Raw genomic sequence first — 54,808 nt, forward strand, 5'->3', positions numbered from 1 at the left:
GACGGGGGCCATTGTCGGACGTGCTTTTCCTGGCATCTTGGCGGATGCCTTTTGGCGACACCGGCTGCTGCACGCTATGGCTACCGCTGCGCTGCTTCTGGCAAGCGCAGTCGGGTGGCACACTGGAAACATGCCGGATTTCGGCGTTCTGGCGGAATACGCCGAGTATCTTTTCATCGCCTTCTGGATTTGCGGCTCAGCCCTTGCACTTGGGACGCTTTTCCACCTTGCGCTGGTCCAGCGGGAAACCGAACCGCTGCACACCTTCCTCAAGTCACTGGGTAGATTCTTTGGCGATGCCGAACGCATTGCCAACAGCCTGAATGGCTTGGGTGCCGGTCTTGCCTTCATATCCGCGATCGGTGTGTTGAAGGGAGCCATTGCAATCCTCTCTCCGTTTGCATGGGACAAAGCATTGGCTCACGCCGATCGCATCCTGCATTTCGGTCGAGCCCCGCACGAATGGTTGTGGTTTGTCGTCCAGTCGCCGCTTGCATTGAAAATCATCAACATCGCGTACAATTTCTGGTTCGTCGTGCTCATCATCGCGGTTTTCACCGTGTGCATCACACGAAAGGATACGAAGCTGCGTCATCAGTTCCTGATGAGCTTCATGACGGTGTGGACACTGGGCGGCTTTTTCCTCGCGATGGGCCTGTCGTCGGCTGGCCCTTGCTTTTACGAGCAATTGGGGTTCGGCAACGACTTTCACCCCCTCATGCAAGCACTTGCCGTTGCCGATCGCGTCTATCCGATCTGGGCGCTCAGCACGCAGGATATGCTGTGGAGTGGCTATACCGGCGCAACTACCGGCAGCGTCGGCATATCCGCCTTCCCATCCCTGCACGTTGCGATGGCGGTGCTGTTTGCCCTCTATGCAACACGGCGGTCTCGGCTGGCCGGTCTTGTGATGTGGTTATTCGCCGGCGTCATTATGGTCGGTTCCGTCGTGCTTGGCTGGCACTATGCCTTGGATGGCTATGCGGGTGCATTCCTGATGATCGCGATCTGGAAGGTGTGCGGATATTTGGTGGCCCGTTTCTCGCCGGACCGCATGGCCGCTGAAATCGAGAGCTCCACCATGCAATCGCCGGCGGTTTGCGGGCTGTAAATTCGCCGATCTGGGCGAACCCGCCTGCGGCGGCCATGCCGGTCAAAACGGCTCAAGGGCCGCGCTGGATGGGTTGGATAGTTTCTGAAACGCTGTTGGATACGGTGCTTGCCGAAGCTTCTCTGCGATCGTATCCGCGCATTGCCCAGGGCTGAGGAGCGAGGTATCGATCTCCAGATCGTACACGCCGGGCCGGTGGACCTCTTCTTGCCACAGACGCACGGGCAGCGGCACGGGAACATCTGATGAGCCGGTTACATATTCCTTGTCTGCCGCGCTGGCTGCACGCCTTTCCATGATGATTTCCAGCGGGCAGCGAACACCGACAAACAGCACCGGCAGACCTACAAGCCGGCGCGCGCAATCGGCCACAATGTGAAGTGGCTTCGAATAGGCATCGTGATGGCCGACATCCGCCACGACATTCAGCCCCAGCCGGCTGTGGGCGGCGATCGATTCGTAGAGCCCGGCGTGAAATCCGGGCACGAGGGCCTCAAGGTCGGGACGCTCGCCGCCGAGCCGCAATCCTATCCCAGGCCGATAGCGTGCCGGCGTAGCCTGCTCGTAAACGTCGACGCCGAGATTGATCCAGACGCCATCGAAGCGCTCCTGAACAGCTCTGGCGATGCTTGTTTTTCCCGATCGCGGCGCACCGTTCAGGATGATGATCTGGCCGCTCATGCCCCTCCTCCTTGCAAACGAAAAAAGCCCCGTTTCCGGGGCTTTTCGACTTTCCTCAAGGTCAGTTCTTTCTGGGCAGTTGCGGGACGAGACTGCGCTTGCCGCCGTCCTTGCCCTTGGCTTCGGGCTTCTGCGCCACCAGCTTCTTGGCCGCCGGCTTCTTCGCTACGGCCTTTCTGGGCTTCGGCGTTTCTTCCGGCTCTTCCTTCTTCGGCTTCACCGGCGCCTCGTCGGCCAGCGATTCGAGCTTCAGGCCGGTCTCGCCGGTTTCCTTCTTCTCGACGGTGACGCGCACCGTGCCGCCCTTCTTGAGCTTTCCGAACAGCACCTCGTCGGCCAACGGCTTCTTGATATGCTCCTGGATCACACGGCCGAGCGGCCGCGCTCCCATGCGCTCATCATAACCCTTGTCGGCGAGCCAGGCGATCGCATCCGCCGACAGGTCGAAGGTGACGCCACGCTCGGAAAGCTGGGCCTCGAGCTGCATGACGAACTTCTGCACCACCTGATGGATGACCGGCACCGGCAGCGAGCCGAACGGGATGATCGCGTCGAGCCGGTTGCGGAACTCCGGCGTGAACAACCGGTTGATCGCCTCCACATCGTCGCCTTCGCGCTTGGTCGAGCCGAAGCCGATCGCCGCGCGCTGCGCATCCGACGCGCCCGCATTGGTGGTCATGATCAGGATCACATTGCGGAAGTCGATCTGCTTGCCGTTATGGTCGGTCAGCTTGCCGTGGTCCATCACCTGCAACAGGATGTTGAACAGGTCCGGATGAGCCTTCTCGACCTCGTCGAGCAACAGCACGCAATGCGGATGCTGGTCGACGCCGTCCGTCAGAAGACCGCCCTGGTCGAAGCCGACATAGCCCGGAGGCGCGCCGATCAGCCGCGAGACGGTGTGGCGTTCCATATATTCCGACATGTCGAAGCGGATCAGCTCGACGCCGAGCGAGGCGGCCAACTGCTTGGCCACTTCGGTCTTGCCGACGCCGGTCGGGCCGGAGAACAGGTAGGAGCCGATCGGCTTCTCCGGTTCGCGCAGGCCGGCACGTGCCAGCTTGATCGCCGAGGTCAGCGCGGTGATCGCAGTGTCCTGGCCATAGACGACGCGCTTCAGCTCGATATCGAGGCCCTGCAGCACCTTCTCGTCATCGGCCGAAACCGTCTTCGGCGGGATGCGGGCCATGGTGGCGATCGTCGCCTCGATCTCCTTGATGCCGATGGTCTTCTTGCGCTTGGCTTCCGGCACCAGCATCTGCGAGGCGCCGGTCTCGTCGATCACGTCGATCGCTTTATCCGGCAGCTTGCGGTCGTTGATGTAGCGTGCCGACAGCTCCACCGAGGCCTTGATCGCCTCGTTGGTGAACTTCACCTTGTGGAACTCCTCATAATAGGGCTTGAGGCCCTTCATGATCTCGATGGCGTCCTCGATGGTCGGCTCGTTGACGTCGATCTTCTGGAAGCGCCGCACCAGGGCACGGTCCTTCTCGAAGAACTGGCGGAATTCCTTGTAGGTGGTCGAGCCGATGCAGCGGATCGCACCCGACGACAGCGCCGGCTTCAACAGGTTGGACGCATCCATGGCGCCGCCTGAAGTAGCCCCTGCCCCGATGACCGTGTGGATCTCGTCGATGAACAGCACGGCGCCAGGATAGTCCTCGAGCTCCTTGACGACCTGCTTCAGCCGTTCCTCGAAATCGCCGCGATAGCGCGTGCCGGCGAGCAGCGTGCCCATGTCGAGCGCGAAGATGGTGGCGTTGTGCAGCACTTCGGGAACGTCGCCCTCGACGATGCGCTTGGCCAGACCCTCGGCGATCGCCGTCTTGCCGACGCCGGGGTCGCCGACATAGAGCGGGTTGTTCTTGGAGCGGCGGCACAGCACCTGGATGGTGCGGTTGATCTCGGATTCGCGGCCGATCAGCGGATCGATCTTGCCGGCCTTGGCCTTGTTGTTGAGATTGACGCAATAAGCCGTCAGCGCGTCCTGCTGCTGCTTCTTCTTGCCGCCTTCCTCTTGCGGCTCGGCGCCGTTCTGGCCGCCCTGCTCGTCATCGGCACCGCGCGGCGAGCGTGTCTCCGACGCGCCCGGACGCTTGGCAATGCCGTGCGAGATGTAGTTGACCGCGTCGTAGCGGGTCATCTGCTGTTCCTGCAGGAAATAGGCGGCATGGCTCTCGCGCTCGGCGAAAATGGCGACGAGCACGTTGGCGCCCGACACTTCCTCGCGGCCGGACGACTGCACATGGATCACCGCGCGCTGGATGACGCGCTGGAAACCGGCGGTCGGCTTGGAGTCCTCGTCGTAACCGGTGACGAGGTTGTCCAACTCGGTGTCGATATAGGTGAGAACCGTGTGCTTGAGCTCATCGAGATCGACATTGCAGGCGCGCATGACGGCGGCCGCCTCGGTGTCATCGATGAGCGCGAGCAGCAGATGTTCTAGGGTTGCATATTCATGGTGCCGCTCATTGGCGAGCGTCAGCGCCTGGTGAAGCGCCTTTTCCAGGCCTTGGGAGAAAGCCGGCATGTTACCTCACTTCTTCTCCATCACGCATTGCAGCGGATGCTGATTCTGTCGGGCGAAATCCATGACCTGGGACACTTTGGTCTCGGCCACCTCGAATGTATAGACCCCGCACTCGCCCACTCCATGATTGTGAACATGAAGCATGATGCGTGTGGCGGCTTCGCGATCCTTCTGGAAAAAACGCTCCAGCACGTGAACCACGAACTCCATCGGAGTGTAGTCGTCGTTGAGGATGAGGACCCGATAAAGGCTGGGCTTCTTGGTCTTGGTTTTGGTGCGCGTGATGACGGCCGTCCCACGGCCGGCCCCATTGCCGTTACCGTCGCCGTCTTGCATTCGCACCACTCGTCTCGTGGCAGTCAAACCTGAAGTCACGTATTCCTGCCTCTTTCGATTCCCCATGCGAGTTCGACATGTAGGTGTTCGATGTACGATTTTAAGCCCTTCTGGTTAGCTGACAATATGGCTAGGTCACCAACTTGGACGATTTTCGCAATCGTGAAGGGGCGCGGGGCTCTGGAACGGAAATTGACACGAAAAAAGCCCGGCCGCGTTTCCGTGGCCGGGCTTTTTCTCAGGTTCAAAGGCTGAATCTGGGGTCACGTCAGGCGAAATCAGTTCGCCCGGGCAAAATTACTTTGCCTTGGCAACGATCGATTCGAATGGCTTGTAAGCTTCCTTGGCGAGTTCGGCATAGAGATCGCCGATCTTGGTGGCCTCGGCGACGAACGCCTCATAGGACTGCTTGGCGTAGTCCGACTGGATCTCGATCGCCTTTTCCAGCGACTTGGCTGAAAACAGCTTCTCCACAGTGGCGCTGCCGGTTTCAAAACTCTTCTTGGTGTATTCACCAGCCTCGGTGGCAATCGCCTGCGCGCCCTTGGACAGCGACGCGAAGCTCTTCAATCCGGTGTCGGCGAACTCTTTGCCGTATTTGCTGAAGTCCTCATAGGTCTGGGTCATTTCACGATTCCCTTGACGGTTGAGGCGTCCTTCTTCGGGGCGCCCTTGTGCAATGCAAGATAATATATTGTGCGCCGCACAAAAGTCAAGATTTCGCGGGCTTGCGGACCCGCCTGCGCAGCCAATGGCTAAAAATCGAATAAAGAGAACCTCAAGCCCGAAGAAAATGGTGAACGCGGCGGTTACCATAAACGGATTGGTAACGCTGCGCCGGTAGCTTGACCGGAAGCGAGGCAGGACCCTTTGCCGCCTCCAACGCAACGAAGAAATCCAAGGGAAGTACCAGTGCGTAAGGCGTTGTTGGGCATCGTTTCCAAATCCACCTCCCCTCTCAAAACGATGATGATCGTCGCCTTGGCGATGACATTCGTTTTTGGCGACGTTGCCTCGTCGCTGGCGGCCAGGCAGGCGGCCATCGTCGTGGATGCCAAGACCGGTAAGGTGCTTTACTCCGCAGATGCCAACGGCAGGCGCTACCCGGCTTCGCTGACCAAGATGATGACGCTGTACCTGACCTTCGAAGCTATGGCGAAGGGCAAGATCAGCAGGAACACGCCAGTGGTGTTTTCCGCCAAGGCTTCCGCCGAGGCGCCGACGAAACTTGGCGTGAAGCCGGGCGGTTCCGTCACGGTCGAGACCGCGATCCTGTCGATCGTCACCAAATCGGCGAATGACTCGGCGACCGCGCTCGGCGAAATGCTCGGCGGCAATGAAACCACTTTTGCCCGCATGATGACCGCCAAGGCGCGTGCGCTGGGCATGAACGGCACCGTATTTAGAAACGCCAATGGCCTGCCCGACCCCGGCCAGTTCACCACCGCGCGCGACATGGCGACGCTCGGCATCGCGTTGCGCGAGCATTTTCCGCAGTATTACGGCTATTTCTCGCAGCGCTCCTTTCTCTACGGACGCCAGCGCATCAACGGCCACAACCGCCTGCTCGGACGTATCAAGGGTGTCGACGGCATCAAGACGGGCTACACCCGCGCCTCCGGCTTCAACCTCGTCTCGTCGGTTTCCGATGGCAATCGCCGCATCGTCGGCGTGGTCATGGGCGGCACCTCGGGCGGCAGCCGTGACAATCAGATGGCCAACCTGATCAACACCTATCTGCCGAGGGCATCGACTCGCGGCGGTGGCGATCTGGTCGCCAAGGCCGGTGGCAACAACCCGATCACCGCCCTCGCCAAGGTTCTTCTGCCCAAGCATGACGCTCCGACACCGGACGACAGGCCTGTCATAGCGCAGGACGATGCAATCGTTGCCGAGGACGCCACGGTCGCCGAAGACGATACCGCGCAGGCCGAGGAAGCAGCTCCCGTCGTCAAGACCAGAAAGGTCAAGACCGTCATCGTTTCAGCCCCCCAGGTCGCGACGGCCCAGGTGGTAGCGGCCTATGCCGAGCCGACGCCCGCGGCTGTCGACCCGGTCAACACCGCGTCGGTGCCGTCGGGCTGGGCCATTCAGGTCGCCTCGTCGCCCAAGCAGTCCGAGGCCCAGGCCTTTCTCGACAAGACCACCAAGCAGGCGCCCAAGGTGCTGGCGGACGCTTCCGGTTTCACTGTCGCCTTCGACAAGGATGGCGTCACCTACTACCGCGCCCGCTTCGGTGGCTTCGGTTCGAAGACCGCCGCCTGGAAGGCCTGTACCGCTTTGAAGAAGAAGAACATCGAGTGCTACGCCGTCCAGCAGTAGGACGGCGTGCAAGCCATCTCCCGGAAAAATTCTGCGTCGAAGGAGACTAGTTGTGATTGGAGAGCAAGACGTCCTTGGCTTCGTTAATCCGCGCCGCCAGGAAAGACGTGCCGCCGACATCGGGGTGCAGGCGCTGCATCAGGCGGCGGTGCGCCTTGCGGACATCCGCCGCGGCGGCCCCCGCTTCAAGACCAAGGACCTTGTAGGCCTCCTCCTTAGTCATGGCGCCCGGACTTGGCGGAACACCCAGCCCTTCGCCACCGTTCGTCTCAGCGTTTTTGCGCCAGACGGGAAATCTGCCGTCAAGATACGTCTCTAGCAGCTGTCGGCTCTCTGGATCGCTGGAGAGTTCGCGGTAGAGGTGTTGCAATTCCGCCAGCCCCATCGCGCCAAGCATCTTGCCTTCGTGGCGGCCAGCCAGGACCAGTCCTTCGAGGCCGCCGGTATCGTGATCGAGCTCCATTTCCAATGCCGCCGTGCGCACCGTCGAGCGTTTGCCCGGGGCAAGGCCGGCCGGCCGGCCTTTCATTCGCATGGAACCATACCAGGCAATTGCCCCGGTGAGAATCATGCCGCCGATGCCCTCACGGCCGACCACAAGCACGGCGACGCCGACAACTGCCAGAAGGGCCGGCCCGAGCGTTCGCAGCGTGCTCGCCAGTTTCGCCGGCTCGGCACGCAGAAAGATCGTCACCGCGCCGAGAAGCAGCAGAAGCAACGCTACAAAAGCGATGATTGCGCCCATTATTTTCCGCCGCCCCGCAGATGCTCGATCATCAGCCGGTCTTCCGGCCTGCCCCTGGCTTCGAGCGCCTTCAACCCGCCGGTCGCATACACGGCGACGGCCGAAAGCAGCCCTGCCAAGGTCGCGGCAGCCCGCCGATCAAATCGGAACCAAGCCCCCTTGGAAAGCCGCGCAATCTCTTTGAACGCCTTTTCCGCGCCGGAATCATGGCCTTCCTGAAACACGAAGACAGGAACGCCATGAAGGCCGAGGCTGCCGGCCTTTTCGGCCAGATCGTCGATATTCTCTTCCATCGCGTCGCCGATGTAGACCAGCGCATTGACCTTGGCGGCCGCCGTCTGTTTCAGCGCATGCGTCAGGACCTTTCCGATCTGGGTGTGGCCGCTGCGGCATTCGATCCGCGTCATCAGCTGCTTCAAGGCATTGGTGTCGCTCACGAAAGCCGACGAACGGCACTCGCCGAGGCCGCGAAAATAAACCAGTTGCACGCTGAGGGTTCCGGCCTTGCCGACTGCGTCGAACATCTGGCCCTGCAGCGTGCAGGCCAGATCCCAGGTCGGCTGGCGGCTCATCGTCGCGTCGAGGGCAAGGATCAGCCTGCCCGAACCGGTCGCCGACGCGGCAAGTGTCCTCGCCTGACGAATGAAGGCGTCGATCTCGCCGGCGTTGGATTGAGGCTTGACCGGCGCAGGACTGGTCCTCGCTGGCACAGGCTGCTTCTTATCACTCATGAAAAACAAGATGTGGCGTTGCCACATCGCTTGCAAGCCCCACATCGGGCGGTGCAAAGGGCCAGGCGGTGATGCCACCTGGGGTCAGAGCAGACCGAGATCGGCCAGCTCGCGCCTGAGTTTCGGCGGCATCTCGATCAATCCGGCCTTGCCCTTGCCCAGATCGAGCGGCGCGTCCGCCGGTTTCAGGTAGCGCCAGCCCTGAAAAGCCCGGCGCGGCTGCCAGTCGGTGCGTACAACCTCGGGGTCGAGTATCAGATGGCAACGGCCTATGCCTTCACTGTCGGTGAACGGCCGGATTTCGGTGATCAACTGGCGGCACTGCACATTGCCTTTGATCACCCAATAGAGCGAACCGCCATCGGTAACCTCGGCGCCGCGTGTCGGCATCATGCGGGTGGTGTGATACTGCTCGACCGGCTCACCGGCGCGCCGCCGCTCGTCGAGGCGGAAGGCGATCCACTCTTCGAGATCCTCGACGCTGTCGCAGCCGACACAGAGTTTTATGAGATTGAGAGACATCGCTTAAGGTTAGTCCCGCACGCGAACGCGTCAACGACCGGATCGACTTCTCCACAGCGGCGGTTTAGGCCAGCCTTCAGCACTCCACGACGTTGACTGCAAGCCCGCCAAGGCTGGTTTCCTTGTACTTCTCGTTCATGTCGAGGCCGGTCTGGCGCATGGTCTCGATCGCCGCATCGAGCGGTACGAAATGGATGCCGTCGCCCTTGATGGCCAGCGACGCGGCCGTCACCGCCTTGACCGCGCCCAGCGCATTGCGCTCGATGCACGGCACCTGAACCAGACCACCAACCGGATCGCAGGTCATGCCGAGATGATGTTCGAGCGCGATCTCGGCGGCATTCTCGACCTGTTCGGGCGTACCGCCCATGACGGCGCACAGGCCCGCTGCGGCCATCGCCGACGCGGAGCCTACCTCACCCTGGCAGCCGACCTCGGCGCCCGAGATCGATGCGTTGGTCTTGATGATGCCGCCAACGGCGGCAGCCGTCAGCAGGAAATCACGAATGCTCGGCTGGTCCGCCTCGGGATGGAAATGCAGCCAGTAGCGCAGCACCGCCGGCAGCGTGCCGGCAGCGCCATTGGTCGGCGCGGTGACCACGCGGCCGCCGGCGGCATTTTCCTCGTTCACGGCCATGGCGTAGATCGACAGCCAGTCATTGGCGAGCAAAGGATTGGGCTTGTTCTGCTGCCACTGCTCCTGCAGCTTATCGTGCAGCATGCGGGCACGGCGGCGCACCTTCAGCCCACCCGGCATGATGCCATCCTGCGACAGGCCACGGTCGATGCAGCCCTTCATGGCGCTCCAGATTCCGTCGAGGCCGGCGTCGAGCTCCTCGCGCGTCATCTGCGTTTCCTCGTTGACGCGTTTCATGTCGGCGATGGAAAGACCGCTTTTGCCGGCCATGGCCAGCATCTCGACCGCATTCTTGAACGGATAAGGCACTTTCTTGCCTTCGGTTGTCACCGAACCCTTGGCTTTCGTCCGCTGCAGTTCTTCTTCGGAAACCACGAAGCCGCCGCCGATCGAATAATAGATCCGCTTGAGCAGCAGGCGGCCGCCGGCGTCATAGGCGTAGAACGCCATGCCGTTGGCGTGACCGGTGAGCGGCGTCTTGCGGTCCAGCACCAGATCGGTGGCCGGATCAAAGCGATAGGAGGGATGGCCGGGCGGCGAAATGCGCTTTTCGGCGGCGATGCGGCTGGCAATGCCATCGGCCTGGTCGGGATCGACCGTCTGCGGCGTCAGACCGGCAAGGCCGAGCATGACGGCGCGATCACTGCCGTGGCCAATACCGGTGTAGGCGAGTGACCCGTGCAGGCTTGCGCCAAGCCGGTCGACCTTGACGCCTGCCGGACGCGGCCAGTCATTTCCCGCGACCTCGTCGAGAAACCGCGCAGCGGCGGTCATCGGCCCCATCGTGTGCGAACTCGACGGTCCTATGCCGATCTTGAACAGGTCGAAAACCGAAAGGAACACGCGGCGTTGTCTCCTGGAGTCAGGTCGAGGACTACATATAGGAATTCCCACGATGTTTCCGCTCTTTTGGAAATCGCGGCGCTGCACCCGCCGACCTTGTTTGCTCCGGCAGCGACATTGGTACGATCGCTGTATGCGGACATCGAAGCGATTGCGCTGAATGTGATAAATTCAGTCCATGGGCGATTCCCTCGATCTTTCGACAGCCGATCTCGCGGCGCTGGCCTTCTTCCTCGTCGCGTGGCTGCTGCACACGTTCGCCTCCGACGGCAAGCTGGTCAGCCGCATGTCGCTGACGACGGCGATGAATGCACAGCGGCAAGCCTGGATGCGGACCATGGCCGAGCGCGAGATCCGCATCGTCGACACCGCCATTATGAGCGGGCTGCAGCAAGGCACCGCCTTCTTCGCCTCCAGCTCGCTGATCGCGATCGGCGGCTGCTTTGCCTTGCTCGGCGCGTCCGACCGGGTTCTTGAAGTGCTCAGCGACCTGCCCTTGGGTGGCGCGCCGTCGCGCGCGGCTTTTCAGATAAAGGTGTTCGGACTGGTGCTGATCCTGGCGTTTTCGTTCTTCAAATTCGGCTGGGCGTACCGGCTGTTCAACTATTGCACGATCCTGATCGGCGCCGTGCCGATCCCGCATGGCGAAGCCTCACGCAATCCGGTCACCGAAACGGCGGTGTGGCGTGCGGCGCAAATGAACATGCTGGCCGGAAAGCACTTCAACTCCGGCCTGCGCGGGGTGTTCTTCTCGATCGGTTATCTCGGCTGGTTCGTCGACCCCATGGTGTTCGTGTTGTCGACGCTGTTGCTGCTGGCCGTTCTGGTGCGGCGCCAGTTCTTCTCGGCCGCCAGGCAGGCGGTGATCGGTCAGCCGCCTGGAAAAGGCTGATTGATCCGGCCAGACAGCCAATAGGCAAAAAGCCCGATCCATTCGCGGATGGCCATGGTGGTGGCCTGCAGTGAGTCGGCCGGATTATCGCGGAACAGCCCGATGCCTTCTTTGCCCGAGGTGCGATAGTCGACCGGCCAGGGAACGGTGGCGAAGCCAGCCTTGTCGAACAGCGCCTTGGCGCGCGGCATATGGAAGGCTGAGGTCACGAGCAGCCAGGTCTCGCCGGGCTTCGGCGTGACCAACTCCTTGGTGAAGACCGCGTTCTCATAGGTGTTGCGGGATTTGTTCTCCAGGATCAGACGATCGGCGGCCACGCCAAGCGCGGTGAGCAGGCGCGGCGCGGTTGCGGCATCGCCCTCGCCATCGAGAAACAACGCGCCGGTGCCGCCGGAGACGACCACCTTGGCGGTGGGAAAGCGCCGGGCCAGAACTGCGGTCTCGACCATCCGATCGCCGCTGCTGTTCAACTCATAGCCACCGCGCGCCAGATTGATGGCGCCCTCAAAGCCGCCGCCGAGCACGACGATGCCGTCGACCTTTGCCGGCAGCGGCGGGCGCGCGAAGCGCTCTTCCAGCGGATTGAGCATCATGGCGCCGAGCGACGTCCAGGCTGACAGCGCAAGGATCAGAAATGCCAGCAAGCTGCCGGTGGCCGCCAGCCGCCGGCGCCCGATCATGGCCGCGAGCAGTCCCGCCAGCAGCAGGAAGATCGCCAGGTTCAGCGGCTGGATGAAGAACCAGAATATCTTGGACAGGTAGAAGAACATCGCTCACCCCATTGCAGCGCCGCGCGGGCGTGGGCGCTCAAAGGACGCTAACACTTTGATTTTGCGTAGCATCCTTCCGAAAATCGATTCCGACTTTCAGGGCATCCGCTAGACGAGCGACGTCCCTACCACCACTTCTCCGGCTGGAACGTGCCTGCGGCCTGCTCGATGACGGCGGCGGTCTGGAACAGGGTTTCCTCGTCGAACGGCCGACCGATCAGCTGCAGCCCGAGCGGCAGGCCCTTGGCGTCGAGCCCGGCGGGCACGGCGATGCCCGGCAGGCCGGCCATGTTCACCGTGACGGTGAAGATGTCGTTGAGGTACATCTTGACCGGATCGGCAGCCATGTCCTCATCGGCGACGCCGAAGGCGGCGGACGGCGTTGCCGGGGTCAGGATGACATCGACGCCGGCGGCGAAGACCGTCTCGAAATCCCGCTTGATCAGATTGCGCACCTTCTGCGCCTGCAGGTAGTAGGCGTCGTAGTAGCCGGCCGACAGCACATAGGTGCCGATCATGATGCGGCGCTTGACCTCGCGGCCGAAACCGGCGGCGCGGGTCTTCTCATACATGTCGACGATATCCTTGCCCGGCACGCGCAAGCCGTAGCGGACGCCATCATAGCGGGCGAGGTTGGATGACGCCTCGGCGGGCGCCACGATGTAATAGGCGGGCAGCGCGTATTTGGTGTGCGGGAGGGAAATGTCGACAATCTCGGCGCCGGCGTCCTTCAGCCAGGCAATGCCCTTCTGCCACAGCGCCTCGATCTCTTCGGGCATGCCGTCGACGCGGTATTCCCTGGGAATGCCGACCTTCATGCCCTTGATCGGCTTGCCGATCGCGGCCTCATAGTCCGGCACTGGCCGGTCGACCGACGTCGTGTCCTTCGGATCGACCGAGGCCATCGACTTCAACAGGATCGCGGCATCGCGCACGTCGCGCGCGATCGGGCCGGCCTGGTCGAGCGACGAGGCGAACGCGACGATACCCCAGCGCGAGCAGCGGCCATAGGTCGGCTTGATGCCGACCGTCCCGGTGAAGGCGGCCGGCTGGCGGATCGAGCCGCCAGTATCCGTCGCGGTCGCGCCGGCGCACAGGAAGGCGGAGACTGCCGTGGCCGACCCGCCGGAAGAGCCACCCGGCACCAACTGCGCATTGTCCAGGCTGCGCACGGTCCTCGTGCCGCCGGCCGAGACGAAGCCGCCGTCGCCTTGATGCGTCGTCGGCATCACCGCAGTATCGAGGCGCGAGCGCCGCCACGGATTGATGACCGGACCATAGTAGGACGTCTCGTTGGACGAACCCATGGCGAACTCGTCCATGTTGAGCTTGCCGAGCATAACGGCGCCGTCGGCCCACAGATTTGACGTAACGGTCGATTCGTAGCGCGGCTTGAACCCGTCGAGCACATGGCTGCAAGCCTGCGTGTGGACGCCTTCGGTGCCGAACAGGTCCTTGATCCCCAACGGAATGCCTTCCAGCGCACCGCCCTCGCCCTTGACCAGCCTGGCGTCGGACGCCTTGGCCATGTCGCGCGCCTTGTCGCCGGTCACGGCGACATAGGCATTGAGCGCCGGATTGGCGCGCTCGATAGCGCCGAGATAGGCCTCGGTGATCTCGGTCGCGGTGATTTCCTTGCCGCGCAGCTTGGCGCGGGCCTGTGAAATCGTCAGCTGGGTCAGGTCGCTCATCAAAGGCTCTTTTCGTAAAACACCGACCACTCAGAATCGGGATAATCCAGCACCGGGCCGCAACGCGAAAACCCGGCGCGCTCGTAGACTGTCCACGCCGCGGGATGACGATCGCCCGTCTCCAGCACCAGTCGCTTCAGTCCCTCGTTGCGCGCCAGCGCCTCGACCCGCTCAACGATTTTCGCGCCGATCTTCTGGCCGCGATGCGACGGCCTGATATACATGCGCTTGACCTCGCCAATGGCGCCGTCATGACGCTTCAGCGCGCCGCAGCCAATGGCCAGGCCTTTATCTCGGGCGATGAAAACCGTCGTGTCCTCACCGGCCATCTGCTCAACCGTCAAATGGTAGCAATGCTCCGGCGGCGTCAGTTCGAGCAAGGTCTCGTTGAGTTCGGTGACCAGCCCGCGCAGGTCGTCCTGGAGCGGCGTCTCAATGGCGATCTCGATTGCCATCGGCGGACTTACTCCACGACCTTCGGCACGAGGAAGAAATTCTCTTCGGTCGCCGGCGCGTTGACGACGATGTCGGCCGCCTTGCCGCCGTCGGTGACGACATCGCTGCGCTTCTTCATGTCCATCGGCGTCACCGAGGTCATTGGCTCGACACCGGAAACATCGACCTCGTTCAGCTGCTCGACGAAGCCCAGAATGGCGTTCAGCTCGCCGGTCATCCGTTCGGCATCCCCTTCGCTCACCGCGATGCGGGCGAGATGCGCGACGCGCTTCACTGTCTGAAGATCTACGGACATGTTTTTGCCTCGGGGAAAACCAGTTCGGGCTATAGCGGCGCCGCGCGCGCTGCGCAACATGCATCGTGCGAGAGACCAGGCTGTGCCGACGGCCCGCTCATCGGCTCTCAGAATACGTCTATGGCAGGGCAACGCCTTCGCACAGATAGTAGCTGCCGCTGTTGCCGCTTGCTTCGCTTTCGTCGTCGACGGGCCGAACCGACACGAGATCGATCTGCTTCGCGTTCATTTGCGTCACCGAGAGAACGTCGGGAAAGACATAACCCGGTTCCTGGCAGATGGCCGTCACCGCCCAGCTCGGCGAAGCCGTCGCCTTGCTGATCTGCAGAAACTCGCAATTGTATTCGACGCTTTGCAGGCCGTATGCCGAAAGCACGATGTTGCCGGCGTCGATCAGCGTTTGCAGCGTGTCCTTCTTGGCCTGTTTGCAAAGCTCCTCGGACTGAAGGTAGACGCCTTCGATGAAATCATCCGCAGCGAGCGCGGGCGACGCCGCGACCAGTATGGAAACGCAAAAAGATTGCCTCAAAGCCATGGTTTTATTCCATTATGGCTGCTTCTAAATCGTAATCGTCTCGCCAATCTTGGGCAAAGCCACCTTGATGCCGGATCCTTCCAGGCCGGCCTCGAACTTGTCGGCGGTCGGGTCGATCATCGGAAAGGTGCCGAAGTGACAGGGAACCACGGTGTCGAACTTGAAGAAGCGCCGGCAGGCAAGTGCGGCCACCGCGCCGCCCATGGTGAAGCGGTCGCCGATCGGCACCAGGCCGATCTTCGGCTCGTGCAGCTCGTTGATCAGCGCCATGTCGGAAAAGATGTCGGTGTCGCCCATGTGGTAGAGCGTCTTGTCTTCCGGGAAATGCAGGACGAGGCCGCCGGGATTGCCGAGATAGGTGTTCTGGCCGCCATCGCCGGGAAAGGAAGATGAATGCAGCGCCTGGACGAAAGTGGTGGTGAAGCCGCCGCAATCGACGGTGCCGCCGATGTTGCCCGGGTTGATCTTCTTGTCGCTGGCGCCCTTGCCGACCAGGTACATGCAGATCTCGAAATTGGCGACTAGCTGGGCGCCGCTTTTGCCAAGCACTTCCAGCGCGCCGCTGATGTGGTCGCTGTGGCCATGCGTCAGCAGTACATGCGTGATTCCCTCCGCCGGTCCCTCCCAGCCGCCCGTCCAGGACGGATTGCCGATCAGATAAGGATCGATGAGGATCTTGGCATCAGCGGTCTCGATGCGAAAGGCCGAGTGGCCGTACCAGGTCAGTTTCATGAATGCATTCCTCGATTTTTATCTTGCCAAAGGATAGAACGCCGACGGCCCCGAGATCAAAGGGTTACTGTGTCCACCACGCGTTTGACAAAACACGTGGTGGTGAAAGGCGAAGGACGGCCGGTGGGCATTATCACGATCGAGGAATTGCCGGCGCGGCTGACCGGCGGCAAGACGCTGGCGGGACTTGACCTCGGCGACAAGACGATCGGCGTCGCGGTCTCGGATCAGAGATTTTCCTTCGCCCATCCGCGCCCGGTCATCATGCGAAGGAAATTCTCGCTCGATGCGGCGGTGCTGCTCGCCTTGCTGCGGAAGGAGAATGCCGGCGCGGTGGTGATTGGGCTGCCGATCAACATGGACGGTTCGGAAGGTCCGCGTGCGCAGAAATCGCGCGCCTTCGTTCGCAACATGGCCCAGATGAGCGACCTGCCCTTCGTGCTCTGGGATGAGAGACTATCGACGGTCGCGGCCGAAAGGACGCTGATCGAGATGGATTTCTCGCGCCGCAAGCGCGCCGGCAAGATCGATTCGGCGGCAGCCGCGTTTATTCTGCAGGGAGTTTTGGACCGGCTTCAGTCGCTCCACGCATCCGCTCGAACGGAACCGGACCCGCCCAGCGCTGTTTGACCCAGCCGGCGATTTCGCGGCGACGGCGGAAAGCCCAAAGCGCCATCAGCAGCAACCCGTCGAAGACGCACGTCTTCGCCACCATGCCGGGAATGATCGCCGGATCGATGCCGAGCATCTGACCATAGAGCTGGAAGAAGAAGTCGTGCATCTGTCGGCTGAGCATCGTGTAGCCGAAATTGATGTCGTTGGCCGACAGATAGAACCAGCCCCAGAAAATCGCCATCGGCGCCGCCCAGAACCCGAAGATGTAACGCATCAGCGGCCTCCCCTGTGATTGGAGCCGGTCTTGGAGACCGTTCGGCCTGATATGAGTGAGAGCAGCGAATTGTGAGCCGCGGCTTTTGCCATGTCATGCGCGACGGCATGGATCTCGCTTTCGCCGGAAGCCGCTGCCACAACCACGGACCGCCGCTCGGCAAGCATGGCGACATAGGACGCCAGAAGTGCCGTCAGCTGCACGGCAACCGCCATGAACAGCCCGTTGATGCCTTGCGCAGCACCTCCGATGACGATCAGCGACAACATGCCGGACGCGCAGATGAAGGCGATGCGGGCGACGCTGTCGGCGCCGGGACTGGTCGCGTCGTTGACCAGGGCTTCGACAAAGGCCCAGAAAAACAGAACCGCGACGACAAGCAATGCGGTGGCGAGCGGCGCCACGACAACGAAATTGTCGAGGTCGACGAAGCGGGTACCCTCGATTGTGGTGCCCAGCACGCCGAGTGCCGCCGCCACACCCCGGTTTCCGTCGATGCAGATGAGCGCAAGCAGGGCGAAAACAATCGCCCAGTGCAAGGCCAGAAAAGAGGTCAGTACCTGTCGCATCGGTGTTCCTGCTTCGCAAAGCAAGAGACGGCCAATCTGAACCATTCCCTGCTCGCGCCGGGACAGTGGGCCTTGCCGTCCGCCATCGCAACGGAAACCATTTGTTAAGGTTAACAGTGATTAGCCATACGCGTGAGGATGCCGCCAACGCGTCAAAACTGTGGATGGCGCCGATTTTTGCGATGCTCGCCGCTCAGTTCACCGGCGGATAGAGCGTGTCGATGATCATGCATGCATCGTGGCGCGAATCGATCATGCCATAGGTGTTGCGCCATTGGCCGGCCAAACGCGTCTCGACGAAAGCGTCGGCGATCCGCCCTGCCCCCAGGCGGCGCAATTCCGCCGCCGCAGCCGACAGTGCCAACTGCTCGGTCAGCAGCCGGGCCGAACCTTCGTCGGTTGAGGCAACCTGCATCGCCGCCTTCAGAACGCCGATCGTGCCGCGTCCGCCGGCGCCGAGATCACGGTCGATGCCGGCCAGCACATCCTCGAACAGGCCGGGCGCACGGCCGAGCACGCGCAGCACATCAAGCGCCATGACATTGCCCGAGCCTTCCCAGATCGCGTTGACCGGGGCCTCGCGATAGTAGCGGGCGAGTGGCGCCTCCTCGACGTAGCCGTTGCCGCCTAGGCACTCCATCGCCTCATAGAGCAGCGGGGGCGCGATCTTGCAGACCCAGTATTTGACGACCGGCGTCATGGCCCGGGCAAACGCCGCCTCGCCGCGATCGCTGGCCGCCTCGTCGAAGGACCGCGCCAGCCGGAACGACAGCGCGGTGGCGGCGGCGACGTCGAGCGCCATGTCGGCCAGAACGCGCTGCATCAACGGCTGCTCGATCAGGGTCGAACCGAACACCTGGCGATGGCGGGCGTGGTGAACGGCCTCGGCGAGGCCCGCGCGCATGATCGCCGACGAGGCGATGGCACAATCGAGCCGGGTCAGGGTGACCATGTCCATGATCGTCTTCACACCGGCACCGGGTTCGCCGACCATCTCGCCGATGGCATTGACGAATTCGACTTCGGAGGAGGCGTTGGAACGGTTGCCGAGCTTGTCCTTCAGTCGCTGAAAGCGGAAGCCGTTGCCCGAACCGTCACCGAGAACGCGCGGCACGAGGAAGCACGACAGCCCCTCCGGCGCCTGCGCCAGCACCAGGAACGCATCCGACATCGGCGCCGACATGAACCATTTGTGCCCCGTCAGACGATAAAAACCGCTGCCGGCGCGTTCCGCCCTCGTCACATTGGCGCGCACATCGGTGCCGCCCTGCTTCTCGGTCATGCCCATGCCGAGCGTCAGCCCGGTCTTCTCGACCGGCGGTTTCTGGCTCTGGTCGTATTTGCGCGTCGTCACGCGCGGCGCCCATTCGCGAAACAGTTTTGGGCTGGCCATCAAGGCCGCCAGCGAAGCGTTGGTCATGGTGATGGGGCACAGATGCCCGGTCTCGAGCTCCGCCGTCAGATAAAACCGGGCGGCACGGACTTGATGGCGGCGGCCGATCTCGGTGTCGCCGTTCTCCCACACCGAGGAATGCAGCCCGTTGGCCACAGAGCGGCGCATCAAGGCGTGATAGGCGGGATGGAACTCGACCACGTCGATGCGCCGTCCCTGGCGATCATGCGTCCTGAGCTTCGGCGTCTCGACATTGGCGAGGCGCGCCAGTTCCTGCGCCTCCTGCGTCAGCACGAAGCGGCCGAGACCGTCGAGATCTTTGCGCACCGGATCGGAAAAACGCTCCGCGAGCTGGATCAGCAACGGATCGCCCCGCCAGGCGTTGCCGCCCGTCAGCGGCGGCGGCTGGTTCGTCACGTCGTCGGTCACGCCCAATCCCTCTATCGTCAGAAAGCCACGAATCCGAGGCTGTCGGCTAGATATAGCCAAGCCATGCAGCGCGCGCGATGAAAATACCGGCCGATACAATCGGCCATCTATACGAAAAATTGAGGAGAACGGCTGCAATGCAAAGCTGGCGCTTGCAGCCGCAAAGTCTCCACCCTATAGCAGCGCCTTGAGATGACCGACGCTTCGTCCCCCTATCCTCATCGCCATCTTCTGGGCATCCGCGACCTTTCCCCCGCCGATATCGAGCTGTTGCTCGACAGGGCGGACCGAGCGGTCGCGATCTCGCGGCAGTCCGAGAAGAAAACCTCGACGCTGCGCGGCCGCACACAGATCAACCTCTTTTATGAAGCCTCGACGCGCACGCAGTCGTCGTTCGAGTTGGCCGGAAAGCGGCTCGGCGCCGATGTGATGAACATGTCGGTTGCGAGTTCTTCGGTGAAGAAGGGCGAAACGCTCATCGATACGGCGATGACGCTGAATGCGATGCGGCCCGACATATTGATCATCCGTCACCAATCGGCCGGTGCGGCCGCGCTTCTGGCGCAGAAGGTCGGCTGCTCCGTCGTCAATGCCGGCGACGGCGCGCATGAACACCCGACACAGGCGCTGCTCGATGCGCTGACCATTCGTCGCGCCAAGGGCCCGCTGTCGAAGCTCATCGTGGCAATCTGCGGCGACATCCTGCATTCGCGCGTGGCACGTTCCAACATCATGCTGCTCAACGCGCTCGGCGCGCAGGTGCGCGTCGTCGCACCGTCGACGCTTCTGCCCACCGGCATCGAGAAGATGGGCGTCATCGTCACCCGCTCGATGGCCGAGGGCCTCAAGGACGCCGATGTGGTGATGATGCTGCGCCTGCAGCGCGAGCGCATGGAAGGCGCGTTCGTGCCTTCGGTGCGCGAGTATTTCCGCTATTTCGGCCTCGATGCGGAAAAACTGAAGGCGGCCAAGGGCGATGCGCTGGTGATGCACCCCGGGCCGATGAACCGCGGCGTCGAGATCGCCTCGGAAATCGCCGACGGTCCGCAGAGCGTCATCCAGGAACAGGTCGAAATGGGCGTCGCCGTGCGCATGGCCGTCATGGAAGCGCTGCTTGACCCGCGCCGCAATCATGAAGGCCGCGGCGCATGAGCATAACGGTCTTCGAGCGCGCCCGCATCGTCGACCCGTCGCGCGGCATCGACGAAGTCGGCGCCGTCATCGTCGACGGCCGTAAGATCGTTGCCGCCGGCAAGGCGGCGCTAAACCAGGGCGCGCCCGAGGGCGCAACCGTTATCGACTGCGCCGGCAAGGCGATCATTCCAGGCCTGATCGACGGCCGGGTCTTCATCGGTGAACCGGGCGGCGAGCATCGCGAGACTATCGCGTCGGCAAGTGTCGCGGCGGCGGCCGGCGGCGTCACCTCCATCGTCATGATGCCCGACACCGATCCGGTGATCGACAATGTGGCGCTGGTCGAGTTCGTGCTGCGCACGGCCAAGGACACGGCCATCGTCAACGTCTTTCCAGCGGCGGCGATCACCAAGGGCCTCGACGGGCGCGAAATGACCGAGTTCGGCCTGCTGCGCGAAGCAGGCGCCGTCGCCTTTACCGATGGCCGCCACACCATATCGAGCGCGCTGGTGATGCGCCGCGCGCTGACCTATGCACGCGACTTCGGCGCCACCATCGTGCATGAGACGCAGGATGCGGACCTCGGTTCGTCCGGCGTGATGAACGAGGGCCTCTACGCCAGCTGGCTGGGCCTCTCCGGCATTCCGCGCGAAGCCGAATCCATCCCGCTGGAGCGCGATCTGGCCCTGGCGCGGCTGACGCATGGTTCGTACCATGCAGCAAAGATCTCGACGGCGATGGCAGCAAACGCCGTCACACGTGCGAAAGCCGACGGGGCGACGGTGACGTCAGGCGTGGCGATCCACAATCTGTCGCTCAATGAAAACGATGTCGGCGAATACCGCACCTTCTTCCGCCTGACGCCACCTTTGCGCGCTGAGGAAGACCGTCTGGCAATGATCGAAGCGGTCAGGGACGGCACGATCGACATCATCGTCTCCTCGCACGATCCGCAGGATGTCGACACCAAGCGCCTGCCCTTTGCCGATGCGGCGGCCGGCGCCATCGGGCTGGAGACGCTGCTGGGCGCGGCATTGCGGCTCTATCACAATGGCGATGTGCCGTTGCTCCGGCTGATCGAAACCCTGTCCACCGCTCCGGCAAAACTGTTCGGCCTGCCCGGCGGCACGCTGAAGCCGGGTGCTGTCGCCGATCTTGCGCTTGTCGACCTCGACGAGCCCTGGATCGTCAGCGAAAGCGGCATTCGTTCGCGCTCGAAAAACACCTGTTTCGAAGGCGCGCGGCTGCAAGGCAAGGTCTTGCAAACGCTGGTTGCGGGCCGCACAGTGTTTTCCGCCTGAACCGGCCACGGCGCATCGCGCCTGATCCGGCCGAACTGGGGAAATGCGGGGGAAACAATGATTTACAGCCTCATCCCAGCGCTCGTGTTCGGCTATTTGCTTGGCTCGATTCCGTTCGGGCTCCTGCTCACCCGCGCGGCCGGCCTTGGCGATGTGCGCAAGATCGGCTCCGGCAATATCGGTGCCACCAATGTTCTGCGCACCGGCAACAAGGCCCTTGCCGCCGCGACGCTGCTGCTTGACGCGCTGAAGGGCACGGTCGCCGTGCTGATAGCAGGCCATTTCGCGCCTGACCTGGCGATCTGGGCCGGTCTCGGCGCCTTTCTCGGTCATCTCTTCCCGGTCTGGCTCGGTTTCAAGGGCGGCAAGGGCGTCGCCACCTATCTCGGCGTGCTGATCGGCCTTGCCTGGCAGGTGGCGCTGATCTTTGCCGTCGCCTGGCTGGTGATGGCTTTCCTGTTCCGTTATTCCTCGCTGGCGGCGCTGACGGCGGCGGTCATCGTGCCGATCGCCCTCTACGTCCTGAGCACACCGCAGAATGCGGCCTTGTTCGTGGTGATGAGCATCATCGTTTTCATCAAGCACCGGGAAAACATTTCGCGCCTGCTTGCCGGCACCGAGGGCAAGATCGGAGCCAAGGGGTGAGCGAGCCTGCCGCCGTGGTGAGTGGGCCGGCCGCCGGGCCGCGTCTCAGCGACCGGCAGCGGCTGAGCTGGCTGCGGCTGATCCGCACCAAGAATGTCGGCCCCGCATCCTTTCGCGACCTCATCAACCGTTTCGGTTCGGCCGAGGTGGCGCTGGAGATATTGCCGGAACTGATGATTTCAGGCGGCGCCATCCGGATCGCTCGCATCCCTTCCGTTGCCGAAGCCGAGGCCGAACTGGAATTAGCCGGAAAGGCCGGCGCCCGCTTTGTCGGGATCGGTGAAGCAGATTACCCACCCCTATTGCGCAACATGGACCATCCGCCGCCGTTGCTGGCGGTAAAGGGCAACGCAGCTGTTTTTCGGCTGCCGGGTGTCGCCATCGTTGGGGCACGCAACGCGTCCCTGGCCGGCATCAAGATGGCACGCATGCTGGCGGCCGACCTCGGCCGCGACGGCTACGCTATCGTCTCCGGCCTGGCGCGCGGCATCGACACGGCGGCGCATCAGGGCAGCCTGGCGACCGGCACGATCGGCGTCCTGGCCGGCGGCCTCGACCTGCCTTACCCGCCTGAAAATGCCGGCCTGTGCGAGGAAATCGCCGAGCGTGGCGCCATCATCTCGGAAATGCCGTTCGGCTGGCAGCCGCGCGCCCAGGATTTTCCGCGCCGCAACCGCCTTGTCGCGGGTGCGGTCCTTGGGCTGGTGGTGGTCGAGGCAGCGCAACGCTCGGGCTCCCTGATCAGCGCCAGGCTTGCCGGCGAAATGGGCCGACTGGTCTTCGCTGTACCAGGCTCACCGCTCGATCCACGCGCCGCCGGTACCAACGGCCTACTCAAGGATGGCGCCACCCTGGTCACCGAGGCATCGGATATTTCCAGGGCGATCGCTCCGCTGACCGGCATGCGGGCGCCCGACGTGCCGCCGTTCGAAGAGCCGCCCGACTTCTCGGCCACACCACCGCCCGGCGAAAGCGACCGCGCCCGCGTCGTCGAGGCGCTCGGCCCGACGCCAGTGGCGGTCGACGAGATCATCCGCCACGTCTGACGCTGTTCGCATTTTCGCGCCGCCGAACTCCTTCGAGAAGCTCGGCGAGGATGGCCTTTTCAGCCGGCTTTCCGCTTTGCCGCGCCTGCGCTCATCTGTTCGACGCCAAGACCGGCCGGCGATTGTAGGGCAAAGGTCTGATATCCCGAGGCAAAGGTCTCAAGCAAAAGTTGGCTCTTGCCACTCGCGTCCGTTGGCACCAATCTCGCTCAGCCGCTCATCGGTGGATGTCGGCATGACAGGATCTTGCCATGACCCGCGATCAGATGCTCGCCCACCTGCGGTCCGCCGATGCCGTCGCGCGCGAGGCGGCGGCGCATGGGCATCATCCGTTTGGTTGCGTGCTGGTCGGGCCGGACGATCGGGTGCTGATGCGGCAAGGCAATCTCGACACGGTGCGCCACGCCGAGACGGAGATCGCCCGGCGCGCCGCGGCAGCCTACGAGTCGGAGTTCCTGTGGCAATGCACGCTGGTCACAACCTTCGAGCCGTGCGCCATGTGCGCCGGTACGATGTATTGGGCCAATATCGGGCGGCTGGTTTACGGGGTCGAGGAGACCGAACTCCTGGCGCTCACCGGGGATCACGCGGAGAATCCGACGATGAGCCTCTCTTCGCGCACCGTCCTCGATTCCGGCCAGAAAAAGATCGAGGTCTTTGGCCCCTTCCCCGAAATCGCCGACGAGATGCTCGCACCGCACCGCGATTTCTGGAAGCGTTGACGGCTTCCCCACCGGTTGTGGTGTGCCCTTCCCGAGAGATGGGTGACAGTTTATCGCGTGGATTTGGTGAGCGCGATGGGATTCGAACCCATGACCTACTGATTAAAAGTCAGTTGCTCTACCGGCTGAGCTACGCGCTCCCGCGGGCGAAAGGCGGCCCTCGAAATTGCGCGGAACATAGGGAGAGTGCCTCGACCGGTCAACCGGAAAAAAAGGGCTCGCAAACACGGGCGGCTTCGCCCTGTCGCGACACTTGCCAGCTGCGCCATCGGTGGGAGAACAGCCAAGGGAACACTGGCATTTCTGCCCGACAGCGGCATCCAGTCTGGGGAACAATTGTATGCGCCGCTCGTTTTCCCGGCACAGGGACGTCCGCCAAAACCATCGAGGAGAAGACCAATGAACAGAATCACAACGAGCCTGCTGGCGGCCACTCTCTCCGCCACATTCGTTGCGGCGGAGGCAGTGTCGGTTAACGCCCAATCGAACTATGTGCCGCAATCCCAGGCCGCGGTGCCGGATGTGCAGACAGTCCAGTACCGGGAGTGGCGCAAGGACCGCTACAATCGCAATTTTTCGCGTGACCGCAGTTTTTCGCGCGACCGTAATTTTTCCCGCAATCGCGGCGCGTATTGGAACGGCCATCGCGGCTATCGCGAATATCGCCCCGGCTACCGTCGTCACGGCGATTATTGGTTCCCGCTCGCGGCGTTCGCGACTGGCGCGCTGATCACCGGTGCCATCATCAACAACGAGAACAACCGCGTCTACGGAGGCAACGCTCACGTCCAGTGGTGCTACGATCGCTATCGCAGCTACCGTGCTTCGGACAACACGTTCCAGCCGAATTACGGCCCTCGCAAGGAGTGCCGGTCGCCTTACTGATCAAGGCGCGTTTAAGTAGCTGAGATACGTTGAGTGGAGCTCGCGCCGGCAATGGCGCGGGCTTTTGATCGATTGGCCGGACGAGAACAGTTGCCGTCAACTTGCCCAGTTGATGCTCTTGAGCATCAGATAAAAGCCACCGCCGTCCTCTCTGTTGGGACAACGATAGATACCCAACCCATTGCAGATACGGGCCATCACCGCACTGAGTTCCCAACCAACCACTTCCAGCGCATTGTCCGCATCCGTCGCATAGGCTTGGGCCAGTTCGTCAATGCCATTCTGCTCTACGAAGGATCGAGCCAGCTTTGCATCGCTGAGGAGCTCGCTGGGCAGGCTTGAATTTGCCCAAGCCCACAGCCAGTTGCCGGCCTCGGTGCTCGTTGAGCCGACAATCTGGATCTCGGTGACCACCTTGGCGACCCGGTCTTGCGAGAACAGAACCGTTCCGGCCGTCAGGTCGTAGTCATAGCGCGAGCAATCGCCGAGGCGAAACTCCTTGTTCGAGCGTGCATTTTTGGCCTTCAGCTGTTCGATAGCCTCGTCGCGCCAAGCAGGATACCAATCTGGCTGCATTCCTCGCGCCCCATCACCCACCACTGATGGCTGTTTATGACACGCTCAACGTCCGTCGCACAGCATCGCGCCAACCAGCGAGCTTGGCTACGCGCACGGAGCCATCCATGTCCGGCTGGAAGCGTCGTTCCAGCGCCCAGCTCTTCGCGAACTTCCTGGCATCCGGCCAAACGCCAGCTTTCGAGCCGGCCAGCCAGGCTGCACCGAGCGCGGTCGTCTCGAGAATGGTCGGGCGGTCGACCGGTGCATCGAGGATGTCGGCCAGACGCTGCATGGTCCAGTCCGACGCCACCATGCCGCCGTCGACCCGCAGCACGGTCTTGGCCGAAGCCCCCTTCCAGTCCTTGCGCATGGCGTCGAGCAGGTCGCGTGTCTGGTAGGCCACGGATTCAAGCGCGGCGCGGGCAAACTCCGCCGGGCCGGAATTGCGCGTCAGTCCGAAAATGGCGCCGCGTGCCTCGGCGTCCCAATGCGGCGCGCCGAGCCCGACGAAGGCCGGCACCAGATAGACGTTTTGGGTCGCATCGGCTTCATCAGCCAGTTTGCCGCTCTGCTCGGCCTTGCCGATCACCTTAATGCCGTCGCGCAGCCATTGCACGGCCGCTCCGGCAATGAAGATCGACCCTTCCAGCGCATAGGTCGTCTTGCCGTTCAGCCTGTAGGCAATGGTGGTCAAGAGCCGGTTTTTCGAACGCACCAGGTCGCTGCCTGTGTTGAGGAGCGCAAAACAGCCGGTGCCGTAGGTCGATTTCATCATGCCTGGCTCGAAGCAGGCCTGGCCGATGGTCGCGGCGTGCTGGTCGCCGGCGACACCGAGGATTCTTATCTCGGCGCCAAAGAGATTTTTCTCCGTGATTCCATAGTCATCGGCGCAGTCTTTCACCTCGGGAAGCATTTTTGCTGGGATGTTAAGGATCGACAGCAGCTCGTCGTCCCAGGCATTCTCAGCGATGTTGTAGACCAGCGTGCGCGAGGCGTTGGTGGCGTCCGTGGCGTGGACCTTGCCGCCAGTCAGCCGCCAGATCAAAAAGCTGTCGATGGTGCCCGCGAGCAGTTCGCCTTTCTCGGCGCGTTTTCTCGCACCCTTCACCTTGTTCAGTATCCAAGCGATTTTGGTGCCGGAAAAATAGGGATCAAGCAGCAGGCCGGTCTTCTTGGTGAATGTCTTTTCCAGGCCCTGCTTCTTGAGTTTCTGGCACAGCGGCGCGGTGCGCCGGTCCTGCCAGACAATGGCATTGTGGATCGGCTTGCCGGTCGCCTTGTCCCAGATGACGACTGTTTCGCGCTGATTGGTGATACCGAGTGCCGCCACGTCGGAAGCATTCCGGCCGGCCTTCTTCAGCGCCGCCTTCACGGTCGACACCACACTCGCCCAGATATCTTCCGGATCGTGCTCGACCCAGCCGGAGGCCGGATAGTGCTGGGCGAATTCCTTTTGCCCACTGCCGGCGACCTTCATCTCGCCGTCGAACAGGATCGCCCGGGTCGAAGTCGTGCCCTGGTCGATGGCAAGGATATATCTGGTCATTATGCCTCCCCGCTTAGTCTTTTACACAAACAGGGGAGACGGCAAGATGCCGCCTCCCCCCAATGTCATACGGGCGCAGACGCCCGCTTAGAACAATCTTACTTCTGCCAGCTCTTCACCAGCTCGTCGTAATTGATGGTGACCGGCTTTTCCTTCTCGTTCTCGATCTTCAGCTGAGGAGCGAGATTGCCCTTCTTGACCGCGTCGGCGTTCCAGTAGGCGAGGTCATGCTCTTCGGCCATCTTCGGACCGATGTCGCCCTGGATGCCGGCCTTTTCCAGGCGTCCCATGACCTTTTCCTGCTCAGAGCAAAGCGAGTCCATCGCCTCCTGTGCCGTCTTGGCACCCGACGACGCATCGCCGATCGCCTGCCACCAGAGCTGTGCCAGCTTCGGATAGTCCGGAACGTTCGTTCCGGTCGGCGACCACTGAACACGGGCCGGCGAGCGGTAGAACTCGATCAGGCCGCCGAGCTTCGGAGCGCGTTCCGTGAAGCTCTTGTCCTGGATCGTCGACTCGCGGATGAGCGTCAGGCCGACATGGCTCTTCTTCACGTCGACCGTCTTCGACACCACGAACTGCGCATAGAGCCAGGCGGCCTTGGCGCGATCGTCAGGCGTGGACTTGAGAAGCGTCCATGAACCCACATCCTGGTAGCCGAGCTTCATGCCGTCCTTCCAGTAGACGCCATGCGGCGAGGGAGCAAAGCGCCATTTCGGGGTGCCGTCCGCGTTCACGACCGGCAGCCCGTCCTTGACGAAGGAGGCAGTGAAGGCGGTGTAAGTGAACATCTGCTGCGCGACCGTGCCCTGCGACGGGACGGGGCCGGATTCGCCGAACGTCATGCCTTGGGCTTCCGGCGGGGCATAGGCCTTCAGCCAATCCAGGTACTTCTGGATCGAATACACGGAAGCCGGGCCATTGGTGTCGCCGCCGCGCGCGACGCACGAGCCGACAGGCTGCGACTTCTCGTTGACCTTGATGCCCCATTCGTCGACCGGAAGACCGTTCGGCAGGCCCTTGTCGCCATTGCCGGCCATGGACAGCCAGGCATCGGTGAACCGCCAGCCGAGCGACGGATCCTTCTTGCCGTAGTCCATGTGGCCATAGACCTTCTTGCCGTCGATCTCGCGGCCGGTGAAGAACTCGGCGATGTCCTCATAGGCCGACCAGTTGACCGGAACGCCGAGGTCGTAGCCGTACTTGGCCTTGAAATCGGCCTTGTTCTTCTCGTCGTTGAACCAGTCGTAGCGGAACCAGTAGAGATTCGCGAACTGCTGGTCGGGCAGCTGGTAGAGGTCGCCGTCCGGAGCGGTCGTGAACTTGGTGCCGATGAAGTCGGCGAGGTCGAGGTTGGGGTTAGTGACGTCCTTGCCCTCATTCGCCATCCACTTGGTCAGGCTGCGCGCCTGCTGGTAGCGCCAGTGCGTGCCGATCAGGTCGGAGTCGTTGACGTAGGCGTCATAGATATTCTCGCCCGACTGCATCTGCGTCTGCAGCTTTTCGACGACATCGCCTTCCCCGATCAGGTCGTGGGTGATCTTGATGCCGGTGATCGCGGTGAAAGCGGGCGCCAGAACCTTGGACTCATAGCTATGCGTATCGATGGTCTCGGAGACCACCTTGATGTCCATGCCGGCGAAAGGCTTCGCGGCATCGATGAACCACTGCAGCTCGGCTTCCTGGCCGGCGCGATCGAGCGTCGACAAGTCCTTGATTTCGGTATCGAGGAAGGTCTTGGCTTCGTCCATTCCGGCATAGGCCTGGCCTGCTCCCCAGAGCAGGACAAGCGCAGTCGTTGATGTTAAAAATTGCCTTCGCATTTCGTTTCCTCCACTTTTCAAGTTTCAAGTGCGATCTGGAGCGGTCGTCGGCACGCGGTCGCTCCAACAGTTTCCCCCTCTATACGTAGCGGAACACGCCGACGGCGTAGACTACGGAGAGAGCGAGAGCCCACCACAGGTTGGGTCCGACAAGACCCAGCCAAGCGAGATGGATAAAGGCGCTGCCGAGCAGCGAAACAAAGAGGCGGTCGCCGCGCGTCGTCTCAAAGCGCAGGACGCCGACCCGGGGATTGCCGCCAGGCGAGGCGTATTCCCAGACCGCCATGCCACAGAGCAGCACCAGGATCGTGATGAAAAAGATCGCCGTTGGCAGCGTCCATGCCATCCAGGTGAGGTTCATGGTCATACCCTCCCCAGGGCGAAGCCCTTGGCGATGTAATTACGGACGAACCAGATCACGAGCGCGCCTGGAAGGATGGTGAGCACGCCGGCGGCGGCGAGCACGCCCCAGTCGAGCCCGGAGGCCGAGACCGTGCGCGTCATGATCGCCGCGATCGGCTTGGCGGCGGTCGTGGTCAAGGTGCGCGCGATCAGCAGCTCGACCCATGAGAACATGAAGCAGAAGAAGCAGGCCACGCCGACGCCGCTGGCGATCAGCGGCATGAAGATTTTCAGGAAGAAGCGCGGGAAGGAGTAGCCATCGATATAGGCGGTCTCATCGATCTCCTTCGGCACGCCGGACATGAAACCCTCGAGGATCCACACCGCCAGCGGCACGTTGAACAGGCAGTGTGCCAGCGCCACCGCGATATGCGTGTCGATCAGCCCGAAGGCCGAATAGAGCTGGAAGAATGGCAGCGCGAACACTGCCGGCGGCGCCATGCGGTTGGTCAACAGCCAGAAGAAGAGGTGCTTGTCGCCGAGGAACCGGTAGCGCGAGAAAGCGTAGGCAGCCGGCAGCGCCACCGAAACCGAGATCACCATGTTCATGACGACATAGATGATCGAATTGATGTAGCCCTTGTACCAGGACGGGTCGGTGAAGATCACGATGTAGTTGGCCAGGGTCGGGCTCTTCGGCCACAGCGAAAACGCGCCCAGAATCTCCTGATTGGTCTTGAAGCTCATATTGACCAGCCAGTAGATCGGCAGCATCAGAAAGATGATGTAGATCGTCGGCACCAACCACCAGAACCGGGATTCTTCGCCGCGCCGGCGCATCAGCCGCGCAAGCTGGTCCTGCGACAAGGTGCTGGCGAGCCCGTCCGAAACCGCCGTCTCACGCACTCGGTCCTGCCTCGTCGTTCCTTCGTTGGCGCCGCTCATCTCAGCGCTCCGCATCGACATTGGTCATGACGGTGTAGAACACCCAAGACAGCAAAAGGATGATCAGGAAGTAGATGATCGACATGGCGGCCGCCGGCCCGAGATCGAACTGACCGATGGCAATCTTGACCAGGTCTATCGACAGGAACGTCGTCGAATTGCCGGGACCTCCGCCGGTGACGACGAACGGCTCGGTGTAGATCATGAATGAGTCCATGAAGCGCAGCAGCACCGCGATCAGAAGCACGCGGTTCATCTTCGGCAGCTGGATGTAGCGGAACACTGCCCAGCGCGATGCACCATCGATCTTGGCCGCCTGATAGAAGGCATCGGGGATCGAGACCAGTCCGGCGTAGCAGAGCAGAACGACGAGGCTTGTCCAGTGCCATACGTCCATCAGGATGACCGTCACCCAGGCGTCGGTCGGATCGTTGACGTAGTTGTAGTCGAAGCCGAGCGACGACAGCGTATAGCCGAGCAGGCCGATGTCGATGCGGCCGAACACCTGCCAAATCGTGCCGACGACGTTCCACGGGATCAGCAGCGGCAGAGCCATCAGCACCAGGCAGACCGGCACGCCCCAGCCTTTCTTGGGCATGTTGAGAGCGATGAAGATGCCGAGCGGGATCTCGATGGCGAGGATGGTTGCGGAAAAGATCAGGTTGCGGACCATCGACAGCCAGAAGCGTTCCGACTCCAGGATCTCGGTGTACCAGTCCGAGCCGTTCCAGAAGAAGACGTTGTTTCCGAACGTGTCCTGCACCGAATAGTTGACCACCGTCATCAGCGGGATCACCGCCGAGAACGCCACCAGCAGGAGGACCGGCAGCACCATGAACCAGGCCTTGTTGTTCCAGGTCTTCTCCATCTAGGCCTCCATCTCGACACGCCAGGAATCGGCATAGATGTTGATGCCGGCCGGGTCGAACCGCACCTTCGGATCGGCGGGCAGGGTCTCGTCCTCACCGATCACGGCAGAGATATCGCGGCCTTCGAGCTTGGCGCGCACCACCTTGTGGCGGCCGAGATCCTCGACCTTGCTGACCTGCACGGCCATGCCTTCGCGGCCGAGCCGGACATATTCGGGACGGATGCCGAGCTCGACGGCGCCGCTGCCTGCCTTTGGCGCGCCCGGCAGTTCGATGCGCTGTGAGCCGAGCGTCGCCGTCTTGCCGTCGATTGCCACCGGCATGACGTTCATGCCCGGCGAGCCGATAAAATAACCGACGAAGGTATGGCGCGGGCGTTCGAACAATTCGGCCGGTGTGCCGATCTGCACGATGCCGCCATCATACATGACCACGACCTGCTCGGCGAAGGTCAGCGCCTCGGTCTGGTCGTGGGTCACATAGACCATGGTGTAGCCAAAGCGGCGGTGCAACTGCTTCAGCTGCGAGCGCAGCACCCACTTCATGTGCGGATCGATGACGGTCAGCGGCTCGTCGAACAGGATGGCGTTGACGTCGGAGCGCACCAGGCCGCGGCCGAGCGAGATCTTCTGCTTCTGGTCGGCGGTCAGGCCCCTCGCCTTCTTCTTCGCCCACGACGCTAGATCGATCATCTCCAGCGTCTCGCGAACCTTGCGGTCGACATCGGCTTCCGGCACGCCGCGGTTGCGCAGCGGGAAGGCCAGATTGTCGTAGACGGTCATGGTGTCGTAAATGACCGGGAACTGGAACACCTGCGCGATGTTGCGCTCCTGCGTCGACAAATTGGTCACGTCCTTGCCGTTGAACAGCAACTGGCCGTGCGAGGGGTGCAACAATCCCGAAATGATGTTGAGCAGCGTGGTCTTGCCGCAACCGGAGGGCCCGAGCAGCGCATAGGCGCCGCCGTCCTCGAAGACATGATGCACTTCCCGTAGCGCGAAATCGGCATCCTTCTGCGGGTTCGGCAGGTAGGAATGCCTGACATGGTTGACGTCGATGCGTGCCATCTCTTTGCCCTCAAGCCGCCAGCTTCGGCGCAGTCACGGCGCTGCCGTGCTCGTCGAAAACCATGATGTGGCGCGGATCGATGAACACCTCGACCACCTCGTCCGGCTCGAAATGCCTGATACCATGGGTCAGCATGACCCAGCGCGCATCGGCGAAATCGAGATGGATGAAGCTCTCCGATCCGGTGATCTCGGTGATCGTCACCTTGGCGCGCACCGGTACCGCCGCCGCATTGGGCCGCTCGAGCGACAGGTGGTGCGGCTGAAAACCGATCGTGTACATGGCATCGGCAATGCCGGAGAGCTCGGCCGGCACCGGCAGGTTCACGCCGCCCTCGAGCAGGAAGTCCCGACCCTTCTTGGCGAGCACGATGGTGTTGAGCGGTGGATCGGAAAACGTCCTGGCTGTCACCAGATCTACCGGCTTGCGGAACACCTCGATGGTCGGTCCGAACTGAGTGATCCGCCCTTCAGAAAGCGTCGCCGTGTTGCCGCCGAGCAGCAGCGCCTCGTGCGGCTCGGTCGTGGCGTAGACGAAGATGGTGCCGGCGGCGGCGAATATCCTGGGCAATTCGGCGCGCAGTTCCTCGCGCAATTTGTAGTCGAGATTGGCGAGCGGCTCATCGAGCAGGACCAGGCTTGCGTTCTTGACGATGGCGCGCGCCAGCGCGGTGCGCTGCTGCTGGCCACCGGACAGGCTTAGCGGCGTGCGGTCGAGATAGGGCGTCAGCTTGAGAAGAGCCGCGGCTTCACGCACCTGGCTGTCGATCCTGGCCTGCTCGATGCCGGCCACCCGCAGCGGCGAAGCAATGTTCTCATAAACGGTCATCGCCGGATAGTTGATGAACTGTTGGTAGACCATGGCGATCTTGCGCTTCTGCACCGGCACACCGGTGACATTCTGGCCGTCGAACCAGATCGAACCGGAGGTCGGCACGTCCAGGCCGGCCATCAGCCGCATCAGGCTTGTCTTGCCGGAAAGCGTAGGTCCGAGCAGGACGTTGAGCGAGCCGTGCTGGAGCGTCAGCGACACGTCGCTTATATGCTCGACCGCGCCGACCGCCTTGGTGACGTTTCTCAGTTCCAGCATGACGCCTCCTCCCAGGCCTTCCGCATCAGCTCAAACCCCTCTTCATTCGGCAGCCGCGACATGGCGCCGGCTTATGCCGCGCATGAACTCATCGAGCGCCGCCACCTGCTCGCGGCTGAGATGCAGACCGCGCTTGGTCCGGCGCCACAATACATCTTCTGATGTGACGGCCCATTCGTTTTGAACGAGATAGCGCACCTCGGCCTCGTAGAGATCGGCGCCGAAGTTGCGGCCGAGATCGACGTTCGATTTGGCCAGCCCCAACAGCATCCTTGCGCGGGTGCCATAGAGCCGGGTCAACCGGCGAGCCAGGCGCGCGTCGAGGAATGGATAGGCGGTTTTCAATTTCGCCACTTCGGCATCGAAACCGGTGGCCGGGAAATCGCCGCCCGGCAGCGGCGCGTTTGCCGTCCACGGCTTGCCGCGCTTGCCGAGAAAACCCTCGATCTTTTCCAGCATCGATTCCGACAGCCGGCGATAGGTGGTGATCTTGCCGCCGAAGGCATTGACGATTGGGGCAGCGCCCTCGCCGCCATCGGCCTTGAGCACATAGTCCCGCGTCGCTTCCTGCGCCTTGGAGGCGCCGTCATCATAGAGCGGGCGGACGGCCGAATAGGTCCAGACGATGTCCGAGCGCTTGACGGGTTGGGCGAAATATTCGCTTGCCGCGGCGCAGAGGTAATCGATCTCGGTGTCGCTGATCTTCACGTCATGCGGATCGCCGGGATAATCTTGGTCGGTGGTGCCGATCAGTGTGAACTCTTCCTCATAGGGAATGGCGAAGATGATGCGACCATCCTTGTTCTGGAAGAAATAGGCGCGTGGATCGTCGAACTTCCTGGCGATGACAATGTGGCTGCCCTGCACGAGGCGGACATTGTGCACATCGTTGAGCCCCACCACGCCGGACAGCACATGATCGACCCAGGGGCCGGCGGCATTGACCAGCAGTCGCGCCTTGATCTCCTCGGTCTCGCCGCTCTGCAGATCCTCGATCTGGATTGCCCACAGGCCGTTTTCGCGGCGCGCGCCGGTCACCTTCGTGCGGGTGCGGACCGTGGCGCCGCGGTCGGCGGCATCACGCGCGTTCAGCGCCACCAGTCGCGCATCATTGACCCAGCCATCCGAATATTCGAAGGCCTTCTTGAACAGCGGCTTCAAAGGCTTGCCGGCCGGATCCCTGGCCATGTCCAGCGTCCGGGTCGCGGGCAGCAATTTGCGCCCGCCAATGTGGTCGTAGAGGAAGAGACCGAGCCTGATCAGCCAGGCCGGGCGCAGGCCCTTGGCATAGGGCAACACGAAGCGCATCGGCCAGATGATGTGCGGCGCGTTCTTCCACAAAACCTCGCGCTCCATCAGCGCCTCGCGCACCAGGCGGAATTCGTAGAATTCGAGGTAGCGCAGGCCGCCATGGATCAATTTGGTCGAACCCGAGGAGGTTCCGCTGGCGAGGTCGTTCATCTCGGCGAGAAACACGGAAAAGCCACGACCGACGGCATCACGGGCAATGCCGCAGCCATTGATGCCGCCACCTATGACGAAAATGTCACGGATCGGAGATGCGTCCACAATTCCTCCAACGATTTCGCATTGCACCATTTTTGGGCTTTTACGAAACCGTGTCGGAATTATTTCGAAATGATAACGAATGTCAAACGAAATATCACGAGCGCGTGATATCGGGCGGAAACCGCCTAGGCGAGCGACGTCTCGATCAACTGAACCTCGGCCTCCTGGCAGATCTTGCGCACTGACGGGATGTCGCAACGATCGGTGATGAAGGTGTTGACCTGCGACAGATGGCCGATGCGCACCGGTGCGGTTCGCTCGAATTTGGTCTGGTCGGAAACCAGGATGACATGCCTTGCATTGGCGATGATCGCCTGCGCCACCTTGACCTCGCGAAAATCGAAATCGAGCAAGGCGCCGTCATGGTCGATGGCGGATGCACCGATCACCGCATAGTCGACCTTGAACTGCCTGATGAAGTCGACCGCCGCTTCGCCGACCACACCGCCATCGGAACCGCGCACAACCCCGCCGGCGATCACCACCTCGATCGAGGGATATATCCGCATCCTATTGGCAACATTGATGTTATTGGTGATGACCATGAGACCGTTGTGATCGAGCAACGCCTTGCTGACCGACTCGGTCGTGGTGCCGATGTTGATGAACAGCGAGGCATTGTCGGGGATCAGCCTGGCGGCCGCACGGCCGATCGCCTCCTTCTCGTCGGCGGCGATCTTGCGTCTCGCCTCATATTCCATGTTCTCGATGCCGGAGGGATACAGCGCGCCGCCATGGATGCGCGAGAGCAGCCGCTGGTCGCACAAATCGTTGAGGTCCTTGCGTATGGTCTGCGGCGTCACATTGAAGTGGGTGGCCAGATCATCGACCAGCACGCGGCCATGATCCTTGGCCATCTGGATAATCTCGGCATGGCGCGGCGACAGATACATAGGCAACCTCCCGTTTTCGTTTTTCTTGTCTATAGTCGAAAACGAAACCGATGAAAAGGCATGAGCCGGCTAATGAAATGCATGTGATTGCCAAGGTGAATACGAACGCAAACCAGATTGTGCCCGATCAATCCATTGCGCGCGCGATTTCCGAGATGACGGTGAAGGCCGTATCAACATCGGCGGCGGTCGCCTCGAACTGGCCGACCTGGAAGCGGATTGCGATCCTGCCATCGACCTTCGTCTGCGTCAGGTAGATGCGGCCATCGTCGTTGATCGCATTGACCAGGCGCAGATTGTGCTCGTCCGCATCAGTGCCAGCTGCAGCCTTGTGCCGGAACGAGAAGAGCGACAGCATCGACTCGCTGACGATCTCGAAATTCGGCTCCCTTGCCAGCCGCGCGGCAAGCCCTTCGCTCCACGCGACATGATTGCGGATCATCGTGCGCAGATTTTCCAGGCCATGGGCGCGCAGCAGGAACCACAATTTCAGCGCGCGAAATCGCCTGCCAAGCGGCACCGACCATTCGGAATAGTTGATGATGCCGTCGTGGCCGTGTGTCTTCAGATAATCCGGCTTGATGGCCAGCGTCCTCACATGGCTTTCGGGGTCGCGCAGGAACTGGATCGAGCAGTCGAACTGCGCGCCCAGCCATTTGTGCGGATTGAAAACGATGGAATCGGCGCCTTCGACCCCTTCCCAGAAATGCCGATACTCCGGACAGATCATCGCCGATCCCGCCCATGCGGCGTCGACGTGAAGATAAAGCCCATGCCGCCGTGCGACCTCGACAACCGCTGCAATATCGTCGGTGCCGCCGGTGCTGGTGCCGCCGACGCAAGCGATGATGCCGGCCGGCAGCATGCCGGCTTCCCTGTCGGCGATGATTGCCGCCTCGAGTGCTGCCGTGTCCATGGCGCGAAAGCGGCCGCCGACCGGAATGCGCACGAGATTGTCCTCGCCGATGCCGGACACCCAGATCGCCCGGTCGATCGACGTGTGCACCTGGTCGGAGGAATAGATGCGCAGCCGCGCCTGCCCTGCCAGGCCTTGTCTGTTGCCTTGCCAGTCGAGCGCCCGTTCGCGCATGGTCAGCACCGCGGCCAGTGTCGCCGACGAGGCTGAATCCTGGATCACCCCGGAAAACCCTTCGGGCAGGCCGAGCGCCTGGCGCATCCAGTCTACGGTGCGCGTTTCGAGTTCGGTCGCCGCCGGCGACGTCTGCCAGAGCATGCATTGCGCGGCCATCGCCGAAACCAGATATTCCGCCACCACCGAAACCGGCGCCGCATTGGCCGGGAAATAGGCGAAGAAGCGGGGATGCTGCCAATGCGTCATTCCCGGCAGGATCTTCTCTTCGAAGTCGGCGAAGATCCGGTCCATCGGCTCGGCGTCTTCGGGCGGAGAAGCCTCAATGCTTCGAAAAATGTCGCCCGGTTCGACCAGCGGCCGCACCGGCCGCTCGCGTAGCGTATTGCGGTAGTCGGCGCCCCAGTCGGCGGCGCGGCGCGACCATTGCCGGAAATCATCGTTGTTCATCCTGTCCTCCCGACATGATCGACCGCCACCATCCATCGCGGCTGGTCTCTTTATTAATTAACGCGTGAAATAGACGCAACCGGCAATGGATGCCGCACGCCTCAGCCAGGGAAATCCGGCAGGCTGGCAAAGGCGGTCTTCAGCGCATTCGACCATCCGTCGGAGATCGTGCGGTAATACTGGTCGTCCTGGCCGATCCGCTTCTTCAATCCGACCTTGAAGGCGTCCTTCTCCAGGAAGAGCAGGTCGAGCGGCAAGCCGACGGACAGGTTCGACTTCAACGTCGAATCGAACGACACCAAAAGCAGCTTCACCGTCTCGGCCAGGCTCATCGTCCTTTCATAGGCGCGGATGATGATCGGCTTGCCGTATTTGGTCTCGCCGATCTGAAAAAACGGCGTGTCGTCGGTCGACTCGATGAAATTGCCTTCGGGATAGATCATGAACAGGCGCGGCTCGCTGCCCTTGATCTGGCCGCCGAGGATGAAGGACGCATTGAAGTAGGAATCCGCCTTCTCGCCGGCGGGCGACGAATTGGCGATGACCTCCTTGACCGTGTCGCCAACAATGCGGACCGTTTGGTACATCGACGGCGTTTCGAGCACCGTGGAATGTCTTTCGGAGATCGCCTTGGTGCGCTCGTCAAGCAGGCTGACCACGGCCTGCGTCGTCGCCAGGTTGCCCGCCGACATCAAAACGATGACGCGCTCGCCCGGCTCTTCCCAGACATGCATCTTGCGAAAGGTGGAGATGGAATCCATGCCTGCATTGGTACGCGTGTCCGACATGAACACGAGCCCGCCATCGATCTTCAGGCCAACGCAATAGGTCATGGAATCTCTTCTAGAGCAATTCCAGGAAAAGTGTGAAGCGGTTTTCCGTCCGGAATTGCGTTAAAACAAGGAGATAGAGCGGTCCGGCGTTTCCTTGAAACGCTGAATCGCTCGGCAGCAATCTTGCGAGGATTACTGCTCCACCGTGACGGTGACCGCAAGCTGTTCTTCCGCCTGTCCCAGCCGAATTCCCGACACCGGCGTGGCGTCGCGGTAATCGCGGCCCGTTGCCACCTTTACATAACGCTCGTCGGGTGAAATGCCATTGGCGGCATCGAAGGCAACCCAGCCGAGACCCGAAACATGCGCCTCGGCCCAGGCATGGCTGGCCGCCTGCTCGACCGTGGCTTCCAGCATCAGATAGCCGCTGACATAGCGGGCCGGAAAGCCCATGGCACGCGCCGCGGCGGCAAAGATATGGGTATGATCCTGGCAGACCCCGGTTTTCAGCGCCAAGGCTTCCTCCGCCGGCGTCGTCGCACTGGTGGTGCCGGGCGTGTAGACAACGCGCTCGCCGATGACAGCCATCAGCCGGTGCAGCCTTTCGATGTCGCTGCCCTTGCCGACCGATGCGGCGAGTTCGCGGATACCGCTGCCGATCACCGTCAATGGCGTCTCATGGCTGTACAGCCAGAGCGGCGTAAAGCCCTGGTGCGGCCCCGAGACACCCGCGGTGTCGCGTGTCACCACTTCGCCTGATGCTTCCACCGTGATGAAGTCGCGCTCGCCCTCGACGCTTAGCAGCCTTGTGTCATTGCCGAAATGGTCGACAAAGCGAACTTCTTCGCGCGCGCCTTCGATGGTCAAGGCCCAGGACAGAACGGTCTGCGTCGACCCGCTGACCGGAAGCAGCCGCAGCCGCTGCAACAGATAGTGCACCGGCGCGTCGTAGCGGTATTCGGTCCGATGGGTGATCTTCAGCCGCATGCTTCTATTCCGTTTGTGAGCACGATCTCCGGACAAACGGTTTCATTTGTCTGAGAAAACCGGCTCCCACCTTTCGGGACCATGCTCAATTGAACCGGTAATCTTGTGCGATCTCTTCGCCCAGCTTGGTGTTGTCGCGAATGAAATTGGCCAGGAACTCATGCAGCCCGGCGTCGAATATGCCCTTGATCGACCCGGCTCTCAGCATTGTCTGCGTCTTCTCGGCCGTTGCGTGGCAGGCATGGCGTTCGCCGTAATCGTCGCCGAGGAATTTCAGGTGCTCCGACAGGAAGCGATAGCAGAACATCAGCGAACGCGGCATGCGGACATTGAGGATCAGATAGTCGGCAATGTTGGTCGGCTTGTAATCGGCGTCGTAGACCCAACGGTAGGAGCGATGCGCCGAGACCGAACGCAGGATCGATTCCCACTGATAATTGTCGAGCGTCGAGCCGACCCAGGAGATCGACGGCAGCAGCACATAATATTTCACGTCGAGGATGCGCGCCGTGTTGTCCGCGCGCTCGACATAGGTGCCGAGCTGCGAGAAGTCGAAGATTTCGTTGCGCAGCATGGTGCCGTAGAACGAGCCGCGGATCAGCGCCGTCTCGCGCTTGATGGCGTCGAGTACGCTGGGCAGGTCGCGCTCGTCGATCGGCTTGGCCAGCATCCGCTTCAGCGACATCCAGGCTTCGTTGATGCTTTCCCAGGTTTCGCGCGTCAGCGCGGTACGCACCATGCGGGCATTGTTGCGGGCCGTCTCGATCGACGCCATCGTGCTCGACGGGTTCGACGTGTCGCGCAACAGGAAGTCGGCGACGTTGGCCGCGGTATAGTCAGAATATTTCTGGCTGAAGGTGACGTCGGAACCGGCGCTGAGCAGCACCGAATTCCACTCTTCCGAGGCACTCTGGGTACGAGTCAGCGCCATGCGCAAACCGGCATCGACCAAGCGCGCCATGTTCTCCGCCCGCTCGATATAGCGATTCATCCAGTAAAGCCCGTTGGCGGTGCGGCCTAAAAGCATCATCGTGCCCCGATTTCGAGCGAATAGCGAATAGTGAGTAGCGAATAGGGGAAAATCAGCTTCATGATTTTTGTTGCAAACTCCTGATCATGGAACGTAGCATTTTCCCGATCTCATCGGCCTTGCTAAGCAAACGCACCACCTCTGCTTCAACCATCAACCCTACTTTTTCAGACAAGATCAGGTGTGTTTCCAACTCTTTGAGAGATCCCTGCGCCATGCGCAGAAATTGAATGAATGATCCCGTACTCTCCCGCCCATGCCCTTCGGCGATGTTTGCTGCAATTGATACGGAAGACCGCCGCATCTGAGAGGTCATCCCGTAGATTTCGCTGCTTGGAAAGGCTTTGGTTACCGAATAGCAATCCACCGCCAACTCGACGGCCGCTTTCCAAACAATTAGGTCCCTGTAAGAATTGATCGCCGTCTTGCTGCCCTCCTTCCCCTATTCGCTACTCACTATTCGCTATTCGCTTTAATCATCCAGCACCCAAGTATCTTTCGTCCCGCCGCCTTGCGAGGAATTCACGACCAGCGAGCCTTCCTTCAGCGCGACACGCGTGAGGCCGCCCGGCACGATCTGGATGCGATCGGAGACCAGCACATAAGGCCTGAGATCGACATGGCGCGGCGCCAGCCCCTTTTCCGTCAGGATCGGGCATGTCGACAGCGCCAGCGTCGGCTGGGCGATGTAATTCGAAGGTTTTGCCTGGAGTTTCTTGGCAAAGGTCTCGCATTCCTTCTTGGTCGCAGCCGGCCCGACCAGCATGCCGTAGCCGCCGGAACCATGGACTTCCTTGATCACCAGCTCGTCGATGTGCTCGAGCACGTATTTCAGGCTGTCGGGCTCCGAGCAGCGCCAGGTTGGGATGTTGCCCAGGATCGCCTTGCGGCCGGTGTAGAATTCGATGATCTCGGGCATGTAGGAATAGATCGCCTTGTCGTCGGCGATGCCGGTGCCCGGCGCATTGGCGATGGTGATGTTGCCGGCCCGATAGACATCCATGATGCCGGGTATGCCGAGTGCCGAATCCGGCCGGAAGGTCAGCGGATCGAGGAAGGAATCGTCCACGCGCCGGTAGAGCACATCGATCTGCTTGTAGCCTTCGGTCGTGCGCATCGCGACATGGCCGTCGACGACGCGCAGATCCTGGCCTTCGACCAGCTGCACGCCCATCTGGTCGGCGAGGAAGGCGTGTTCGAAATAGGCGGAGTTGAAGCTGCCGGGCGTCAGCACCGCAATGGTCGGCGCGCCCTTGGTGCTTTGCGGCCGCACCGCCGCCAGCGACTGGCGCAGAAGCTGCGGGTAGTTTTCCACCGGCCGTACCTTGATCTTCTGGAACAGCTCGGGGAACAGCTGCATCATCGTCTCGCGGTTCTCCAGCATGTAAGAGACGCCCGACGGTGTGCGCGCATTATCCTCCAGCACGTAGAATTCGTCCTCCGAGATGCGGACGATGTCGACGCCGATGATGTGGGTGTAGACGCCGGCCGGCGGCCTGACCCCGATCATCTCCGGCAGGAAGGCCTCGTTCCTGGCGATCAATTCCCTGGGGACGCGCCCTGCGCGCAGGATTTCCTGGCGGTGGTAGATGTCGTCGAGGAAGGCGTTCAGCGCCTGCACGCGCTGCTCGATGCCCTGCGTGAGGCGGCGCCATTCATTGCCTGAAATGATGCGGGGAACGATATCGAACGGGATCAGCCGCTCGGAAGCTTCCTGCTCGCCATAGACGGCGAAGGTGATGCCGGTCTTGCGGAAGACGCGTTCGGCGTCCTGCATCTTCTCGGTCAGCCTGGCCGGATCCTGCTCCTTCAGCCAGCGATCATAAGCCGAATACGGTCTTCTCAATCCGGAGACTTCCGGAAGCATTTCATCGAACGCTGCCAATCGCATACTCCCCTGTGACGCCATTTCACTGGCGTCGCCGGAGAAAATCAAGCGCAATCGGTGATTTGAGAGATACGGGCGATCAGTATGTTGCGCCTGCCCAAAATTGAGGCAGCTAAAATATGACCTTGATCAGCCTTTGCCTCGTGCCCGGGCAAATGCGTTTCCAGGCTAGAAAGCGCGAAACGTGACGACGGTGAACGTGTCCTTGATGCCGGGGAGAATCTGCACCTTCTCATTGACGAAATGGCCGACGTCTTCCTCGTCGTCGACGTAGAATTTGGCGAGCAGATCGTAATTGCCGGCGGTGGAGTAGATTTCCGAGGCGATCTCGGCATCGGCAAGCGCACTGGCAACCTCATAGGATTTGCCGAGCTCGCATTTGATCTGCACGAAAAACGCCTTCATGGCTTCGTCCCGCTAAACGTCCAAGTCCAGCGGCCCTTCTGGCAGACTGGAGGCGGGCTTTCAAGCGCTGGAATGAATGCTCAGCCGGCTCGGGCCTAGGCTACCGCCTGCTGCAACTCCGCCACTGGCGTGGAACTTGTCACCGATCGCCAGTGAATATTCGCAATCGCTGAAACCGCGATGCGCTGCCAAGCGTATGTTATGATGTGTCTTCGGACAGCAGCATTTCGAGGGAAGATATTTCGCGGGATAACGGAGACAGGCCATGCGCCGCGCCTTTTTCGCAATCGCAGTCGTTCCATTCCTCTTCGCGTCGTCGGTATTGGCCGGCGATGCCGAGATCAAGGCGGGCCAGTCCGTCATCGACAGTCAGCTAAAGGCCCTCATCGCCAATGACGGCGCCACCGCCTACAGCTTCGCCGCCCCGAATGTGAAGCGGATCTTCCCGACCGTCGATGCCTTCATGAACATGGTGACCAACGGCTATCCGCCGGTGCGCAAGCCGCGGACCTATTCCTTCGGCAAGGTCGAGGAGACCGCTCCGGGTTCGATCGTCCAGCAGGTGCTGATCGTCGGCCCCGACGGCAAGGATTACGAGGCGGTCTACACGTTGCAGCAACAGCCCGACGGTACGTTCCAGATCACCGGCTGCAGCCTGCGCGCTTCGAATTCGCTCAGCACTTGAGGCCTCACAGCAACGGGATATCGCCCCTCGCCCAGCCCTCGGTGATTTCCGCGCCGCGCGCCTCGAAGGTGCCGGCCTCGATCGCAGCGCGGATGTCCTGCATCAGTTTCTGGTAGTAGGACAGGTTGTTCCACGTCAAAAGCATTGCGCCGAGCGCTTCTTGAGAGCGCACCAGATGATGCAGATAGGCGCGTGAGTAGTCCCGGGCGGCCGGGCAGTCGCTTTCCTCGTCGAGCGGCCGTGGATCGTCGGCATGGCGGGCGTTGCGCAGATTGACCTTGCCGCGCCTTGTATAGGCAAGGCCGTGGCGGCCGGCCCGTGTCGGCATCACGCAGTCGAACATGTCGATGCCGCGCGCCACCGATTTCAGGATATCGTCGGGCGTGCCGACACCCATCAGATAGCGCGGCTTGTCCGCTGGCAGTTCCGGGCAGGTGATGTCGAGCATCTCGAGCATCACCGCTTGCGGTTCGCCGACGGCCAGGCCGCCGACCGCATAGCCCTTCAGCTCCATCGCGCTCAGCGCCTGCGCCGAGCGCTCCCGCAGGGCCGCGTTGTCGCCGCCTTGCACGATGCCGAACATCGCCTTGCCCGGCTGATCGCCGAACGCCGTCTTGCAGCGCTCGGCCCAACGCAGCGACATCTCCATGGCGCGCTCGATCTCCTTCATCTCGGCCGGCAGCGCCGTGCATTCGTCAAGCTGCATCTGGATATCGGAATCGAGCAATCCCTGGATCTCTATCGAACGTTCCGGCGACATCTCGTAGGCGGCGCCATCAATATGCGAGCGGAAGGTGACGCCCTTTTCGGTCAGCTTTCTCAGCTTCGACAGCGACATCACCTGGAAACCGCCGCTGTCGGTTAGGATCGGATGCGGCCAGCGAGCGAATTCATGCAAACCGCCGAGCCGCGCCACACGCTCGGCGCCGGGCCGCAGCATCAGATGATAGGTATTGCCCAGGATGATGTCGGCGCCGACACCGCGCACCTGGTCCATATACATCGCCTTGACGGTGCCGCCGGTGCCGACCGGCATGAAGGCCGGCGTGCGGATTTCGCCGCGCGGCATGTCGATCACGCCGCGCCGCGCCTTGCCGTCGGTTGCCAGAACCTTGAAGCTGAACGGCTTAGCCATTGAATTCCTTGTCGTGGATCGGGGCGTCCGGCGCCTGATTGTCGAGCGACTGGCGGTAGTGGATGCAGCCGCGCATGGCGGAAACGAGGTGCTGGCGAATGCCGGCGCGCAGCTTTTTCAATTCCGCATTCAGCGCATAGCGGTCAAAGGCTTGCAGATCATCGTCCATCGCTCGTCTCCGCTCGGAAAAGCAGGCTTGCGTCGCCATAGGAATAGAATCTGTAACGGTTCTCGATCGCATGGGCATAGGCCGCACGCATCGTGTCGAGGCCGCTGAAGGCCGAGACAAGCATGAACAGCGTCGAGCGCGGCAGATGGAAATTGGTCATCAGCACGTCGGCGGTGCGAAAACGGTAGCCGGGCGTGATGAAGATATCGGTCGGACCAGACCACGCAGCCAGAGTACCGTCCTCACGCGCCGCACTCTCCAGCAGACGCAGCGAGGTCGTGCCGACGGCAACGATGCGCCCGCCCCTTGCTCTTGCGGCATTCAGGACGTCCGCAGTGGCTTCGCTGACCGAACCGGTCTCGGCATGCATCTTGTGGTCGGCGGTGTCGTCCGCCTTCACCGGCAGGAACGTACCGGCGCCGACATGCAAGGTGACGAAGCGGCGTTCGATGCCCTTGCTGTCAAGCGCTGCAAAAAGCTCCGGCGTGAAATGCAGGCCCGCGGTTGGTGCCGCGACGGCGCCTTCCTCGCTTGCATAGATGGTCTGGTAGTCGGCCCGGTCGCGTTCGTCGTCGTCGCGTTTCGAGGCGATGTAGGGCGGCAGCGGAATGTGGCCGACCGCGTGCAGCGCCTCGTCGAGGAACGGCCCCGACAGATCGAAGCCAAGCAGCGCTTCGCCGCCCTCGCCTTTCTCGATCACCGTGGCGTCGAGCTGACCGAGCAAACAGGAATTGCCGTCATGGCCGAAATGGATGCGGTCGCCGGCGGCAATGCGCTTGCCCGGCCGCATGAAGGCCAGCCAGCGGTCCGGCGCCCTGCGCATATGCAGCGTGGCTTCGACCTGCGCTGTCGCTTCGCCTCGCCTCCGGATGCCTTTGAGCTGCGCTGGAATGACCTTGGTGTCGTTGAACACCAGCACGTCGCCGGCCCTGAGCAAGGACGGCAGGTCGCCAACCCTGCGGTCGTCGAACCCTTCGCCGGGTTTGACCACCAGCATCTTGGCGCTGTCGCGCGGCTCCGCCGGACGAAGCGCGATGCGCTCCTCCGGCAAGTCGAAGTCAAAGAGATCGACGCGCATCAGTAGAGCCGGACGAGCAGCGCTCCGGCCAGCAGCAGCACCGCGCCGGCAACGCGGCCGAGCGAGATTTCACGCACCGCGACGCCGAGGAAGCCGACGCGATCGATGAGCATGCCGGCCAGCAACTGGCCGGTGACCAGAAACGCCATCAGCGCGGCCGCACCTATGCGTGGCGTGAGAATCGTCGACAGCGTGACATAGAAACCGCCCAGCATGCCGCCGGCCACGAACAGCCAGGGCGCCGGCGCCTTCCAGTCGAGCGAGATGCCTTGCAGCTTCACCACCGTGACGGAGATGATACCGAGCACGATCGCGCCCGACAGGAACGAAAACGCAGCCGCCGCGACCGGGAGGCCCAGGCCGCGCGCCAGCTGCGAATTGATCGGCGCCTGAATGGCAATGAAGGCGCCGGACAGGATGCCGAGAAGCGACCAGACGACGCCCATCATTGTCGTTTGCCCTTACTTGACGTCGGCCGCGACCTTCAGCGACACGATCTTGTCGGGATCCTGCACCGGCTCGCCGCGCTTGATCTTGTCGACATTGTCCATGCCTTCGATGACCTGGCCCCAGACCGTGTACTGGCGGTTGAGGAATGCGGCATCGTCGAAGCAGATGAAGAACTGCGAATTGGCCGAGTTCGGGTTCTGCGAGCGGGCCATCGAGCAGGTGCCGCGAGCATGGTTGGCGTTGGAGAATTCAGCCTTCAAATCCGGCTTTTCAGAGCCGCCCATGCCCGCGCGGGACGGCGCGAAGGAAGGCTTGCTCGAATTGCCGAACTTGACGTCGCCGGTCTGCGCCATGAAACCCTCGATGACGCGGTGGAAGACCACGCCGTCATAGGCGCCTTCCCTGGCCAGTTCCTTGATGCGGGCGACATGGCCGGGCGCCAGGTCGGGGAAAAGTTCGATGACGACCTTGCCCTTGGTCGTTTCCATGATGAGCGCGTTCTCGCGATCCTTGATTTCGGCCATGTCAGATATCCTTTTGAGAAAACAGAGTTATTCGACAATTTACTTGTCGGCGGCGATGCGCACCTTAATCATCCGGTCGGGATCGGTGACCGTGCCGTTGTCCGCCTGGTCGCCCTTCTTGATTTGGTCCACCAGTTCCATGCCGCTGACGACATTGCCGACGATCGTGTACTGGCCATCGAGGGGCGGTGCCGGAGCGAACATGATGAAGAACTGCGAATTGGCCGAATTTGGGTCCTGCGAGCGGGCCATACCGACCACGCCGCGCTTATAATGTTCGGTCTGTGAGAATTCGGCCGGCAGGTCGGGCAGGTCGGAACCGCCGGTGCCGGCGGCCTCGGCGCTGAAACCCTTTTTCATATTGCCGAACTTGACGTCGCCGGTCTGCGCCATGAAGCCGTCGATGACGCGATGGAAGGCGACGTTGTCATAGGCGCCTTGGCGCACCAGCTTCTTGATCTGCTCGACATGCTTTGGCGCAAGATCGGGCCTCAGCGCAATGGTGACGTCGCCGTCCTTCAGCGTGATGATCATTGTGTTTTCCGGGTCGGCGGCGAAAGCCGAGACCGACACAGCCACAAGACCGGCGAGCACGACAAGGAACGAGGCTAGCTTTTTCAGCTGCATGGTTTTCTCCGAAAACTTACTTCTTGAACTTGGCTGTGAGCGCACCGGCAACCGCCGCCGGCACGAAGGGGCGAATGTCGCCGCCCATCGAGGCAATCTGGCGAACAAGTGTGGCGGTAATGGTGCGTACCGAAGGACTGGCGGGCAGAAAAACCGTCTGCAGTTGAGGCGCCATGGTCTCGTTCATGCCGGCCATCTGCATCTCATAGTCGAGGTCGGTGCCGTCGCGCAGGCCGCGGATCATGATCGAGGCGCCCTGCTTCCTGGCGGCGTCGATGACCAGCCCGTCGAAGGCGACGACCTTGATGCGGGCACCGTCGCTGCCGAATTCCGTCTTCGTCGCCGTCTCGATCAGCTTCACCCGCTCCTCGAAGGAAAACAGCGGTTGCTTGCCCGGATGGATGCCGATCGCCGCGTAAACGATATCCGCCACGGCCAGCGAGGCCTTCAGCACATCGAGATGGCCGTTGGTCAGCGGGTCGAAGGAGCCGGCATAGAGGGCGATGCGTTCAGTCATGGCAGGTGCTTCTAATGCATGATCCCAAAAAGTGGAAACCGGTTTTTGGAAAAGATCATGCTCAAATGAAAGCTAGAGCCCGTTCCGTCTTCCGTCCATCAAGATGTAACAGGCTCTAACGAGCCTCTCTCGCAAAGGCAAACCGATCGGCGCGCCGGTCGTGAACCTTTTCCGGCACATGAACGACAGATGAACACGCTGATCACGAAGCCTTCACGCAGCGTTCACTAGGTTGCACCTTAATAAGATGAAACCAAAATCCCATCTATCCGTTGTTAGGCGCAGGAGAACACGCACATGCTGATCTACATGCTCGCCACCGCAATGACCGTCGCCATGCTGATCGCCACCGTATTTGGGCTGCATCAGGAGGCGCAACGCATCCGCGTCAAGGCAAACACCAAGCGCTTCGAAGGCTTCGGCCCGCGCAAGCCATATCGTCACTACTGATAAAGCCTGAACTTGCTGCCGCGCCGGCCACCTGGCCGGCGTTGCTATGTCAAAACCCGGGTGCCGGACTTAGTCCGTACCCTCCGGACCGGCGTCAGGCGCCGGAGCGGCATCAGCACCGCCCTCGACCGTCTCATCGCTTTCTTCGTCCGCTTGCGGTTCCGAGATCCGCTCGACCGAAACCACCTTTTCGCCTTCAGCCGTGTTGAAGATGGTCACGCCCTTGGTGGCGCGGCTGGCGAAACGGATGCCGTTGACCGGAACCCGGATGACGGTGCCGCCGTCCGACACCAGCATGATCTGGTCGTCATTGCCGACCGGGAACGTCGCCACCAGCCTGCCAATCTCGGCTGCCTTCGACACATCGGTGGCGCGGATGCCTTTGCCGCCGCGTCCGGTCAGCCGGAAATCATAGGACGACGAACGCTTGCCGTAGCCGAACTCGGTGACCGTCAGCACGTACTGTTCGTGCGCCTTGAGCTCTTCGTATCGGTTGTCGGAAAGCTCCGTCTCCTCGCCGATCTCCTCATTGGTCAGCGCGATCTCTTCCTCTTCGCCGGTCGTTTCCGTGGCAAGCCGCCGCTCCGCCGCCGCGCGCTTCAGGTAAGCGGCGCGTTCCGCTGGCGAAGCATCGACATGCTCTATCACCGACATCGAGATGATGCGGTCGGTCTCGGCCATGGTTATGCCGCGCACACCGACCGAATTGCGGCTCTGGAAGACGCGCACGTCGCCGACGGAGAAGCGTATGCACTGGCCGGAACTGGCGGTCAGTAGCACGTCGTCCTTGTCGGTGCAGGTCTCGACGCCGAGGATCTCGTCGCCTTCTTCCTCCAGCTTCATGGCGATCTTGCCGTTGCGGTTGACCTGGACGAAGTCGGATAGATCGTTGCGGCGCACGGTGCCGCGCGTGGTGGCGAACATCACGTAAAGTTCGCCCCAGCTGGCCTCGTCCTCCGGCAGCGGCATGATGGTGGTGATGCGCTCGCCCTGCTCCAGCGGCAGCATGTTGATCAGCGCCTTGCCGCGTGACTGCGGATTGCCGATCGGCAGCCGCCAGACCTTTTCCTTGTAGACGATGCCGCGCGAGGAGAAGAACAGCACCGGCGTATGGGTGTTGGCCACGAACAGCCGGGTGACGAAATCCTCTTCCTTGGTCGACATGCCGGAGCGGCCCTTGCCGCCGCGACGCTGCGCCCGGTAGAGCGACAGCGGCACGCGCTTGATGTAGCCGGAATGGCTCACCGTCACGACCATGTCCTCGCGCTGGATCAGGTCCTCGTCTTCCATGTCCGAACCGCCGTCGGTGAGTTCGGTGCGGCGCGGCGTGCCGAACTCGTCGCGCACGGCAGCAAGCTCGTCCTTGACGATCTGCTGGACGCGCGCGCGGGACGACAAAATGTCCAGGTAATCGATGATTTCGGCGCCGATCGTGTTCAACTCGTCGGCGATCTCGTCGCGGCCGAGCGCGGTCAGGCGCTGCAGGCGCAGTTCGAGGATGGCGCGCGCCTGTTCCTCTGACAGATTGTAGGTGCCGTCTTCGTTGATGCGGTGACGCGGGTCATCGATCAGGAGGATCAGCGATTCCACGTCGCCAGAGGGCCAGCGCCGCTCCATCAACTGCTCACGCGCCGTCTGCGGATCCGGCGCGGTGCGGATCAGCTTGATGATCTCGTCGATGTTGGCGACTGCGATGGCGAGACCGACCAGCACATGGGCGCGGTCGCGCGCCTTGCGCAGCAGGAATTTCGTCCGCCTTGTGATCACCTCCTCACGGAAGGCGACGAACGCCTTCAGCATATCGGTCAGGTTCATCACTTCCGGCTTGCCGCCGTTCAGTGCCACCATATTGGCGCCGAAGGAGGTCTGCAGCGGCGTGAAGCGGTAGAGCTGGTTGAGGATGACGTCGGCAACGGCGTCGCGCTTCAACTCGATGACGACGCGGTAGCCCTGGCGGTCGCTCTCGTCGCGGATATCGGAAATGCCCTCGATGCGCTTGTCGCGCACCAGTTCAGCCATCTTCTCGATCATCGACGACTTGTTCACCTGGTAGGGAACCTCGGTGATGATGATCGACTCGCGGTCGTTGCCGCGCTGTTCGATGTTGACCTTGCCGCGCATGACGATGGAGCCACGGCCGGTCGAATAGGCGTTGTAGATGCCCGAACGGCCAAGCACGATGCCGCCGGTGGGGAAATCCGGTCCCGGAATGATCTCCATCAACGCCGGCAGGTCGATCGCCGGATTGTCGATGAGGGCGATGGCGCCGTTGCAGATTTCGCTGAGATTATGCGGTGGAATGTTGGTCGCCATGCCGACGGCGATGCCGCCCGAGCCGTTGACCAAAAGGTTGGGAAACCGTGCCGGCAGAACCTTCGGTTCGCTGCCCGACGCGTCGTAAGTGTCCTGGAAATCGACGGTATCCTTGTCGATATCCTCCAAAAGCTCGTGCGCGACCTTGGTCAGCCGCGCTTCCGTGTAGCGCATCGCCGCAGGCGGATCGCCGTCGATGGAACCGAAATTGCCCTGCCCGTCGATCAACGGAACGCGCAGCGACCAGTCCTGCGCCATGCGCACCAAGGCGTCATAGATGGAGGCGTCGCCATGCGGATGGTATTTACCCATCACGTCGGCGACCGGACGCGCCGACTTCACATATTTGCGGTTCCAGTGGTAGCCGCTCTCATGGGCGGCGAAGAGAATGCGGCGATGCACCGGCTTCAGGCCGTCGCGCACGTCCGGCAGCGCACGGCTGACGATCACGCTCATAGCGTAATCGAGATAGGAGCGCTGCATCTCCTCGACGATGGATATCGGCTCGATGCCGGTGGGGCCGCCGTCGGCGCCGCGCGGTGTCTTCTGGTCGGTCAAATCGGATCACAATCTAATCAGGAATCACTTGGTGCTTATATAGGAAGCAAGCCCGAAACTCCAACCTTCACGGCACTTTTCCAGTGTCATTTTCAGTGGTAATTTCAAATGGATACCGCTGATTGCGACGATATGGCCAAGGCAGTTTTCGCCGCCCTGACGCAAAAGCCTGCGTGTCTGCCTTGGCGGGCATGGGGCCGATTCACGAAGCAGAAACGGCCCATGCGCCACGGCGGCTGCGATACTGGCCCGGCGTCTCCCCGATGATCCGCCGAAAACGACGATTGAAGGTCGACAGATCGTTGAAGCCTGCCTCGAAGGCGATCGCCGAGACCGCATCGTTCGACAGGCGTAGCCGCACCGCCGCCCTGTGCAATCGCGTCCTGAGCAGGAATTGGTAGGGCGTCATGCCCGCCACCTGCCGGAAGATGCGCAGGAAGTGATACGGACTGGTTGCTGTCTCATCGGCAAGCGCTGAAAGCGAGACAGGCCCATCGGCGTCCAGTTCGATCCGCCGCACTGCCTCGGCCACCCGTTTCTGATCGCGGCGGCTGGGCGCGCGCCCGACATGCGTAGCGCCAGAGGCTGTAGCCACGGCAGCACCGGCCAAGCGCAGGGAAAGTTCCTCGAAGGCGTCGATGTAGGCCATCTCGCGCGCGGTCTCCGCTTCGGCCAGGAGCGGCGCCAGTACCGGCAAAGGCGGCAGGCGCGCCGCCTCGAAAGCCAGCTTCCTGGCGCCCGGAACGCCAGCTGCGATCCGTTCCATGTAAGCCGGCTCGAAATGGAACGAGAGGCAACGGTCGCCGCTGCCATGCTCGTGCCCGCATTCGTAACATGTGCCGGGATTGCCGAGCAGGAGCGCGCCGGGCGCCAGCATCGCCGTGCCTTGCTGGGCGCGGTAGCGAAACGTGCCGCTGGTGACCGCAGCGACGCAGAAATCCTGATGCGCTTCCTCGAACGGCCGGTCGCCGGCGCCGGCCGTGCAAATGACGTCCGTCACGTGCCAACCGGCTCCGAATGCGAGACTATGCGTGGTCGTCGTCATAGTCGAAATATAGCAATTTTTCCCAAGCCCAGAACCCCGTCACCGCCTAGTCCTAACGGTCTCCTGACAAGAAGAGACCGCAGCCATGTTCGATCAATCCTCGTTTGCCGAAGCCCTGCATAGCTCCGGACCGATCGAAGGGCTTGCCGAAAAACTGAGCCTTTACGGCCGCTTCGTCGGCGCCTGGACGTTTGAGGCCTCGCGCCACCTCGAGGACGGCACTGTGCTGACAGGGCGTGGCGAGGTGCATTTCGGCTGGGTGCTGGAAGGCCGGGCGATCCAGGACGTGTGGATCCTGCCCGCGCGGGACGCCGGTCCATCGCCATCCTTGGGCACATGGACTTTTTACGGCACGACGCTGCGCGTCTATGATCCCGGCGCGGATGCCTGGCACATCTTCTGGAGCGACCCGCGCAACCAGTATTTCAGCCGCCAGCTCGGCCGCGCCGAGGGTGACACGATCGTGCAAGTGGGCGCCGACGACACCGGCAGCTCGGTACGCTGGAGCTTTTCACGCATCACCGAAAACTCCTTCCGCTGGCTGGGCGAACGCTCGCAAGACAATGGCGCGACATGGCGGCTGGAAGTCGAGTTCCTGGCGCGGCGAGCGGTTTGATCTCCGAGGATTGCAGCAGCCCAGAATAAAAGCGTCGCGATCCTTCGCGCTGCCCTCTGTCCCGCATCAACCACTTTCTCACGAACGGTTCCCACCGAACGGGCTTTGCTCTACCAGTATTCTGGCACGGGCACAGCCCGGCGGGAGGGTCAGAGATGCCGAGTTTCGACAGCCTGTTCAACGCTTTCGTCACCATTCTCGTGACCATCGACCCGCCCGGCCTGGCGCCGCTGTTCCTCGCCGTGACGCGCGGCATGAACCGCGAGGAGCGCCAGCAGGTTTCGGTGCGCGCCTCGATCATCGGTTTCCTAGTGATGGCGCTGTTTGCGGTTGCCGGGGCCTCGATCCTGTCGGTGTTCGGCATAACGTTGCCGGCCTTCCGCGTCGCCGGCGGTTTCCTGCTGTTCTTCATCGCCTTCGAGATGGTGTTCGAGCGCCGGCAGGACCGCAAGGAGAAGATCGGCGACGTCGCCATCACCAAGGACATGATCCACAACATCGCCGCCTTCCCGCTGGCGATCCCACTGATCGCGGGCCCTGGTGCCATTTCGGCAACTGTGCTGCTTTCCGGCTCGTTTCAAGGCTTTGCCGCGCAGGCGGCGCTGGTCGGCATCATCTTCGTCTGCCTCGCCATCACCTATCTGGTGTTCGTGCTGTCGGAACGCATAGACCGCATCCTCGGCCAGACCGGCCGCTCGATCCTGACCCGTCTGCTTGGCGTCATCCTGGCGGCACTGGCTGTGCAATTCGTCGCCGACGGTATCAAGGCGCTGATAGCAGGCTGAGAGGCTGACGCGGCGAGAACCCGAAGCCGGTTCTATTTCGCCGTCGTGTCGATGACCTCGAAATCGTGGGTAATCGTGGCGGTCTCGGCCAGCATCGCGGAGGCCGAGCAATATTTTTCGATCGAAAGGTCGATCGCGCGTTTCACCTTGACGCTGGAGAGTGCCCTGCCCTTGACGACGAAATGCATGTGAATGCGGGTGAACACTCTTGGCTCGGTTTCGGCCCGCTCGGCATCAAGCTCGACCACGCAGTCCTCGACCGCCTCGCGGCCCTTTTCGAGGATATGCACGACATCATAGGCCGAACAGCCACCGGTGCCGATCAGCACCAGCTCCATCGGGCTTGGACCCGGCGTCCTGCCTTCCGGTCCGTGCGCTGTTCCGAGCACGACCATGTGACCGCTGCCGGATTCCCCGACGAAGGTGCGCTCCTCGACCCACTTTACGCGCGCTTTCACCCAACTCGTCCTCTCACCGTATTTCGTTGATCGGCCCGGTCAGCCTCAATCACGATGCAAAACCCCGAAAGTCCATGAACGACTCTCGGGGCACTGTGTCTGACATAACTGTTGCGATCAGAACGGGATTTCGTCATCCAATTCGCGCGACGAACCACCGCCGCCGCCGCTCTTGGCACCGCCGCCACCGCGATTGAAGCCTTCGCTCGGGCTGGACTGGCCGAAATCGGAACCACGGCTGCTGCCGCCACCGGTATAGCCGCCGACCTGACCGCCCTCGCCCTGTCCGCGTGCGTCGAGCATCTGCAGCTCACCGCGGAATTTCTGCAGAACGACTTCCGTCGTGTACTTGTCGGCACCGGTCTGGTCCTGCCATTTGCGCGTCTGCAACTGGCCCTCGACATAGACCTTCATGCCCTTCTTTAGATACTGCTCCGCCACCTTGGCGATGCCCTCATTGAAGATGACGACGTTGTGCCACTCGGTTTTTTCCTTGCGTTCGCCGGAATTCTTGTCGCGCCAGCTTTCCGATGTGGCGATGCGGATGTTGACGACCGGTTCACCCGAATTCAGGCGACGGATTTCGGGATCCGCGCCGAGATTGCCGACCAGAATGACCTTGTTGACGCTACCCGCCATGATATTTCTCCGCGCTCATCCGAAACAAATTTTTGTCGCAGCACCTTACAGGCTGCAGGCGATCGCCGCTTGCCATGGCTGCCTTTACCCACAAGGTTTTTGTTCCCTTTTCGTTCTTATCCGCATCGCTGCTTATTGTCAAGGAATGGCAGCAACGCCGAAGCCGATCATATGGGCCTGAAAAGACCGCTTGCCAAATCAATAAGTATGCACTTATGCTTTTGGCATGATCGAAGCAGAGATTTTTCGCGCACTGGCCGACCCGACGCGCCGCGCCGTCTTTGAGCGGCTGGCCGCCGGCGAGATGAGCGTGTCGGAATTGCGCACCGGGATGACGGTGTCGCAGCCCGCGGTGTCGCAGCATCTGGCGGTGCTGCGTGGCGCCGGGCTGGTGGTCGAGCGGCGAGCCGGCCGCAACGCCTATTACCGCGCCGATCCGCAGGGGCTCGCCCCCTTGCTCTCCTGGATCGAACGCTACCGGACCTTCTGGCCGGAGCGCATCGAAAGGCTGAAGGCGGTTTTGAAGGACATGGATCAATGAAGAAGGCGGGATCAACGACCAACCACGGCCAAGGCGACGCCCCGGATGCGC

At 62.0% G+C, this 54,808-nt stretch carries 61 protein-coding genes and 1 tRNA gene (1 of these 62 only partly in view); 16 read left to right on the plus strand and 46 right to left on the minus strand.

Going from position 1 to position 54,808, the window contains the following annotated elements; translation table 11 throughout:
* Positions 1 to 130: 130 nt before the first annotated feature.
* The gene (locus EJ079_RS25265) at positions 131 to 1,111 is read left to right on the plus strand and encodes a phosphatase PAP2 family protein (RefSeq protein WP_127811399.1); all 981 of its coding nucleotides are present in this window, start codon (positions 131 to 133) and stop codon (positions 1,109 to 1,111) included.
* A 42-nt stretch (positions 1,112 to 1,153) separates the two neighbouring features.
* Here the strand turns inward: EJ079_RS25265 and EJ079_RS25270 are convergent, their stop codons facing one another.
* The 4 genes from EJ079_RS25270 to EJ079_RS25285 form a co-directional block, all read right to left on the minus strand.
* Positions 1,154 to 1,792 carry a chloramphenicol phosphotransferase gene (locus tag EJ079_RS25270; RefSeq protein ID WP_127396923.1) on the minus strand — a complete coding sequence of 213 codons (639 nt, stop codon included), beginning with the start codon at positions 1,790 to 1,792 and terminating at the stop codon, positions 1,154 to 1,156.
* A 61-nt stretch (positions 1,793 to 1,853) separates the two neighbouring features.
* Positions 1,854 to 4,322, minus strand: a complete 2,469-nt coding sequence (gene clpA, locus EJ079_RS25275; RefSeq protein ID WP_127258970.1) for an ATP-dependent Clp protease ATP-binding subunit ClpA — start codon at positions 4,320 to 4,322, stop codon at positions 1,854 to 1,856.
* 6 nt (positions 4,323 to 4,328) lie between these two features.
* Positions 4,329 to 4,658 carry an ATP-dependent Clp protease adapter ClpS gene (gene clpS / locus EJ079_RS25280; protein ID WP_023812950.1) on the minus strand — a complete coding sequence of 110 codons (330 nt, stop codon included), beginning with the start codon at positions 4,656 to 4,658 and terminating at the stop codon, positions 4,329 to 4,331.
* A 297-nt stretch (positions 4,659 to 4,955) separates the two neighbouring features.
* On the minus strand, positions 4,956 to 5,285 hold the full coding sequence (locus tag EJ079_RS25285) for a phasin family protein (RefSeq protein WP_013531776.1): 330 nt from the start codon (positions 5,283 to 5,285) through the stop codon (positions 4,956 to 4,958).
* Positions 5,286 to 5,570: 285 nt separating this feature from the next.
* Here EJ079_RS25285 and EJ079_RS25290 point away from each other — a divergent pair, with 285 nt between their 5' ends.
* A complete protein-coding gene (locus EJ079_RS25290) occupies positions 5,571 to 6,980 on the plus strand; it encodes a D-alanyl-D-alanine carboxypeptidase (protein WP_127810470.1) in 1,410 nt (469 codons plus the stop codon).
* Positions 6,981 to 7,026: 46 nt separating this feature from the next.
* On the opposite strand, the gene EJ079_RS25295 is transcribed toward EJ079_RS25290, so the two are convergent.
* The 4 genes from EJ079_RS25295 to EJ079_RS25310 all read right to left on the minus strand — a co-directional run bounded on the left by EJ079_RS25295 (position 7,027) and on the right by EJ079_RS25310 (position 10,458).
* On the minus strand, positions 7,027 to 7,725 hold the full coding sequence (locus EJ079_RS25295) for a DnaJ domain-containing protein (RefSeq protein WP_127810471.1): 699 nt from the start codon (positions 7,723 to 7,725) through the stop codon (positions 7,027 to 7,029).
* A complete protein-coding gene (locus EJ079_RS25300) occupies positions 7,725 to 8,456 on the minus strand; it encodes a VWA domain-containing protein (protein WP_164749086.1) in 732 nt (243 codons plus the stop codon). Before EJ079_RS25300 ends, EJ079_RS25295 begins: the two co-directional genes overlap by 1 nt.
* 84 nt (positions 8,457 to 8,540) lie before the next feature.
* A complete protein-coding gene (locus EJ079_RS25305) occupies positions 8,541 to 8,978 on the minus strand; it encodes a DUF1489 family protein (RefSeq protein WP_013531780.1) in 438 nt (145 codons plus the stop codon).
* A 76-nt stretch (positions 8,979 to 9,054) separates the two neighbouring features.
* Positions 9,055 to 10,458: an L-serine ammonia-lyase gene (locus tag EJ079_RS25310; protein WP_127810472.1), complete on the minus strand. Its 1,404-nt coding sequence runs from the start codon at positions 10,456 to 10,458 to the stop codon at positions 9,055 to 9,057.
* Between the two features lie 178 nt (positions 10,459 to 10,636).
* On the opposite strand from EJ079_RS25310, the gene EJ079_RS25315 reads away from it, so the two are divergent.
* Positions 10,637 to 11,350 carry a DUF599 domain-containing protein gene (locus EJ079_RS25315; RefSeq protein ID WP_027161543.1) on the plus strand — a complete coding sequence of 238 codons (714 nt, stop codon included), beginning with the start codon at positions 10,637 to 10,639 and terminating at the stop codon, positions 11,348 to 11,350.
* Here the strand turns inward: EJ079_RS25315 and EJ079_RS25320 are convergent.
* From EJ079_RS25320 to EJ079_RS25345, 6 genes are all read right to left on the minus strand, one after another.
* Entirely contained in the window at positions 11,329 to 12,120 is a 792-nt protein-coding gene (locus EJ079_RS25320; RefSeq protein ID WP_127810473.1) for a YdcF family protein, read from the minus strand. The genes EJ079_RS25315 and EJ079_RS25320 overlap by 22 nt on opposite strands.
* 125 nt (positions 12,121 to 12,245) lie before the next feature.
* Entirely contained in the window at positions 12,246 to 13,811 is a 1,566-nt protein-coding gene (locus EJ079_RS25325; protein WP_127810474.1) for an amidase family protein, read from the minus strand.
* Positions 13,811 to 14,266: a GNAT family N-acetyltransferase gene (locus EJ079_RS25330; RefSeq protein WP_127380854.1), complete on the minus strand. Its 456-nt coding sequence runs from the start codon at positions 14,264 to 14,266 to the stop codon at positions 13,811 to 13,813. Before EJ079_RS25330 ends, EJ079_RS25325 begins: the two co-directional genes overlap by 1 nt.
* 8 nt (positions 14,267 to 14,274) lie before the next feature.
* Positions 14,275 to 14,562: an Asp-tRNA(Asn)/Glu-tRNA(Gln) amidotransferase subunit GatC gene (gene gatC, locus EJ079_RS25335; protein ID WP_127810475.1), complete on the minus strand. Its 288-nt coding sequence runs from the start codon at positions 14,560 to 14,562 to the stop codon at positions 14,275 to 14,277.
* A gap of 118 nt (positions 14,563 to 14,680) precedes the next feature.
* Complete coding sequence (locus tag EJ079_RS25340; RefSeq protein WP_127321156.1) at positions 14,681 to 15,097, minus strand: hypothetical protein; 417 nt, start codon at positions 15,095 to 15,097, stop codon at positions 14,681 to 14,683.
* A gap of 24 nt (positions 15,098 to 15,121) precedes the next feature.
* Positions 15,122 to 15,829: a metal-dependent hydrolase gene (locus tag EJ079_RS25345; RefSeq protein ID WP_127810476.1), complete on the minus strand. Its 708-nt coding sequence runs from the start codon at positions 15,827 to 15,829 to the stop codon at positions 15,122 to 15,124.
* A gap of 123 nt (positions 15,830 to 15,952) precedes the next feature.
* Here EJ079_RS25345 and ruvX point away from each other — a divergent pair, with 123 nt between their 5' ends.
* Entirely contained in the window at positions 15,953 to 16,459 is a 507-nt protein-coding gene (gene ruvX / locus EJ079_RS25350) for a Holliday junction resolvase RuvX (RefSeq protein WP_023812961.1), read from the plus strand.
* On the opposite strand, the gene EJ079_RS25355 is transcribed toward ruvX, so the two are convergent.
* The 3 genes from EJ079_RS25355 to EJ079_RS25365 form a co-directional block, all read right to left on the minus strand.
* Positions 16,377 to 16,718: a DUF6105 family protein gene (locus EJ079_RS25355; RefSeq protein WP_127272493.1), complete on the minus strand. Its 342-nt coding sequence runs from the start codon at positions 16,716 to 16,718 to the stop codon at positions 16,377 to 16,379. The two genes, ruvX and EJ079_RS25355, sit on opposite strands and share 83 nt — an antisense overlap.
* Complete coding sequence (locus EJ079_RS25360) at positions 16,718 to 17,287, minus strand: hypothetical protein (protein WP_127810477.1); 570 nt, start codon at positions 17,285 to 17,287, stop codon at positions 16,718 to 16,720. Before EJ079_RS25360 ends, EJ079_RS25355 begins: the two co-directional genes overlap by 1 nt.
* A 193-nt stretch (positions 17,288 to 17,480) precedes the next feature.
* Positions 17,481 to 19,109: a DNA alkylation response protein gene (locus tag EJ079_RS25365; RefSeq protein WP_127810478.1), complete on the minus strand. Its 1,629-nt coding sequence runs from the start codon at positions 19,107 to 19,109 to the stop codon at positions 17,481 to 17,483.
* Between the two features lie 192 nt (positions 19,110 to 19,301).
* Here EJ079_RS25365 and EJ079_RS25370 point away from each other — a divergent pair, with 192 nt between their 5' ends.
* The 5 genes from EJ079_RS25370 (at position 19,302) to EJ079_RS25390 (ending at position 23,957) form a co-directional block, all read left to right on the plus strand.
* A complete protein-coding gene (locus tag EJ079_RS25370; RefSeq protein WP_127327334.1) occupies positions 19,302 to 20,261 on the plus strand; it encodes an aspartate carbamoyltransferase catalytic subunit in 960 nt (319 codons plus the stop codon).
* Positions 20,258 to 21,544, plus strand: coding sequence for a dihydroorotase (locus EJ079_RS25375; RefSeq protein WP_127810479.1), 1,287 nt, complete (start codon positions 20,258 to 20,260; stop codon positions 21,542 to 21,544). The genes EJ079_RS25370 and EJ079_RS25375 overlap by 4 nt, the downstream gene beginning before the upstream one ends.
* Before the next feature lie 57 nt (positions 21,545 to 21,601).
* Positions 21,602 to 22,189 (plus strand): glycerol-3-phosphate 1-O-acyltransferase PlsY, encoded by a 588-nt coding sequence (gene plsY / locus EJ079_RS25380; RefSeq protein ID WP_127810480.1) that lies wholly within the window; start codon positions 21,602 to 21,604, stop codon positions 22,187 to 22,189.
* A 17-nt stretch (positions 22,190 to 22,206) separates the two neighbouring features.
* Complete coding sequence (gene dprA, locus EJ079_RS25385; protein ID WP_245481905.1) at positions 22,207 to 23,235, plus strand: DNA-processing protein DprA; 1,029 nt, start codon at positions 22,207 to 22,209, stop codon at positions 23,233 to 23,235.
* A 251-nt stretch (positions 23,236 to 23,486) separates the two neighbouring features.
* Positions 23,487 to 23,957, plus strand: a complete 471-nt coding sequence (locus tag EJ079_RS25390; protein WP_127810481.1) for a nucleoside deaminase — start codon at positions 23,487 to 23,489, stop codon at positions 23,955 to 23,957.
* A gap of 64 nt (positions 23,958 to 24,021) precedes the next feature.
* Here the strand turns inward: EJ079_RS25390 and EJ079_RS25395 are convergent.
* Positions 24,022 to 24,097 (minus strand) — tRNA-Lys (locus tag EJ079_RS25395).
* Between the two features lie 259 nt (positions 24,098 to 24,356).
* Between EJ079_RS25395 and EJ079_RS25400 the strand changes: the two genes are divergently transcribed.
* Complete coding sequence (locus EJ079_RS25400; RefSeq protein WP_127810482.1) at positions 24,357 to 24,842, plus strand: BA14K family protein; 486 nt, start codon at positions 24,357 to 24,359, stop codon at positions 24,840 to 24,842.
* Between the two features lie 96 nt (positions 24,843 to 24,938).
* Here EJ079_RS25400 and EJ079_RS25405 read toward each other — a convergent pair whose 3' ends face one another.
* From EJ079_RS25405 to EJ079_RS25485, 17 genes are all read right to left on the minus strand, one after another.
* Positions 24,939 to 25,418: a DUF6882 domain-containing protein gene (locus EJ079_RS25405; protein ID WP_127810483.1), complete on the minus strand. Its 480-nt coding sequence runs from the start codon at positions 25,416 to 25,418 to the stop codon at positions 24,939 to 24,941.
* 34 nt (positions 25,419 to 25,452) lie between these two features.
* Positions 25,453 to 26,946 (minus strand): glycerol kinase GlpK, encoded by a 1,494-nt coding sequence (glpK, locus tag EJ079_RS25410; RefSeq protein WP_127810484.1) that lies wholly within the window; start codon positions 26,944 to 26,946, stop codon positions 25,453 to 25,455.
* Positions 26,947 to 27,044: 98 nt separating this feature from the next.
* A complete protein-coding gene (locus EJ079_RS25415; RefSeq protein WP_127810485.1) occupies positions 27,045 to 28,769 on the minus strand; it encodes an ABC transporter substrate-binding protein in 1,725 nt (574 codons plus the stop codon).
* A gap of 79 nt (positions 28,770 to 28,848) precedes the next feature.
* Entirely contained in the window at positions 28,849 to 29,130 is a 282-nt protein-coding gene (locus tag EJ079_RS25420) for a DUF2160 domain-containing protein (RefSeq protein ID WP_127269597.1), read from the minus strand.
* A gap of 2 nt (positions 29,131 to 29,132) precedes the next feature.
* Positions 29,133 to 30,056 (minus strand): carbohydrate ABC transporter permease, encoded by a 924-nt coding sequence (locus EJ079_RS25425; RefSeq protein WP_027036701.1) that lies wholly within the window; start codon positions 30,054 to 30,056, stop codon positions 29,133 to 29,135.
* Between the two features lies 1 nt (position 30,057).
* Complete coding sequence (locus EJ079_RS25430; protein WP_127272310.1) at positions 30,058 to 30,924, minus strand: sugar ABC transporter permease; 867 nt, start codon at positions 30,922 to 30,924, stop codon at positions 30,058 to 30,060.
* On the minus strand, positions 30,925 to 31,992 hold the full coding sequence (locus tag EJ079_RS25435) for an ABC transporter ATP-binding protein (RefSeq protein ID WP_023812976.1): 1,068 nt from the start codon (positions 31,990 to 31,992) through the stop codon (positions 30,925 to 30,927).
* A 10-nt stretch (positions 31,993 to 32,002) separates the two neighbouring features.
* Positions 32,003 to 33,082 carry an ABC transporter ATP-binding protein gene (locus EJ079_RS25440; RefSeq protein WP_127810486.1) on the minus strand — a complete coding sequence of 360 codons (1,080 nt, stop codon included), beginning with the start codon at positions 33,080 to 33,082 and terminating at the stop codon, positions 32,003 to 32,005.
* A gap of 42 nt (positions 33,083 to 33,124) precedes the next feature.
* Complete coding sequence (gene glpD, locus EJ079_RS25445; RefSeq protein WP_127810487.1) at positions 33,125 to 34,651, minus strand: glycerol-3-phosphate dehydrogenase; 1,527 nt, start codon at positions 34,649 to 34,651, stop codon at positions 33,125 to 33,127.
* A 125-nt stretch (positions 34,652 to 34,776) separates the two neighbouring features.
* Positions 34,777 to 35,544 (minus strand): DeoR/GlpR family DNA-binding transcription regulator, encoded by a 768-nt coding sequence (locus tag EJ079_RS25450; RefSeq protein ID WP_127258922.1) that lies wholly within the window; start codon positions 35,542 to 35,544, stop codon positions 34,777 to 34,779.
* Between the two features lie 127 nt (positions 35,545 to 35,671).
* Positions 35,672 to 37,084 (minus strand): aspartate aminotransferase family protein, encoded by a 1,413-nt coding sequence (locus EJ079_RS25455; protein WP_127810488.1) that lies wholly within the window; start codon positions 37,082 to 37,084, stop codon positions 35,672 to 35,674.
* A 101-nt stretch (positions 37,085 to 37,185) separates the two neighbouring features.
* Positions 37,186 to 37,917: a peptidase gene (locus EJ079_RS25460; protein WP_127810489.1), complete on the minus strand. Its 732-nt coding sequence runs from the start codon at positions 37,915 to 37,917 to the stop codon at positions 37,186 to 37,188.
* 132 nt (positions 37,918 to 38,049) lie between these two features.
* Complete coding sequence (locus tag EJ079_RS25465) at positions 38,050 to 38,844, minus strand: transglutaminase family protein (RefSeq protein WP_127273300.1); 795 nt, start codon at positions 38,842 to 38,844, stop codon at positions 38,050 to 38,052.
* 85 nt (positions 38,845 to 38,929) lie between these two features.
* Complete coding sequence (locus EJ079_RS25470; RefSeq protein WP_027036710.1) at positions 38,930 to 39,871, minus strand: alpha-E domain-containing protein; 942 nt, start codon at positions 39,869 to 39,871, stop codon at positions 38,930 to 38,932.
* Positions 39,872 to 39,932: 61 nt separating this feature from the next.
* Complete coding sequence (locus EJ079_RS25475) at positions 39,933 to 40,292, minus strand: four helix bundle protein (protein WP_127270768.1); 360 nt, start codon at positions 40,290 to 40,292, stop codon at positions 39,933 to 39,935.
* Positions 40,293 to 40,346: 54 nt separating this feature from the next.
* Positions 40,347 to 41,759 (minus strand): circularly permuted type 2 ATP-grasp protein, encoded by a 1,413-nt coding sequence (locus tag EJ079_RS25480; protein WP_023812984.1) that lies wholly within the window; start codon positions 41,757 to 41,759, stop codon positions 40,347 to 40,349.
* A 171-nt stretch (positions 41,760 to 41,930) separates the two neighbouring features.
* Positions 41,931 to 42,167, minus strand: a complete 237-nt coding sequence (locus EJ079_RS25485) for an Lrp/AsnC family transcriptional regulator (RefSeq protein WP_010909609.1) — start codon at positions 42,165 to 42,167, stop codon at positions 41,931 to 41,933.
* A 265-nt stretch (positions 42,168 to 42,432) separates the two neighbouring features.
* On the opposite strand from EJ079_RS25485, the gene EJ079_RS25490 reads away from it, so the two are divergent.
* The gene (locus EJ079_RS25490; protein WP_127269463.1) at positions 42,433 to 42,852 is read left to right on the plus strand and encodes a DUF4864 domain-containing protein; all 420 of its coding nucleotides are present in this window, start codon (positions 42,433 to 42,435) and stop codon (positions 42,850 to 42,852) included.
* 4 nt (positions 42,853 to 42,856) lie between these two features.
* Here the strand turns inward: EJ079_RS25490 and tgt are convergent, their stop codons facing one another.
* The 7 genes from tgt to coaD are packed head-to-tail and all read right to left on the minus strand — an operon-like array spanning position 42,857 to position 47,352.
* Positions 42,857 to 43,987 (minus strand): tRNA guanosine(34) transglycosylase Tgt, encoded by a 1,131-nt coding sequence (tgt, locus tag EJ079_RS25495; RefSeq protein ID WP_127380837.1) that lies wholly within the window; start codon positions 43,985 to 43,987, stop codon positions 42,857 to 42,859.
* Entirely contained in the window at positions 43,980 to 44,156 is a 177-nt protein-coding gene (locus tag EJ079_RS33415) for a hypothetical protein (RefSeq protein ID WP_164873853.1), read from the minus strand. The genes tgt and EJ079_RS33415 overlap by 8 nt, the downstream gene beginning before the upstream one ends.
* Positions 44,146 to 45,234 (minus strand): tRNA preQ1(34) S-adenosylmethionine ribosyltransferase-isomerase QueA, encoded by a 1,089-nt coding sequence (gene queA / locus EJ079_RS25500; RefSeq protein ID WP_127810490.1) that lies wholly within the window; start codon positions 45,232 to 45,234, stop codon positions 44,146 to 44,148. Before queA ends, EJ079_RS33415 begins: the two co-directional genes overlap by 11 nt.
* A complete protein-coding gene (locus EJ079_RS25505; protein WP_127269466.1) occupies positions 45,234 to 45,683 on the minus strand; it encodes a DMT family transporter in 450 nt (149 codons plus the stop codon). The genes queA and EJ079_RS25505 overlap by 1 nt, the downstream gene beginning before the upstream one ends.
* 12 nt (positions 45,684 to 45,695) lie before the next feature.
* A complete protein-coding gene (locus EJ079_RS25510; RefSeq protein WP_127269467.1) occupies positions 45,696 to 46,208 on the minus strand; it encodes a peptidylprolyl isomerase in 513 nt (170 codons plus the stop codon).
* Between the two features lie 39 nt (positions 46,209 to 46,247).
* Positions 46,248 to 46,835 (minus strand): peptidylprolyl isomerase, encoded by a 588-nt coding sequence (locus EJ079_RS25515; RefSeq protein ID WP_127269468.1) that lies wholly within the window; start codon positions 46,833 to 46,835, stop codon positions 46,248 to 46,250.
* Between the two features lie 16 nt (positions 46,836 to 46,851).
* Positions 46,852 to 47,352: a pantetheine-phosphate adenylyltransferase gene (gene coaD / locus EJ079_RS25520; RefSeq protein WP_127272529.1), complete on the minus strand. Its 501-nt coding sequence runs from the start codon at positions 47,350 to 47,352 to the stop codon at positions 46,852 to 46,854.
* A 297-nt stretch (positions 47,353 to 47,649) separates the two neighbouring features.
* On the opposite strand from coaD, the gene EJ079_RS25525 reads away from it, so the two are divergent.
* The gene (locus EJ079_RS25525; RefSeq protein ID WP_081714296.1) at positions 47,650 to 47,802 is read left to right on the plus strand and encodes a hypothetical protein; all 153 of its coding nucleotides are present in this window, start codon (positions 47,650 to 47,652) and stop codon (positions 47,800 to 47,802) included.
* A 69-nt stretch (positions 47,803 to 47,871) separates the two neighbouring features.
* Here EJ079_RS25525 and gyrA read toward each other — a convergent pair whose 3' ends face one another.
* Together gyrA and EJ079_RS25535 are read right to left on the minus strand one after the other, a co-directional pair.
* Positions 47,872 to 50,673 carry a DNA gyrase subunit A gene (gene gyrA, locus EJ079_RS25530; RefSeq protein WP_127810491.1) on the minus strand — a complete coding sequence of 934 codons (2,802 nt, stop codon included), beginning with the start codon at positions 50,671 to 50,673 and terminating at the stop codon, positions 47,872 to 47,874.
* A 202-nt stretch (positions 50,674 to 50,875) separates the two neighbouring features.
* The gene (locus EJ079_RS25535; protein WP_127810492.1) at positions 50,876 to 51,718 is read right to left on the minus strand and encodes an AraC family transcriptional regulator; all 843 of its coding nucleotides are present in this window, start codon (positions 51,716 to 51,718) and stop codon (positions 50,876 to 50,878) included.
* A gap of 85 nt (positions 51,719 to 51,803) precedes the next feature.
* Here EJ079_RS25535 and EJ079_RS25540 point away from each other — a divergent pair, with 85 nt between their 5' ends.
* A complete protein-coding gene (locus EJ079_RS25540; protein WP_127269843.1) occupies positions 51,804 to 52,334 on the plus strand; it encodes a hypothetical protein in 531 nt (176 codons plus the stop codon).
* A 155-nt stretch (positions 52,335 to 52,489) separates the two neighbouring features.
* A complete protein-coding gene (locus EJ079_RS25545; RefSeq protein WP_013531832.1) occupies positions 52,490 to 53,119 on the plus strand; it encodes a MarC family protein in 630 nt (209 codons plus the stop codon).
* 32 nt (positions 53,120 to 53,151) lie between these two features.
* Here the strand turns inward: EJ079_RS25545 and EJ079_RS25550 are convergent, their stop codons facing one another.
* Both EJ079_RS25550 and EJ079_RS25555 read right to left on the minus strand, forming a co-directional pair.
* A complete protein-coding gene (locus EJ079_RS25550; protein ID WP_127810493.1) occupies positions 53,152 to 53,577 on the minus strand; it encodes an OsmC family protein in 426 nt (141 codons plus the stop codon).
* A 117-nt stretch (positions 53,578 to 53,694) separates the two neighbouring features.
* A complete protein-coding gene (locus tag EJ079_RS25555; protein WP_127270744.1) occupies positions 53,695 to 54,216 on the minus strand; it encodes a single-stranded DNA-binding protein in 522 nt (173 codons plus the stop codon).
* A gap of 226 nt (positions 54,217 to 54,442) precedes the next feature.
* Between EJ079_RS25555 and EJ079_RS25560 the strand changes: the two genes are divergently transcribed.
* Positions 54,443 to 54,757 (plus strand): metalloregulator ArsR/SmtB family transcription factor, encoded by a 315-nt coding sequence (locus EJ079_RS25560; protein ID WP_013531836.1) that lies wholly within the window; start codon positions 54,443 to 54,445, stop codon positions 54,755 to 54,757.
* Positions 54,754 to 54,808: the 5' portion of an SRPBCC domain-containing protein gene (locus EJ079_RS25565; protein WP_127810494.1), read on the plus strand. It continues 437 nt past the right edge of the window; only the first 55 of its 492 coding nucleotides appear in the window; the start codon lies at positions 54,754 to 54,756; its stop codon lies off the right edge, out of view. The genes EJ079_RS25560 and EJ079_RS25565 overlap by 4 nt, the downstream gene beginning before the upstream one ends.

Source organism: Mesorhizobium sp. M7A.F.Ce.TU.012.03.2.1, assembly GCF_004006095.1.
GTDB lineage: Bacteria > Pseudomonadota > Alphaproteobacteria > Rhizobiales > Rhizobiaceae > Mesorhizobium.

Bases quoted from the DNA above. Each gene is read 5' to 3' on its own strand.
- EJ079_RS25295 (WP_127810471.1), bottom strand. From the start codon at position 7,725: ATGGGCGCAATCATCGCTTTTGTAGCGTTGCTTCTGCTGCTTCTCGGC.
- EJ079_RS25390 (WP_127810481.1), top strand. From the start codon at position 23,487: ATGACCCGCGATCAGATGCTCGCCCACCTGCGGTCCGCCGATGCCGTC.
- EJ079_RS25355 (WP_127272493.1), bottom strand. From the start codon at position 16,718: ATGCGTTACATCTTCGGGTTCTGGGCGGCGCCGATGGCGATTTTCTGG.
- EJ079_RS25545 (WP_013531832.1), top strand. From the start codon at position 52,490: ATGCCGAGTTTCGACAGCCTGTTCAACGCTTTCGTCACCATTCTCGTG.
- EJ079_RS25330 (WP_127380854.1), bottom strand. From the start codon at position 14,266: ATGGCAATCGAGATCGCCATTGAGACGCCGCTCCAGGACGACCTGCGC.
- EJ079_RS25450 (WP_127258922.1), bottom strand. From the start codon at position 35,544: ATGTATCTGTCGCCGCGCCATGCCGAGATTATCCAGATGGCCAAGGAT.
- EJ079_RS25535 (WP_127810492.1), bottom strand. From the start codon at position 51,718: ATGACGACGACCACGCATAGTCTCGCATTCGGAGCCGGTTGGCACGTG.
- clpS (WP_023812950.1), bottom strand. From the start codon at position 4,658: ATGCAAGACGGCGACGGTAACGGCAATGGGGCCGGCCGTGGGACGGCC.
- EJ079_RS25370 (WP_127327334.1), top strand. From the start codon at position 19,302: ATGACCGACGCTTCGTCCCCCTATCCTCATCGCCATCTTCTGGGCATC.
- EJ079_RS25515 (WP_127269468.1), bottom strand. From the start codon at position 46,835: ATGCAGCTGAAAAAGCTAGCCTCGTTCCTTGTCGTGCTCGCCGGTCTT.
- EJ079_RS25300 (WP_164749086.1), bottom strand. From the start codon at position 8,456: ATGAGTGATAAGAAGCAGCCTGTGCCAGCGAGGACCAGTCCTGCGCCG.
- plsY (WP_127810480.1), top strand. From the start codon at position 21,602: ATGATTTACAGCCTCATCCCAGCGCTCGTGTTCGGCTATTTGCTTGGC.
- EJ079_RS25425 (WP_027036701.1), bottom strand. From the start codon at position 30,056: ATGAGCGGCGCCAACGAAGGAACGACGAGGCAGGACCGAGTGCGTGAG.
- EJ079_RS25460 (WP_127810489.1), bottom strand. From the start codon at position 37,917: ATGACCTATTGCGTTGGCCTGAAGATCGATGGCGGGCTCGTGTTCATG.
- coaD (WP_127272529.1), bottom strand. From the start codon at position 47,352: ATGACTGAACGCATCGCCCTCTATGCCGGCTCCTTCGACCCGCTGACC.
- gatC (WP_127810475.1), bottom strand. From the start codon at position 14,562: ATGTCCGTAGATCTTCAGACAGTGAAGCGCGTCGCGCATCTCGCCCGC.
- glpK (WP_127810484.1), bottom strand. From the start codon at position 26,946: ATGACCAGATATATCCTTGCCATCGACCAGGGCACGACTTCGACCCGG.
- EJ079_RS25325 (WP_127810474.1), bottom strand. From the start codon at position 13,811: ATGAGCGACCTGACCCAGCTGACGATTTCACAGGCCCGCGCCAAGCTG.
- EJ079_RS25470 (WP_027036710.1), bottom strand. From the start codon at position 39,871: ATGCTTTTAGGCCGCACCGCCAACGGGCTTTACTGGATGAATCGCTAT.
- EJ079_RS25510 (WP_127269467.1), bottom strand. From the start codon at position 46,208: ATGGCCGAAATCAAGGATCGCGAGAACGCGCTCATCATGGAAACGACC.
- EJ079_RS25375 (WP_127810479.1), top strand. From the start codon at position 20,258: ATGAGCATAACGGTCTTCGAGCGCGCCCGCATCGTCGACCCGTCGCGC.
- EJ079_RS25360 (WP_127810477.1), bottom strand. From the start codon at position 17,287: ATGCGACAGGTACTGACCTCTTTTCTGGCCTTGCACTGGGCGATTGTT.
- EJ079_RS25505 (WP_127269466.1), bottom strand. From the start codon at position 45,683: ATGATGGGCGTCGTCTGGTCGCTTCTCGGCATCCTGTCCGGCGCCTTC.
- EJ079_RS25555 (WP_127270744.1), bottom strand. From the start codon at position 54,216: ATGGCGGGTAGCGTCAACAAGGTCATTCTGGTCGGCAATCTCGGCGCG.
- clpA (WP_127258970.1), bottom strand. From the start codon at position 4,322: ATGCCGGCTTTCTCCCAAGGCCTGGAAAAGGCGCTTCACCAGGCGCTG.
- EJ079_RS25435 (WP_023812976.1), bottom strand. From the start codon at position 31,992: ATGGCACGCATCGACGTCAACCATGTCAGGCATTCCTACCTGCCGAAC.
- EJ079_RS25400 (WP_127810482.1), top strand. From the start codon at position 24,357: ATGAACAGAATCACAACGAGCCTGCTGGCGGCCACTCTCTCCGCCACA.
- EJ079_RS33415 (WP_164873853.1), bottom strand. From the start codon at position 44,156: ATGGACGATGATCTGCAAGCCTTTGACCGCTATGCGCTGAATGCGGAA.
- EJ079_RS25485 (WP_010909609.1), bottom strand. From the start codon at position 42,167: ATGAAGGCGTTTTTCGTGCAGATCAAATGCGAGCTCGGCAAATCCTAT.
- EJ079_RS25270 (WP_127396923.1), bottom strand. From the start codon at position 1,792: ATGAGCGGCCAGATCATCATCCTGAACGGTGCGCCGCGATCGGGAAAA.
- EJ079_RS25540 (WP_127269843.1), top strand. From the start codon at position 51,804: ATGTTCGATCAATCCTCGTTTGCCGAAGCCCTGCATAGCTCCGGACCG.
- EJ079_RS25560 (WP_013531836.1), top strand. From the start codon at position 54,443: ATGATCGAAGCAGAGATTTTTCGCGCACTGGCCGACCCGACGCGCCGC.
- EJ079_RS25405 (WP_127810483.1), bottom strand. From the start codon at position 25,418: ATGCAGCCAGATTGGTATCCTGCTTGGCGCGACGAGGCTATCGAACAG.
- EJ079_RS25455 (WP_127810488.1), bottom strand. From the start codon at position 37,084: ATGAACAACGATGATTTCCGGCAATGGTCGCGCCGCGCCGCCGACTGG.
- EJ079_RS25315 (WP_027161543.1), top strand. From the start codon at position 10,637: ATGGGCGATTCCCTCGATCTTTCGACAGCCGATCTCGCGGCGCTGGCC.
- EJ079_RS25345 (WP_127810476.1), bottom strand. From the start codon at position 15,829: ATGAAACTGACCTGGTACGGCCACTCGGCCTTTCGCATCGAGACCGCT.
- EJ079_RS25490 (WP_127269463.1), top strand. From the start codon at position 42,433: ATGCGCCGCGCCTTTTTCGCAATCGCAGTCGTTCCATTCCTCTTCGCG.
- EJ079_RS25265 (WP_127811399.1), top strand. From the start codon at position 131: ATGCCGGATTTCGGCGTTCTGGCGGAATACGCCGAGTATCTTTTCATC.
- queA (WP_127810490.1), bottom strand. From the start codon at position 45,234: ATGCGCGTCGATCTCTTTGACTTCGACTTGCCGGAGGAGCGCATCGCG.
- EJ079_RS25430 (WP_127272310.1), bottom strand. From the start codon at position 30,924: ATGGAGAAGACCTGGAACAACAAGGCCTGGTTCATGGTGCTGCCGGTC.
- EJ079_RS25440 (WP_127810486.1), bottom strand. From the start codon at position 33,082: ATGCTGGAACTGAGAAACGTCACCAAGGCGGTCGGCGCGGTCGAGCAT.
- EJ079_RS25525 (WP_081714296.1), top strand. From the start codon at position 47,650: ATGCTGATCTACATGCTCGCCACCGCAATGACCGTCGCCATGCTGATC.
- EJ079_RS25320 (WP_127810473.1), bottom strand. From the start codon at position 12,120: ATGTTCTTCTACCTGTCCAAGATATTCTGGTTCTTCATCCAGCCGCTG.
- EJ079_RS25465 (WP_127273300.1), bottom strand. From the start codon at position 38,844: ATGCGGCTGAAGATCACCCATCGGACCGAATACCGCTACGACGCGCCG.
- EJ079_RS25415 (WP_127810485.1), bottom strand. From the start codon at position 28,769: ATGCGAAGGCAATTTTTAACATCAACGACTGCGCTTGTCCTGCTCTGG.
- tgt (WP_127380837.1), bottom strand. From the start codon at position 43,987: ATGGCTAAGCCGTTCAGCTTCAAGGTTCTGGCAACCGACGGCAAGGCG.
- EJ079_RS25305 (WP_013531780.1), bottom strand. From the start codon at position 8,978: ATGTCTCTCAATCTCATAAAACTCTGTGTCGGCTGCGACAGCGTCGAG.
- EJ079_RS25285 (WP_013531776.1), bottom strand. From the start codon at position 5,285: ATGACCCAGACCTATGAGGACTTCAGCAAATACGGCAAAGAGTTCGCC.
- EJ079_RS25420 (WP_127269597.1), bottom strand. From the start codon at position 29,130: ATGAACCTCACCTGGATGGCATGGACGCTGCCAACGGCGATCTTTTTC.
- EJ079_RS25340 (WP_127321156.1), bottom strand. From the start codon at position 15,097: ATGGCTTTGAGGCAATCTTTTTGCGTTTCCATACTGGTCGCGGCGTCG.